The 54740-nt window shown below is 68.6% G+C and carries 55 protein-coding genes (1 of these 55 running past the window's edge); 21 read left to right on the forward strand and 34 right to left on the reverse strand.

The window, feature by feature from the left end; all coding sequences use genetic code 11:
• Positions 1 to 111: 111 nt before the first annotated feature.
• On the reverse strand, positions 112 to 399 hold the full coding sequence (locus tag ACFOM8_RS12855; RefSeq protein ID WP_167622607.1) for a co-chaperone GroES: 288 nt from the start codon (positions 397 to 399) through the stop codon (positions 112 to 114).
• Positions 400 to 594: 195 nt separating this feature from the next.
• Between ACFOM8_RS12855 and ACFOM8_RS12860 the strand changes: the two genes are divergently transcribed.
• Positions 595 to 1602, forward strand: coding sequence for a TraB/GumN family protein (locus tag ACFOM8_RS12860; protein WP_377761932.1), 1008 nt, complete (start codon positions 595 to 597; stop codon positions 1600 to 1602).
• On the opposite strand, the gene ACFOM8_RS12865 is transcribed toward ACFOM8_RS12860, so the two are convergent.
• Complete coding sequence (locus ACFOM8_RS12865; protein ID WP_377761933.1) at positions 1599 to 4565, reverse strand: hypothetical protein; 2967 nt, start codon at positions 4563 to 4565, stop codon at positions 1599 to 1601. The genes ACFOM8_RS12860 and ACFOM8_RS12865 overlap by 4 nt on opposite strands.
• A gap of 188 nt (positions 4566 to 4753) precedes the next feature.
• Here ACFOM8_RS12865 and ACFOM8_RS12870 point away from each other — a divergent pair, with 188 nt between their 5' ends.
• Positions 4754 to 5842, forward strand: coding sequence for an SIMPL domain-containing protein (locus tag ACFOM8_RS12870; RefSeq protein ID WP_377761934.1), 1089 nt, complete (start codon positions 4754 to 4756; stop codon positions 5840 to 5842).
• Positions 5843 to 5872: 30 nt separating this feature from the next.
• On the opposite strand, the gene ACFOM8_RS12875 is transcribed toward ACFOM8_RS12870, so the two are convergent.
• Positions 5873 to 7153, reverse strand: coding sequence for an O-acetylhomoserine aminocarboxypropyltransferase/cysteine synthase family protein (locus tag ACFOM8_RS12875; RefSeq protein WP_377761936.1), 1281 nt, complete (start codon positions 7151 to 7153; stop codon positions 5873 to 5875).
• 122 nt (positions 7154 to 7275) lie between these two features.
• On the opposite strand from ACFOM8_RS12875, the gene ACFOM8_RS12880 reads away from it, so the two are divergent.
• Complete coding sequence (locus tag ACFOM8_RS12880; RefSeq protein WP_377761938.1) at positions 7276 to 7953, forward strand: hypothetical protein; 678 nt, start codon at positions 7276 to 7278, stop codon at positions 7951 to 7953.
• A 10-nt stretch (positions 7954 to 7963) separates the two neighbouring features.
• Here ACFOM8_RS12880 and ACFOM8_RS12885 read toward each other — a convergent pair whose 3' ends face one another.
• Complete coding sequence (locus tag ACFOM8_RS12885) at positions 7964 to 8803, reverse strand: AAA family ATPase (protein WP_377761940.1); 840 nt, start codon at positions 8801 to 8803, stop codon at positions 7964 to 7966.
• A 163-nt stretch (positions 8804 to 8966) separates the two neighbouring features.
• Here ACFOM8_RS12885 and dksA point away from each other — a divergent pair, with 163 nt between their 5' ends.
• Both dksA and ACFOM8_RS12895 read left to right on the forward strand, forming a co-directional pair.
• The gene (gene dksA, locus ACFOM8_RS12890; protein ID WP_126155835.1) at positions 8967 to 9389 is read left to right on the forward strand and encodes an RNA polymerase-binding protein DksA; all 423 of its coding nucleotides are present in this window, start codon (positions 8967 to 8969) and stop codon (positions 9387 to 9389) included.
• 7 nt (positions 9390 to 9396) lie between these two features.
• Positions 9397 to 10524, forward strand: coding sequence for an FAD-dependent oxidoreductase (locus ACFOM8_RS12895; RefSeq protein ID WP_377761941.1), 1128 nt, complete (start codon positions 9397 to 9399; stop codon positions 10522 to 10524).
• Positions 10525 to 10593: 69 nt separating this feature from the next.
• Here ACFOM8_RS12895 and glmM read toward each other — a convergent pair whose 3' ends face one another.
• From glmM to ACFOM8_RS12930, 7 genes are all read right to left on the reverse strand, one after another.
• Entirely contained in the window at positions 10594 to 11940 is a 1347-nt protein-coding gene (glmM, locus tag ACFOM8_RS12900) for a phosphoglucosamine mutase (RefSeq protein WP_377761943.1), read from the reverse strand.
• Entirely contained in the window at positions 11941 to 12918 is a 978-nt protein-coding gene (folP, locus tag ACFOM8_RS12905; protein ID WP_377761944.1) for a dihydropteroate synthase, read from the reverse strand.
• Positions 12915 to 13697, reverse strand: coding sequence for a dihydroneopterin aldolase (locus tag ACFOM8_RS12910; protein WP_377761946.1), 783 nt, complete (start codon positions 13695 to 13697; stop codon positions 12915 to 12917). Before ACFOM8_RS12910 ends, folP begins: the two co-directional genes overlap by 4 nt.
• A gap of 45 nt (positions 13698 to 13742) precedes the next feature.
• The gene (locus ACFOM8_RS12915; protein ID WP_377761948.1) at positions 13743 to 14420 is read right to left on the reverse strand and encodes a cell wall hydrolase; all 678 of its coding nucleotides are present in this window, start codon (positions 14418 to 14420) and stop codon (positions 13743 to 13745) included.
• A 289-nt stretch (positions 14421 to 14709) separates the two neighbouring features.
• Complete coding sequence (locus ACFOM8_RS12920) at positions 14710 to 17256, reverse strand: putative PEP-binding protein (RefSeq protein ID WP_377761950.1); 2547 nt, start codon at positions 17254 to 17256, stop codon at positions 14710 to 14712.
• Between the two features lie 139 nt (positions 17257 to 17395).
• Positions 17396 to 17986, reverse strand: a complete 591-nt coding sequence (locus ACFOM8_RS12925; protein WP_377761952.1) for a peptidylprolyl isomerase — start codon at positions 17984 to 17986, stop codon at positions 17396 to 17398.
• The gene (locus tag ACFOM8_RS12930; protein WP_377761954.1) at positions 17979 to 18485 is read right to left on the reverse strand and encodes a peptidylprolyl isomerase; all 507 of its coding nucleotides are present in this window, start codon (positions 18483 to 18485) and stop codon (positions 17979 to 17981) included. Before ACFOM8_RS12930 ends, ACFOM8_RS12925 begins: the two co-directional genes overlap by 8 nt.
• Before the next feature lie 163 nt (positions 18486 to 18648).
• On the opposite strand from ACFOM8_RS12930, the gene ACFOM8_RS12935 reads away from it, so the two are divergent.
• Positions 18649 to 19854 carry a phosphoglycerate kinase gene (locus ACFOM8_RS12935; RefSeq protein ID WP_377762121.1) on the forward strand — a complete coding sequence of 402 codons (1206 nt, stop codon included), beginning with the start codon at positions 18649 to 18651 and terminating at the stop codon, positions 19852 to 19854.
• An 81-nt stretch (positions 19855 to 19935) separates the two neighbouring features.
• On the opposite strand, the gene ACFOM8_RS12940 is transcribed toward ACFOM8_RS12935, so the two are convergent.
• The 14 genes from ACFOM8_RS12940 to mdh all read right to left on the reverse strand — a co-directional run bounded on the left by ACFOM8_RS12940 (position 19936) and on the right by mdh (position 32806).
• Entirely contained in the window at positions 19936 to 20433 is a 498-nt protein-coding gene (locus ACFOM8_RS12940) for a transglycosylase SLT domain-containing protein (RefSeq protein WP_377761956.1), read from the reverse strand.
• Positions 20426 to 21820: a dihydrolipoyl dehydrogenase gene (gene lpdA, locus ACFOM8_RS12945; RefSeq protein ID WP_377761958.1), complete on the reverse strand. Its 1395-nt coding sequence runs from the start codon at positions 21818 to 21820 to the stop codon at positions 20426 to 20428. Before lpdA ends, ACFOM8_RS12940 begins: the two co-directional genes overlap by 8 nt.
• Positions 21821 to 21853: 33 nt before the next feature.
• Entirely contained in the window at positions 21854 to 22243 is a 390-nt protein-coding gene (locus tag ACFOM8_RS12950) for an MAPEG family protein (protein ID WP_377762123.1), read from the reverse strand.
• 6 nt (positions 22244 to 22249) lie between these two features.
• Positions 22250 to 22504: a hypothetical protein gene (locus ACFOM8_RS12955; RefSeq protein WP_377761960.1), complete on the reverse strand. Its 255-nt coding sequence runs from the start codon at positions 22502 to 22504 to the stop codon at positions 22250 to 22252.
• 54 nt (positions 22505 to 22558) lie between these two features.
• Entirely contained in the window at positions 22559 to 24199 is a 1641-nt protein-coding gene (odhB, locus tag ACFOM8_RS12960) for a 2-oxoglutarate dehydrogenase complex dihydrolipoyllysine-residue succinyltransferase (protein ID WP_377761962.1), read from the reverse strand.
• Positions 24200 to 24203: 4 nt separating this feature from the next.
• The gene (locus ACFOM8_RS12965) at positions 24204 to 27170 is read right to left on the reverse strand and encodes a 2-oxoglutarate dehydrogenase E1 component (RefSeq protein ID WP_377761964.1); all 2967 of its coding nucleotides are present in this window, start codon (positions 27168 to 27170) and stop codon (positions 24204 to 24206) included.
• 45 nt (positions 27171 to 27215) lie between these two features.
• Complete coding sequence (locus tag ACFOM8_RS12970) at positions 27216 to 27647, reverse strand: hypothetical protein (RefSeq protein WP_377761966.1); 432 nt, start codon at positions 27645 to 27647, stop codon at positions 27216 to 27218.
• 37 nt (positions 27648 to 27684) lie between these two features.
• A complete protein-coding gene (locus ACFOM8_RS12975) occupies positions 27685 to 28080 on the reverse strand; it encodes a hypothetical protein (RefSeq protein WP_377761968.1) in 396 nt (131 codons plus the stop codon).
• 63 nt (positions 28081 to 28143) lie between these two features.
• Entirely contained in the window at positions 28144 to 28491 is a 348-nt protein-coding gene (locus ACFOM8_RS12980) for a hypothetical protein (protein ID WP_377761970.1), read from the reverse strand.
• 69 nt (positions 28492 to 28560) lie between these two features.
• Positions 28561 to 29445 carry a succinate--CoA ligase subunit alpha gene (gene sucD, locus ACFOM8_RS12985; protein ID WP_377761972.1) on the reverse strand — a complete coding sequence of 295 codons (885 nt, stop codon included), beginning with the start codon at positions 29443 to 29445 and terminating at the stop codon, positions 28561 to 28563.
• A 33-nt stretch (positions 29446 to 29478) separates the two neighbouring features.
• A complete protein-coding gene (locus ACFOM8_RS12990) occupies positions 29479 to 30027 on the reverse strand; it encodes a hypothetical protein (RefSeq protein WP_377761974.1) in 549 nt (182 codons plus the stop codon).
• Positions 30027 to 31220: an ADP-forming succinate--CoA ligase subunit beta gene (sucC, locus tag ACFOM8_RS12995; RefSeq protein ID WP_377761976.1), complete on the reverse strand. Its 1194-nt coding sequence runs from the start codon at positions 31218 to 31220 to the stop codon at positions 30027 to 30029. The genes ACFOM8_RS12990 and sucC overlap by 1 nt, the downstream gene beginning before the upstream one ends.
• A 173-nt stretch (positions 31221 to 31393) precedes the next feature.
• On the reverse strand, positions 31394 to 31729 hold the full coding sequence (locus ACFOM8_RS13000; protein ID WP_377761978.1) for a hypothetical protein: 336 nt from the start codon (positions 31727 to 31729) through the stop codon (positions 31394 to 31396).
• 114 nt (positions 31730 to 31843) lie between these two features.
• Complete coding sequence (gene mdh, locus ACFOM8_RS13005; RefSeq protein WP_377761980.1) at positions 31844 to 32806, reverse strand: malate dehydrogenase; 963 nt, start codon at positions 32804 to 32806, stop codon at positions 31844 to 31846.
• Positions 32807 to 32963: 157 nt separating this feature from the next.
• Between mdh and ACFOM8_RS13010 the strand changes: the two genes are divergently transcribed.
• The 12 genes from ACFOM8_RS13010 (at position 32964) to ACFOM8_RS13065 (ending at position 41624) form a co-directional block, all read left to right on the forward strand.
• A complete protein-coding gene (locus ACFOM8_RS13010) occupies positions 32964 to 33710 on the forward strand; it encodes a sulfite exporter TauE/SafE family protein (RefSeq protein ID WP_377761982.1) in 747 nt (248 codons plus the stop codon).
• 81 nt (positions 33711 to 33791) lie between these two features.
• The gene (locus ACFOM8_RS13015; RefSeq protein ID WP_377761983.1) at positions 33792 to 34634 is read left to right on the forward strand and encodes an HpcH/HpaI aldolase/citrate lyase family protein; all 843 of its coding nucleotides are present in this window, start codon (positions 33792 to 33794) and stop codon (positions 34632 to 34634) included.
• A gap of 41 nt (positions 34635 to 34675) precedes the next feature.
• On the forward strand, positions 34676 to 35224 hold the full coding sequence (locus ACFOM8_RS13020) for an NnrU family protein (protein ID WP_377761985.1): 549 nt from the start codon (positions 34676 to 34678) through the stop codon (positions 35222 to 35224).
• A gap of 1 nt (position 35225) precedes the next feature.
• Positions 35226 to 35432 (forward strand): DUF1737 domain-containing protein, encoded by a 207-nt coding sequence (locus ACFOM8_RS13025; RefSeq protein ID WP_377761987.1) that lies wholly within the window; start codon positions 35226 to 35228, stop codon positions 35430 to 35432.
• The gene (locus tag ACFOM8_RS13030; RefSeq protein WP_377761989.1) at positions 35429 to 36463 is read left to right on the forward strand and encodes a MaoC family dehydratase; all 1035 of its coding nucleotides are present in this window, start codon (positions 35429 to 35431) and stop codon (positions 36461 to 36463) included. Before ACFOM8_RS13025 ends, ACFOM8_RS13030 begins: the two co-directional genes overlap by 4 nt.
• Positions 36464 to 36681: 218 nt before the next feature.
• Entirely contained in the window at positions 36682 to 37074 is a 393-nt protein-coding gene (sdhC, locus tag ACFOM8_RS13035; RefSeq protein ID WP_377761991.1) for a succinate dehydrogenase, cytochrome b556 subunit, read from the forward strand.
• Positions 37075 to 37087: 13 nt separating this feature from the next.
• Complete coding sequence (locus tag ACFOM8_RS13040) at positions 37088 to 37474, forward strand: succinate dehydrogenase, hydrophobic membrane anchor protein (RefSeq protein WP_377761993.1); 387 nt, start codon at positions 37088 to 37090, stop codon at positions 37472 to 37474.
• 7 nt (positions 37475 to 37481) lie between these two features.
• Entirely contained in the window at positions 37482 to 39284 is a 1803-nt protein-coding gene (gene sdhA / locus ACFOM8_RS13045) for a succinate dehydrogenase flavoprotein subunit (RefSeq protein ID WP_377761995.1), read from the forward strand.
• A complete protein-coding gene (locus ACFOM8_RS13050) occupies positions 39284 to 39649 on the forward strand; it encodes a hypothetical protein (protein WP_377761997.1) in 366 nt (121 codons plus the stop codon). Before sdhA ends, ACFOM8_RS13050 begins: the two co-directional genes overlap by 1 nt.
• Before the next feature lie 4 nt (positions 39650 to 39653).
• Positions 39654 to 39971 (forward strand): hypothetical protein, encoded by a 318-nt coding sequence (locus ACFOM8_RS13055; RefSeq protein WP_377762125.1) that lies wholly within the window; start codon positions 39654 to 39656, stop codon positions 39969 to 39971.
• A gap of 3 nt (positions 39972 to 39974) precedes the next feature.
• On the forward strand, positions 39975 to 40832 hold the full coding sequence (locus ACFOM8_RS13060; RefSeq protein ID WP_377761999.1) for a hypothetical protein: 858 nt from the start codon (positions 39975 to 39977) through the stop codon (positions 40830 to 40832).
• A 12-nt stretch (positions 40833 to 40844) separates the two neighbouring features.
• Positions 40845 to 41624 carry a succinate dehydrogenase iron-sulfur subunit gene (locus ACFOM8_RS13065; protein WP_377762001.1) on the forward strand — a complete coding sequence of 260 codons (780 nt, stop codon included), beginning with the start codon at positions 40845 to 40847 and terminating at the stop codon, positions 41622 to 41624.
• A 119-nt stretch (positions 41625 to 41743) separates the two neighbouring features.
• Here the strand turns inward: ACFOM8_RS13065 and glyS are convergent, their stop codons facing one another.
• The 3 genes from glyS to ACFOM8_RS13080 are packed head-to-tail and all read right to left on the reverse strand — an operon-like array spanning position 41744 to position 45236.
• Positions 41744 to 43858 (reverse strand): glycine--tRNA ligase subunit beta, encoded by a 2115-nt coding sequence (glyS, locus tag ACFOM8_RS13070; protein ID WP_377762002.1) that lies wholly within the window; start codon positions 43856 to 43858, stop codon positions 41744 to 41746.
• Complete coding sequence (locus ACFOM8_RS13075) at positions 43858 to 44322, reverse strand: DUF6446 family protein (protein ID WP_377762004.1); 465 nt, start codon at positions 44320 to 44322, stop codon at positions 43858 to 43860. Before ACFOM8_RS13075 ends, glyS begins: the two co-directional genes overlap by 1 nt.
• Positions 44319 to 45236 (reverse strand): glycine--tRNA ligase subunit alpha, encoded by a 918-nt coding sequence (locus ACFOM8_RS13080; protein WP_377762006.1) that lies wholly within the window; start codon positions 45234 to 45236, stop codon positions 44319 to 44321. Before ACFOM8_RS13080 ends, ACFOM8_RS13075 begins: the two co-directional genes overlap by 4 nt.
• 106 nt (positions 45237 to 45342) lie before the next feature.
• On the opposite strand from ACFOM8_RS13080, the gene ACFOM8_RS13085 reads away from it, so the two are divergent.
• On the forward strand, positions 45343 to 46647 hold the full coding sequence (locus tag ACFOM8_RS13085; protein WP_377762008.1) for a peptidoglycan-binding domain-containing protein: 1305 nt from the start codon (positions 45343 to 45345) through the stop codon (positions 46645 to 46647).
• A gap of 31 nt (positions 46648 to 46678) precedes the next feature.
• Here ACFOM8_RS13085 and ACFOM8_RS13090 read toward each other — a convergent pair whose 3' ends face one another.
• On the reverse strand, positions 46679 to 47176 hold the full coding sequence (locus ACFOM8_RS13090) for a hypothetical protein (protein WP_377762010.1): 498 nt from the start codon (positions 47174 to 47176) through the stop codon (positions 46679 to 46681).
• A 162-nt stretch (positions 47177 to 47338) separates the two neighbouring features.
• Here ACFOM8_RS13090 and ACFOM8_RS13095 point away from each other — a divergent pair, with 162 nt between their 5' ends.
• Positions 47339 to 48445, forward strand: a complete 1107-nt coding sequence (locus ACFOM8_RS13095; RefSeq protein WP_377762012.1) for a helix-turn-helix transcriptional regulator — start codon at positions 47339 to 47341, stop codon at positions 48443 to 48445.
• Here ACFOM8_RS13095 and ACFOM8_RS13100 read toward each other — a convergent pair.
• Both ACFOM8_RS13100 and ACFOM8_RS13105 read right to left on the reverse strand, forming a co-directional pair.
• Complete coding sequence (locus tag ACFOM8_RS13100) at positions 48442 to 49893, reverse strand: TrkH family potassium uptake protein (RefSeq protein ID WP_377762014.1); 1452 nt, start codon at positions 49891 to 49893, stop codon at positions 48442 to 48444. The genes ACFOM8_RS13095 and ACFOM8_RS13100 overlap by 4 nt on opposite strands.
• Before the next feature lie 31 nt (positions 49894 to 49924).
• Positions 49925 to 51409, reverse strand: coding sequence for an MFS transporter (locus tag ACFOM8_RS13105; RefSeq protein ID WP_377762016.1), 1485 nt, complete (start codon positions 51407 to 51409; stop codon positions 49925 to 49927).
• A gap of 82 nt (positions 51410 to 51491) precedes the next feature.
• Between ACFOM8_RS13105 and ACFOM8_RS13110 the strand changes: the two genes are divergently transcribed.
• The gene (locus ACFOM8_RS13110) at positions 51492 to 52040 is read left to right on the forward strand and encodes a TetR/AcrR family transcriptional regulator (RefSeq protein ID WP_377762018.1); all 549 of its coding nucleotides are present in this window, start codon (positions 51492 to 51494) and stop codon (positions 52038 to 52040) included.
• 68 nt (positions 52041 to 52108) lie between these two features.
• On the opposite strand, the gene ccmE is transcribed toward ACFOM8_RS13110, so the two are convergent.
• The 3 genes from ccmE to ACFOM8_RS13125 form a co-directional block, all read right to left on the reverse strand.
• Positions 52109 to 52558, reverse strand: a complete 450-nt coding sequence (gene ccmE / locus ACFOM8_RS13115; RefSeq protein ID WP_377762127.1) for a cytochrome c maturation protein CcmE — start codon at positions 52556 to 52558, stop codon at positions 52109 to 52111.
• A gap of 19 nt (positions 52559 to 52577) precedes the next feature.
• Positions 52578 to 53390 (reverse strand): glutamate racemase, encoded by an 813-nt coding sequence (locus ACFOM8_RS13120; protein WP_377762020.1) that lies wholly within the window; start codon positions 53388 to 53390, stop codon positions 52578 to 52580.
• An 87-nt stretch (positions 53391 to 53477) separates the two neighbouring features.
• A protein-coding gene (locus ACFOM8_RS13125) for an indolepyruvate ferredoxin oxidoreductase family protein (RefSeq protein WP_377762022.1) crosses the window boundary here: on the reverse strand, positions 53478 to 54740 show its end. It continues 2127 nt past the right edge of the window; the window shows 1263 of its 3390 coding nt (coding positions 2128–3390); the start codon falls outside the window, past its right edge; it ends in the stop codon at positions 53478 to 53480.

Genomic DNA, 54740 nt, shown 5'->3' on the forward strand with positions numbered 1-54740 from the left:
CATCGGCCAGAATGTTGACACCCCGAAGCATCCGGTCGCGGGCATCCGTGTTGAACTTGACTTCTTTCGCAGCCATTTGATTCTCCTGAATTTATCGGTGAAGGACGCGGATCAGGCGATGACGCCCAGGATGTCGCTTTCCTTCATGATCAGCAGCTCTTCGCCGTCGATCGTGACTTCGGTGCCGGACCATTTGCCGAACAGCACGCGGTCGCCCGCCTTGACCGACGGCGCGATCAGTTCGCCCGAATCCTTGCGCGCGCCTTCGCCGGTCGAGATGACCTCGCCCTCGGCGGGCTTTTCCTTGGCGCTGTCGGGAATGATCAGCCCGCCCTTGGTCTTTTCGTCCGACTGGACGCGGCGGACCAGAACGCGGTCATGCAGCGGTTTGAATGCCATAAGGGAACACTCCGGGTTTCAGGTTGCAGTGTTGCGTTGTTGGCACTCATCGGCATTGAGTGCCAATGGCGCTGATCTATGGCAAGGCGCCGGTCCTGTCAACGCCGGGTTGTCGCTAAAATGTGTCCCGGCCCGGCTGGTCACGACGACGGGCGTGTGCCAGCCTTGCCGCGGGCAAGAACGGGGAAAGATCGGATGCGCATGGTTCTGGCGGCAATCCTGGCGCTGTGGGCGGGGGCGGCCCCCGCATCCGAATGCGCGGGCACGAACCTGCTCGAGACCATGCCACCCGACCGGCGGGCCCTGATCGACGCGGCGGTGGCGGACGTTCCCTTTCACCAGGGACTTTTGTGGCGGGCCAGCAAGGGCGGCCAGTCGATGACGCTGGTGGGCACCTATCATTTCGGCGACCCGCGTCATGATCCGATGCTGGCCCGGCTGGAGCCGCTTATCGCCGAAGCCGCCGCCGTCCTGGTCGAGGCGGGTCCGGCCGAGGAGCGCAAGCTGACCGAGGCGCTGTCATCGGACCCCACGCTGATGGTCGATCCGACGGGACCAACCCTGCCCGAACGGTTGAGCGACAAGGACTGGCGGCTGCTGTCGATGGCGATGGCGGAACGCGGCACGCCCGCCGTCGTCACCTCGAAGCTGCGGCCCTGGTACGTGGCGATGATGCTGGGGATCAGCCCCTGCATGATGGAGCAGGTGGCGAAAACCGGCGCGCAGGGCCTGGATCACCGCCTGGTCGAACGGGCCGAGGCGCTGGACGTTCCCGTCCGCGCGCTGGAGCCATGGGACACGGTGTTCACCCTGTTCCGCGACCTGACGCCCCAGCAGGAGATCGAGATGATCCGCACCGCCTTGCCCGCCGCCGCCTATGCCGACGATTACGCCGTGACGCTGACGGACGCCTATTTCGCGGGCGACATCTGGGCGATCTGGGAATTCGGGCGCTTCGACGCTTATCGCACGTCCGGGCTGACGCGCGCGCAGGTCGACGCGCAGATGCGGCTTGCGCAGGAGCAGCTGATGGACAAGCGCAACCGGGCCTGGATCGGTCCGCTGACCCAGGCCGCCCGGGACGCGGCCCGACAGGGCAAGGGCATCGTCGCGGGTTTCGGCGCGCTGCACCTGCCGGGCGAGGAGGGCGTGCTGCGCCTGCTGGAACGCGACGGCTGGGCGATCGAGCGGCTGGACGGCTAGCGCCCGCCCAGGACCGACAGCGCCTGCGCCTGCCCGCCCTTGACAAAGGTGATGCGGCTGTCGCCGATGTCGGTGATGGTGCCGCCGTTGATCTTGTCGCCAAGCCGCAGGGTCAGGACGCGGCCGTTCGACAGGCGCACAAGGGCGCGGCTGGCCTTGCCCGCGCCGATGGTGCCGATGATCTGGGTGCGGTTGATCTGGATGCCGTCCTTGACGGTGGCGGCGACGCCCGCCGTTGTCGGCGTGCGGCCGTCGGGAACGGCGGCGGCGACCTCGGGTTCGTCCTCGGCCTCGGGCGGGGCATAGCGTTGCTGGCGGGCGGCGGCGGCGCGCGCCTCGGCCTCGGCCAGGGCGCGGGCGCGGGCTTCGGCGGCGGCGCGGGCCTGCGCCTCGGCTGCGGCGTCCCAGTCGGCGCGGGCGCGGGCGCGGGCCTGGGCCTGGGCCTGCAACTCGGCATCCTGGCGGCGCTGTTCGGCAAGGGCCGCGTCCTCGGACTGGGCCTGGGCTGCGGCGCGAAGGTCGTCGGGCGTGGGGGCCAGGGGGGCGGCCGCGACAGCGGCGGCCACGGCGGCGGCGCCCGCCCCGGCCGCGCGGCGGGGCGGAAGGGCGGATGAACGAAGCGCCGTCAAAGCGACGGCGCCTGGCAGGGACGAGCTTTCGGATACGGCCGCGGCGACCGCCTGGTTGATGGCGCCGCTGGACAGGCTGGCATTGCCGGGGCCGGGATCGCCGCGCGCCGCCCTGCGCGATTCCCCAGGGCGTGCGGCAGGGCGCGCCGAGCGGCCCAGTCCCGCCGCGAACGCCGCGGGGCGATCCGCGTCCGCGACCGCGGCGGCCACGGCATCCTGGACCGCGCGCTTGGAAGGCGCGTTGACCGACACCGGCTTGCGGGTCGGGCGGGCATCGGCCAGGCGGACAACCGCCCCGCGTTCGGCCTGCGACAGCCCCGATGCCCCCGCCTGGGCCGTGCGCAGGTCGCGCAGCAGATCCGTCAGGGCCTGTTCCTCGGCACGGGTCAGGCGGGTGCGCTGGCCTTCCTCGGACCGGCTGCCTTCCTCCAGGCTGCCCTGGGGTTCGGGGCGCGCGGGCGGACGGGCCGACCCGGCTGCGGGCTGCGAGGCGCGCGCGGGCGCGGCCTTGGGCGCGGCAGCGGGGGCGCGGGGGGCGGCGGCCACGGCGGGACGTTCGGGCGGGCGGGCCGTTTTCAGCCGCGCGGGTTCTTGGCGCGCGCGTTCCGCGTAGGGCCGCGGGTTCGCGGGCACCGCAGGGCGGGCATCGGTCCGCGCCGGGGCCGAGGCGCGCACGGGCGCGACGCGCGGCGGCCGGGACGAGCTTGCCAGCTGCTGACGCGCCGGAACAACCGCGGGCGGCGTGGCAGCGGGTGCAGCCGGAACCTCGGCCGCAGGGGCGGGCTGCGCCGGACCGGCGGGGGTTGCCGCCCTTGGGCGCGGCGCCTCGGCCAGGTCGCGGGCCAGGGTCGCGGCGCTGATCGGGGTTTGCGGAGCCGCCGGTTCCGGGCGGTTCATCGCCTCGGCCAGGGCCCGGCTCAGCGCGTCGCCGCCCTGCGCGGCGGGCGTCGGCTGCTGCGGCTGCGCGGGCGCGGGAAGGGGCCGTGACGCCGTGGCCGTGCCTGCCGTCGCGGCCTCCTGCTGCCCGGGCGCAGGAGAGGCAAGGGCCGGTGGGGGTGCCGTCGGCTGCTGCGTGGCGGCGGACGGCGTTGCCCCAGCCTCCGACGCGCGCGCCGGAGGCGCTTCGGCGGTTTCGCCGGGCGCGGCGGGCAGCGGCGCGACGGGTTCGGGCGCGGCAGGTTCGGGCGCGGCAGGTTCGGGCGCGGCGGGTTCGGGCGCGGCGGGCTCGGGCGCGGCGGGTTCGGGCGCCGCGACGGCCACGTCGGCCGGCGCGGAAGCCGGCGCGGTGTCCGCCGGCTGCGGGGCGGGGGCGGGCGCGGCGATCTCGGCCGGGGGCACGGCCTCGCCCGAGGGTTTGGCGCCGAAGAAGGCCAGCACCGCCACAAGGCCCAGAACCAGCAGGCCCATCATCACCGGCAGGCGGCCGGGATCCAGTCGCCGCAGGCGGGCCAGCGCGGACAAGGCGGGCGGCCCGGTTTCCTCGGGCGCGGCGGCGCGGACCGCGCGGGCCTGGCGGGCGCAGTCATGCACGGCCTGCGCGCGCGGCGGCAGGACGCGCGGCGCGGCGGGCGTCTTGGGGTCGCCGTGCCGGATCACCTCGGCCACGGCCGCGGAGCTTGGCGCCGCCGGGGCAGCGGCCCGGGCGGAGGCGGCGTCCCCGACGGGTTGCGCGGAAACGGGCCGCGCATCGGCCCGGGGCAGCGCCAGATGGGGCACGATGCGGGTGATCACCGGGGCGGCGGCGGGCGCGGGCGCCGGATCGGCCACGACCGGATCCGTCACGCGCGCGCCCAGCAGGTCGGGTTCGCTGAAGGGCATGCGGACAAAGCGGTCGTCGGCCAGCCGGCTGGGCCCGAAATCGGGCTGGCCGTCGAAGCGCGCGTCATCGGGCCGCGCCACGAAGCCCGAAGGGCGGAAGCCCTGGGCGCGGGCGAAATCCTCGGCCTCCTCCAGGGTGCGGCGGGCCACGGCGGCGATGCGCAGCGTCTCGATGTCGCCGTTGTCCGAGGGACACCAGTCGAAGGCCAGTTCGTCCGCCCGATAGGGCGTCATCGCCTCGAGTGCGCGGGCGACGGCCTTGGGCGTGTCCGAACCCACCGGAACCGTCAGCGTGGTATACAGGATCTGGTCGTCGGGAATGACCACCACCGTGTCCAGATCCCCCGGCGCCACCCCCGCCTGGTCGCGCAGCGCCGCCAGCCGGGCCGTCATTTCCCGCCCGGCAAAGGGGGCCTGTCCCAGGGGCCGCCAGCCGAAGCCGTCGCGATGTTCAAGCAGAACCGCCTCGGGCGTGAAGCTCATGGCGAATTCGGGCGGCGCGATATGTCTGTTCATGGTGGATCACTGCTCGGATACGATCGCGTGTTGCGGGTCCGCGATTTGATGGGATTGCGCCAGATCTACCGGAAATTGCGCGGTGGGGAAAGCGAATCTGGCGCGGCCGTGAACAGAATTGCCTTGAACCGCCCGGCCCGCCCCGGTGTTAGCTGGGCAACGGGATTTTCCGCAGAAAGGACAAAACCATGACAAAGGTTCCGCGCAAGCTGGTCCGGGCCGCCTTGGCCGCATCGACGGCCTTCGCGCTTGCCGCGCCCGCCCAGGCGGCCCCCGCAAAGGGCGGCCATCACATGTGCCATCCCGGCCTGTCGCGCCTGACCGTCACGGGCGAGGGCGAGGCCCGCGTGGCCCCCGACCTCGCGACGATCCAGCTTGGCGTGACCACGCAGGCCGCCAGCGCGGCCGAGGCGATGCGCCAGAACTCGACGCAGCAGACAGCCGTGATCGAGGCCCTGGCCGGAGCGGGGATCGAGGGGGCCGATGTCCAGACCTCGGGGCTGAACCTCAATCCGGTCATGGACTATGCCGAAGGGCGCGCGCCGACCGTCACGGGCTATCAGGCCACAAACATGGTCGCGGTGCGCGTCCGCGACGTGGCCCGCCTGGGCGAGGTTCTGGACGCCATCGTCGCCGCCGGCGCGAACGAGATCAACGGCATCGGCTTCACCCGCGACGACAGCAGCGGCTCGGAAGACGAGGCCCGCCGCGCCGCGGTCCGGGACGCCCGCCACAAGGCCGAGATCCTGGCCGAGGCCGCGGGCCTGACGCTGGGCCCCGTGCTGGTGCTGCGCGACACGCCCGCGCCGCAAGGCCCCCGCCCCATGATGATGGAGGCCCGCGGCGCGGCTGACGCCGCCAAGGTGCCGATCGCCGCCGGAGAGGTCGCCATGACCGCCACCGTCGAGATGCAGTTCGCCTTGTCGGGCCAGGATTGCGGACCGATGAGCGGCGAGGGCGGCCGGGATCGCGGTCGCGGCGAGGGCCGCGGGCATGACAAAGGCGCCGGTCCCGAAGGCGCCGGTCCCGAGAGCGCCCCCGGCCGGGATGACGCCTCCGGCCAGGCCGTCCTGCCCCCCGACCATCCGCCCGTGCCGGGCATGGAAACCCCGGCCCCCGAGGGCGGTCCCGCCGCCCCCGTTCCCGGCAGCGACCCCGCCGCCCCGCCGCCGGGCGACCTGCCGCCGCCCCTGGGCACCGATACCGGCGCGCCCGAACCGGGCGAGCCTGTCGTGCCGGGGGCCGATGCGCCCACGGCCCCGCCGCCCGCCAACTGACCGGAAAGGGGGCTTCGGGCCCCCTTTTTCTCACGCGACCGCGGCCGCCAGCGCCTGGTCCAGGTCGGCGATCAGGTCGGCCGGATCCTCGATCCCGATGGACAGGCGCAGCAGGTCTGGCGCGGCGCCCGCGGCGCGCTGCTGGTCCTCGGTCAGCTGCCGGTGGGTGGTGGAGGCCGAATGGATCACCAGCGACCGCGCGTCGCCCAGGTTGGCCACATGGCTGAACAGCTTCAGCGCGCCCACCACCCTGACCGCCGCGTCATAGCCGCCCTTGACCGCAACGGTGAACAGCGCCCCCGCGCCCTTCGGGTAAAGCCGCCGCGCCGTTTCGTTCCAGGGCGACGAGGCGAGTCCCGCATAGGTGACGGCGGTCACGCGGGGGTCGCTTTCCAGCCATTCCGCAACCTTCCGGGCGTTGTCCACGTGGCGCGCCATGCGCAGGCCCAGGGTCTCGATCCCCATCAGCGTGTAATGCGCGCCCTGCGGGTTCATGGTCATGCCGAGGTCGCGCAGGCCGATGGCGATGGAATGAAAGGTGAAGGCCGCCGGGCCGAAGGTTTCGTGGAACCGCAGCCCGTGATAAGCGGGCTCGGGGTCCGACAGGCTGGGAAACTTGCCGGATGCCGACCAGTCGAACGCGCCGCTGTCCACGACCGCGCCACCCGTGACGGTGCCGTTGCCGGTCATGTACTTGGTCAGGCTGTGGACAACCAGGGTCGCGCCCATCTCGATGGGGCGGCACAGGTAGGGCGTGGCCAGCGTGTTGTCCACGATCAGCGGGATGCCTGCGGCCTTCGCGATCTCGGCCACCGCCGGGATGTCGGTGACATAGCCGCCCGGATTGCTGATCGATTCGCAGAACACCGCGCGGGTGTCGTCGTCGATGGCTCCGCGCAGGGCGTCCAGGTCGTCGAAATCGACGAACTTCGCCGACCAGCCGAACCGCCTGATGGTGTGGCTGAACTGCGTCACCGTGCCGCCGTAAAGCCGGGTCGAGGCAACGATGTTGCGCCCCGGCGCCATCAAGGGAAACAGCGCCATGATCTGCGCCGCATGGCCCGACGAACAGCAGACCGCGCCCGCGCCGCCTTCCAGCGCGGCAATCCGGTTCTGCAACGCGCCCACGGTCGGGTTTGTCAGGCGGGAATAGATGTAGCCCACCTCTTGCAGCCCGAACAGGCGCGCGGCGTGGTCGGCGTTCTTGAAGACATAGGATGTCGTTTGATAGATCGGCACCTGCCGCGCGCCGGTCGCGGGATCGGGCGCGGTGCCCGCGTGAACGGCTGTCGTGTCAAAGCCCTGGGTCATGTCGTTCTCCTCTGATGCTGCGCAGAAGGTCACGACCGGCCCCCCTTTTCAATTCCGAAATCGGGCTTGTCCCCGCCGTTGCCTGCGCCATCATGCGGGCCATTCCGCAAAAGGACCGGACCATGCGCATGATCGACCTCGGCAGTTGGAACAGCATCCTGTCGACGGTGATCGGGATCGCGCTGTTCGCGCTGATCGGCATCGGCATCCGCGTGCTGGTGATGTTCACCGTCCAGCAGCGGCGCGAGAGGATGAACCGCCAGATCAACGAACGGCTGCGCGTGCTGATCGCCGCCTACAAGGTGCTGGGCGGATCCTTCACCGGCGATCTGGCGGTGGACCCCGCCCACCTGCGCGACCTGCGCCGGCGCGCGGCCGAAGGCGCGGACCTTCCCGAAGGGTCCGAGCGCAACCGCCGCATCCGCGACGCGGTGGAAGGCGCGCTGTCCGACATCCTGCTCTTGGGAACCGAGACCCATGTCCGCCTGGCCGAACGCGCCGCCCGCGACCTGGTGGAGGGCCGGCCCGTCCATACCGGCGAACTGGTCCGGTCCCTGCGCGACTTCATCCGCCAGGCCCTAAACCTGGACCCCGTGCCCGCGAACCTTGCCATTCCGCCCCAAGGTCCGACCCGACCCGCCCCCGGCGGCGGCAAGACGCGCGAAGAGGGCCGGTCCCGCAGCGGCGGCGGCGGAGGCGGGGGCGGCGGCGGAGGCGGGGGCGGCGCGGGAATGGGCATCGGCCTGGGCGCGGGCCGCGCCGCCGACGATCCGGCCAGCGGACCCGGCTCCGCGTCCTAGGAAGGGCCGCCTATCGCTGCCGCCGCGCCATGAAGGCCAGCTTTTCGAACAGCGCCACGTCCCCTTCGTTCTTCAGCAGCGCGCCATGCAGGCGGGGCAGCATCGTGTGGGGATCGCGGCGCAGATCCTCGGGCGCCAGATCCTCGGCCAGGATCAGCTTCAGCCAGTCCAGAAGCTCGCTGGTCGAGGGCTTCTTCTTCAGGCCCGGCGTTTCGCGCAGTTCGAAGAACCGCGTCAGCGCCTGATCCAGCAAGCCGCGCTTCAGGCCGGGGTAATGCACGTCCACGATGGCGCGCAGCGTGTCGGCGTCGGGAAAGCGGATGTAATGGAAAAAGCACCGCCGCAAAAACGCGTCCGGCAACTCCTTTTCGTTGTTCGAGGTGATGATGACCACCGGCCTGTGCGCGGCCCGGATCGTTTCGCCCGTCTCGTAAACGTGAAACTCCATCCGGTCGAGCTCTTGCAGCAGATCGTTCGGAAACTCGATGTCGGCCTTGTCGATCTCGTCGATCAGCAGAACGGTCTTTCCTGGCGCCGCGAAGGCCTGCCACAGCTTGCCCCGGCGGATGTAATTGCCGACGTCATGGACCCGCGCGTCGCCCAGCTGGCTGTCGCGCAACCGGGACACGGCGTCGTATTCATACAATCCCTGCTGGGCTTTGGTGGTTGATTTCACATGCCATTCGATGATCGGCAGGTTCAGGCTGCCGGCCACCTGCCGGGCCAGTTCGGTTTTGCCGGTTCCCGGTTCGCCCTTGACCAGCAGGGGACGCTCCAGCGTCACGGCGGCATTGACCGCGATCGCCAGGTCGGGCGGGGCGACGTATCGGTCGGTGCCGGTGAACTGCATGAAACTCTCCTTTCAGGTGAACCGGTTGTGACGGAACAACGCATGGTGTCGCTTGTCATTCAACCTTGATCGTTTCGCCTTTTGACAAGAAGCACGTCATACTTTAAGGGGGCGCGCAAGGGTGCCGGTACGCGTTCCAGCCCGGCTCCGCCGGAGAGGATTTATGAAAGCCCAGACCTTCCTGCCCCAGGACTATCGTCCCGCCGAGGATGAGCCCTTCATGAACGACCGGCAGCTTGAATATTTCCGACGCAAGCTGGAAGCCTGGAAGCAGGAGCTGCTGGACCAGTCCGCCGAAACGCTGGAAGGATTGCAGGACAGCGCCCGCTCTGTCCCCGACCTGGCCGACCGCGCGTCCGAGGAAACCGACCGCGCGCTCGAGTTGCGCACCCGCGACCGCCAGCGCAAGCTGGTCAGCAAGATCGACGCGGCCCTGCGCCGGATCGAGACGGGCGAATACGGCTATTGCGAGATGACGGGCGAGCCGATCAGCCTCAAGCGTCTGGACGCGCGACCCATCGCCACCATGACGCTGGAAGCGCAGGAACGCCACGAACGGCGCGAACGGGTCCACCGCGACGATTGATCTTGCGATGCCCGGGGCATTGCAGTCGCGGCCCGTCATTGTCGTCGGCGGCGGTGTCGCGGGACTGACCGCGGCCATTGCCCTGCGCCGGCGCGGCGCCGATGTCGCCGTCCTGGAACGCGCGCCCGCGCTTGCCGAGGTGGGGGCGGGCTTGCAGCTTTCGCCCAACGCCATGCGGGTTCTGGATGCCCTTGGCCTTGGCACGGCCCTTGACGCGGTGTCGCTGCCAAGCCGCGCCGTGCGGCTGCGCGACGCCTCGGGGGCCGAGGTGGCACGGCTGGATCTGGCCCGCCACCGCCCCGGCGCGCGGTTCCGCCTGATCCACCGCGCCCGCCTGATCGAGGTGCTGGAACAGGCCGCGCGCGGCGCGGGCATCCCTGTCCGCCTGGGCCATGCCGTCGAAACGCCGCCCGAGGCTCTCCTGCTGATCGGCGCTGACGGGCTGCACAGCCGCATCCGCACGGCGCTGAACGGGCGCGAGGTGCCCTTCTTCACCGGCCAGACCGCCTGGCGTGCCGTTATCCCCGATCGCGATGCGACGCCCGAGGCGCAGGTCTTCATGGGCGCGGGCCGCCATCTGGTCAGCTATCCGCTGGCAGGGGGCCTGCGCAACATCGTGGCCGTTCTGGAAACCCGCGACTGGCAGGACGAGGGCTGGTCGCGCCCCGACGACCCCGCCAACCTGCGCGCGGCCTTTGCAGGCTTCGGCGGCCCGGTGCCGGACTGGTTGGCCGTCGTGGACCAGGTTCATGTCTGGGGCCTGTTCCGGCACGAGGTCGCCGGCCGCTGGCAGGACGGCCGCAGCGCGATCCTGGGTGACGCGGCCCATCCGACGCTGCCCTTCATGGCGCAGGGCGCCTGCATGGCGATCGAGGACGCCTGGACCCTGGCCGCCTGCCTGGACGCGACCCCCGACCAGGAAGCCGCGCTGTCCCGCTATCAGAACCTGCGCAAGCCGCGCACGGCGCGCATTGTCGCCGCCGCAAACCAAAACGCGCGCAATTATCACCTGACGGGCCCCAGGCGCCTTGCGGCCCATACCGCGCTGCGCCTCGGCGGCCGCATCGCGCCAGGCGCGATCCTGTCACGCTTCGACTGGATCTATGACTTCGATCCGGTCGCGGAAACGCCCTGACACTTTCACCTTTGCGGAAATATCCCACAGGGGGTCCGGGGGACGTGAAGTCCCCCGGCGCGCGCCGCCTCAGGCCGCCTTTTCCACCGCCGCGACGATCCCGTCCACGACCTCGCGCAGCACCGCCTCGTTCTCGGCCTCGGCCATGACGCGGATCAGGGGCTCGGTTCCCGACTTGCGGATCAGCACGCGGCCGGTTCCGGCCAGGCGCGCCTCGGCATCGGCGATGACGGCGCGGACTGCGGCGGCCGACAGGGGATCGGCGCCCGCGGCGTAACGCACGTTTTTCAGCATCTGCGGCACGGGGTCGAACTGGGCGGCCAGGGTGCTGGCCGTCTGGCCGGTATCCGCCATGGCCGCCAGAACCTGCATGGCGGCGATCAGCCCGTCGCCGGTGGTGGCATAGTCGGTCATCACGATGTGGCCCGACTGCTCGCCCCCCAGGTTGAAGCCGCCTTCCCGCATCCGTTCGACCACATAGCGGTCGCCCACCCGGGTGCGCTCCAGCCGCAGTCCGCGGCCAGACAGGAAATGCTCCAGCCCCAGGTTCGACATCACGGTCGCCACCAGGGCGTTGCCCCGCAGCCGCCCCTGCTCGGCCCAGCGGGCGGCCATCAGCGCCATGATCTGGTCGCCGTCGGCCACGCGGCCCTTTTCGTCGATAATGATGACCCGGTCCGCGTCGCCGTCCAGGCTGATGCCCAGATGCGCGCCATGGGCCAGGACCGCTTGCGCGCAGGCCTCGGGATGGGTCGAGCCGACGCCCGCGTTGATGTTGCGCCCGTCGGGATCGACGCCGATGGAGATCACCTCGGCGCCCAGTTCCCACAGCACGTCGGGCGCGGCGCGATAGGCCGCGCCGTTGGCGCAGTCGATCACCACGCGCAAGCCGTCCAGACGCTGGCCCGCCGGAAAGGTCGTCTTGGCATATTCGACATATCGGCCGCGCCCGTCGTCGATCCGCCTGGCGCGGCCAATATTGGCGGGTTGGGCGGGAACGATCTCTCCGGCGACGATGCTCTCGATGGCGGCCTCGGCCTCGTCTGACAGCTTGAAGCCGTCGGGGCCGAAGAACTTGATGCCGTTGTCCTCGGCCGGGTTGTGGCTGGCCGAGATCATGATGCCGACATCCGCCCGCATCGACCGGGTCAGAAAGCCCACGGCGGGCGTCGGCACCGGGCCCAGCAGCAGCACGTTCATGCCGGTGCTGGTCAGCCCCGCCGTCAGCGCGTTTTCCAGCATGTAGCCCGACAGGCGGGTGTCCTTGCCGATCACCACGCGATGCACGCTGTCATGCCTGTCGCGCCGGAAATACCGGCCGGCGGCGGCGCCAAGGCGCAGCGCCATCTCGGCCGTCATGGGGTATGTGTTGGCGCGGCCGCGAACGCCGTCGGTGCCGAACAAGCCTTTGCTCATCTATTCTGCCTTTTCGTTGTCGTTGACGGCCTGCCACAGCCGCAGCCCTTGAACCAGACCGCGCACATCGTGGACGCGGTGAACCTGCACCCCCTGCGCCACCGCCCCAAGCGTCAGCGCAAGCGTCCCGGGGGCGCGGTCGGCGGGGTTGTCCGCGCCGCCGATCGTTCCGATGAACCGCTTGCGCGAGACGCCCAGAAGGATCGCGCAGCCAAGCCCATGATACAGCGAAATCCGCCGCAGGATGGCAAGATTATGCGCCTGCGTCTTGCCGAAGCCGATGCCCGGATCGACAAGGATGCGCGCGCGCGGAATGCCTGCGGCCTCGGCCCGGCGGACGCGGGCGTCGAGCGCGTCGTAAACATCCAGCAGCACGTCCTCATAGCGCGGATCGTTCTGCATCGTCGCGGGCAGGCCCCGGGCGTGCATCAGGCAGACCGGCACCCGCGCGTCCGCGACCAGGGGGGCCAGGGCCGGGTCGAAATCGAAGCCTGACACATCGTTGACCATCGCCGCCCCGGCCTCCAGCGCGGCCTGCGCCACGGAAGCCTTGCGCGTATCGACGGAAACCGGCGCCTTGCCGGACAGCGCGCGGATCGCGGGGATGATGCGGGCGATCTCGTCGGCGGCAGGCACTTCGGCCGCGCCCGGCCGGGTCGATTCGCCGCCGATGTCCAGAATGTCGGCGCCTTCGCGGATCAGTTGCCGGCTATGGGCGGCGGGATCATAAAGTCCGCCGTCCGAAAAGCTGTCGGGCGTGGCGTTCACGATGCCCATGACGCGGGGGCGGTCCAGCGACAGGCCGGCCAAGCGGGGCCGGGGGGCGGTCAGGCGGCGCAGAACATCCGCCGGGATGTCGTCGCAGATCCGGGGCGGGCGGCCGCGCTCCAGGATCTCGGCCTGGGAAAAGCGCGTCCAGCCGCCCGCCAGGGCGTGGCGGCCATGGGGAACGGGAACGGGGCGGAAATAAAGCGTCATTGCGCGATTCCCGCGATCCGACCGACGGCAAGCCCGCCGGGCGGGGCGGGCGGGGGTGCGGATGCCGCGAAATCCACGCGATCCGCCGACAGGCGCGCGGCCAGCCAGAAGGCCAGGGCGGGGGCCTCGGCGGCGGTCGCGGGGGTCTCGACGGCCAGCCGCGCGGGCGCCCAGACCACCGGGCGTTCATGCCTGATGGCGGCGTCGAGCTCGGTCCGCGTCTCGGCGACCTCGACCCCCAGGCTCGATGCCAGGATCCAGGCGGCCTGGTCGAACCCCAGCAGGGCGATGCGCCGGGCGTCGCCGCCTTGCGGCAAGGGTCGGACCGGGGCGGCAGGCAGCAGGATCACCGCGCCGGGCGGCAGCGCGGCGGGCTGGCCCACGACGATCCGAACCGGCAGGTGCCGGCGGGCCACCGTCACCCGGCCCGCATCGCGGCTGATCGTGATGCCCAGGGCGCCGGGCACCCGGTCCAGCTTTTCCACGCGGACCTCGATCCGGGCGGCGCGGGGATCGGCCAGCACCTCGGCGGCGATGCGTTCGGCCAGCGTCTCGACCAGGTTGTAGCGTCCCTCGGCCAAGGCGGCATCGACCGCTTGGACCAGCACGTCATAGGACAGGATCCGGTCCACATGGTCGTCGCCCGCGTCCACGGGATCGCGCAGATCGACCGTCAGGTTGAAGCGCAGGCGCTGCACGTGGCCGCGTTCGGACTGGAATGCGCCGATCTCGGTCTGGATCACGTGGTCGCGCAGGTGGATGCGGTCGGGCTGGCTCATGCCCGGTTATTCACAGCAAATCCCACCCGCAGGCAAGCCCGGCCTTCAGTTCGAGGCGACGCGCTGTCCGCCTGGGCGATAAAAGATGTGCTGCCCGATCTGCACGGTGCGCTGGAAGCGGCGCGACCAGGACGGGCTGACGGCGGGGGTGTGGAAATAGGTGGCCCCGCCGGTCAGGACGCGGGGGGCGCCCGCCAGGGCATTGCGCGCGATGTCGCGGGCGCGCAGATAGGCGGCCTTGTTGCCGATCGCCTTGCGCCCGCCGATGGTATAGCTGAATTGGCTGGGCTGGTTCACCACCCCGCAGACCGAGGACGCGAACTTGTCGCTGTCCACGCGGTTCAGGATCACCTCGGCCACGGCGGCCTGGCCGCGCCGGCTTTCGCCGCGCGCCTCGTGATAGATCGCCTCGGCCAGGCAGTTCAGGTCGCGTTCGTCAAAGCGGCCCCGCGCGGCCTTTGCGGTGCTGGCCAGGAACAGTTCGGCGTCGGGATTTTCTTCGGCGACGGGATTTTCGACCTTCACAGGCTCCGCGCCCGTATATAGAAGCGGCGTCGGGCGGCGGGTGTCGCCGCTGCGGGAGGCAACCAGGGTCGGGGCGTCGAAAAGCCCGGAATCGGTCGAGAACAGCGAGCCGTTGCCCGCAAATGCGCTTGTCGCAGTCAGGGTCAGGGCGGCGGCGCACAGGCAAGACGGCGCCAACCGCTGAAGCAGCGTTTTCATAAGCATTCCTATAGCCGTGCCAGATGGACGAGGCGTTAACAGCACCGCGGCGTCCGCCAGGGAACATGCCGCGGGATCAGCGGAATGATTACGGTTTTAACAACCGGCCAGGCGACACCGCTTTTCCGCAAGGCCCGCGAAAGCCGCCAAAAACCCGATTTTCGGCAGCATCCTGCCGGCTCCGAAAACCCCAACCGGCAAATTTCGGCAAGATCGCCGTCAACAAGGGCCGGTTCGGACCTAATTTCAACGGCTTGAAAGCGGAAAAACTGATTCGTTCAAAGGCGAATCACCGCCCGTTCCGCTGGCCCAGCCGTTGGCGCAATGCCGATTGCGCCGCCGCGAGGCGCGCCACCGGCACCCGAAAGGGCGAGCACGAAACATAGTCGAAACCCGCGTCATGGCAGAAGCCGATCGACTCGGGATTGCCGCCATGCTCGCCGCAAACGGAAATGGTGATCTGCGGGCGCTGCTGGCGCGCGCGCTGCGCGCCCATCAGAAGCAGCTCGCCCACTCCGTCCTGGTCCAGGCAGTGGAAGGGATCTTCGTCGTAGACGTGCTGGCCGACATAGGTGCCCATGAAGCGTCCGGCATCGTCGCGCGACAGCCCATAGGTCATCTGCGTCAGGTCGTTCGTGCCAAAGGACAGAAAGGCCGAATGGGCGGCGATGTCGCCCGCGCGCAAACAGGCACGGGGCGTTTCAACCATCACCCCCAGGCGATAGGTGAAATCGGCGCGGCGGTCGTTCTTCACGGCGGCCGCCACGGCGTCGATGCGGTTCTTGACCAGCTCGACCTCCCGCATGGCGCTGACCAGGGGGATCATGATCTCGGGGACGACGGGATCGCCCTTGCGGCTGGCCTCGACGGTGGCCTCGAAGATCGCGCGGGCCTGCATGTCGTAGATCTCGGGAACGGTGATGCCCAGGCGGACCCCGCGCATTCCCAGCATCGGGTTGAATTCCGACAGCGCCTCGACCCGGCGGGTCACGTCGGACAAGGGCAGGTCCATGGAATCGGCCAGTTCCCGCAGCCCCTCGCGGTCATGGGGCAGGAATTCGTGCAGGGGCGGGTCGAACAGGCGGATGGTGACGGGCAGGCCCGCCATGATCTCGAACAGGGCGGTGAAATCCTGGCGCTGCATGGGCAGGATGCGGTCCAAGGCCAAGCGGCGATCCTCGGGCTTGTCGGCAAAGATCATCTCGCGCATGGCGGGCAGGCGCTCGGCGTCGAAGAACATGTGCTCGGTCCGGCAGAGGCCGATCCCTTGCGCGTTGAACCGCAGGGCGGTCAAGGCGTCCTCGGGCGTCTCGGCATTGGCGCGCACGGCGATCCCGCCCTCGGCATCGGCCCAGTCCAGAAGCTGCGTGAAGTTGTCGTCCAGCGCCGGTTCCAGCAGGGGAACGCGGCCCGCCAGCACCTCGCCGCTCGATCCGTCGATGGTGATCTCGTCGCCTTCAAGCAGCGTAAGCGCGCCCGCGCGCAGCACCCGCTGGCGCGCGTCGATGCTGATGCCGGTGGCGCCGACGATGCAGGGCAAGCCCATGCCGCGCGCGATCACCGCCGCGTGGCTGGTGGTGCCGCCCCGTTCGGTCAGCACGCCGACGGATGCGTGCATCCCGCGCACGTCCTCGGGCGCGGTTTCGCGGCGCACCAGGATGCAGGCCTCGTCGCGCGCCGCCGCGGCCTGGGCGGCGGCCGAGGTGAAGACGATGCGGCCGGTGGCGGCGCCCGGGCTGGCGTTGATGCCCCGCGCGATCACCTCGCGCGGGGCGCGCGGATCGACCTGCTGGTGCAGAAGGTCTGCAAGCGCGCGGGGTTCGACGCGCATCACCGCCTCGGATTCCGGGATGATGCCGTCGCGGGCAAGCGCCACGGCGATGCGGACGCCCGCGCGCGACGTGCGCTGGACCCGCACGGCGTCGATGATCGAGATGCGGCCGGCCGCCACCACGAACTCGATCTGCATTTCTTCGCGCAGACGCTCGCGCGCGGCGACGCCGAAGCGAATCAGGTCGGCAAAGACTTCCGGCGCGGTGTCCTCCAGCGAAGGACCGCGCTCGTCCCGGGTCAGGAACTGCGTTTGCGCGCCCGCCCCCTCGGCGCCGCCGTGATGCTGGCGCTTGAAGCGGCCGGTGACGCGAGGGGCGCCGGTGACGGAATCGACGAACTGGATGCTGCCCGACCCGCAAAGCCCCGGACCCAGGCCAAGCGCCATCTGCTGGACCACCAGACCAAGCGGCGCGTCCGGGGGCGCGCCCTTGGCCTGGCGCAGCAGCCGGGCGGTCGGCCCGTCCCAGGCACGCGCCATGGACCGCAGCACCTCGGCCAGCTGGTCGGCGGGATTCTGGGGGAAATCCTCGTCCGTCTCGTCGCGGTAACAGCGCAACGCCTCGGCCAGGGCATCCTCGCCCTCTTGGGCGAACATGTCGGGATCGAGGCGCGCGATGTGGATCGCGTATCCCTGGACGAAGCGGCGATACAGGGTGTCGGCGTTGGCGCGGCCGATGCGGCGGGCCAGCCTGCCATGGGTCTGGTCGTTGATGCCGACGTTCAGGATCGTGCCCGGCCCGCCCCATTCCGGCATCATGGCCGAGGGGCGGACGCTGACCAGCCCGTCCCCTTCGCTGAACAGGCCGGACAGGGCGCCCAGATCGACGCGCTTGCCGGTGGCGATGGACTGCACGGTTTCCGCCGGAATGGCAAAGCTGCGCGGCACGGGCAGGCGCATCCTGACCAGACGTTGCAGGCATTTCGCCCGCCAGCCGTGGCAGGCGCGTTCGACCCCGGCCGAGGGCGTGATCTCTGTCACATCGGGAAGGCTGCGCGGTTCCATGTCGCGCAGAAGATAGGCGCGCGGCAGCCGATGCCGCAAGCGCGAAAAAGGGGGCCGAAGCCCCCTTTGCCGGTCTTGATCGACGCCAGACCTGTTCGAGGCCAGTTCTATTCGACGCCAGTTCTATTCGACGCCAGTTCTATTCGACGATCGTGACCTTGGCCATGTAGTCGGGGGCCTCGACCGCGCCGTTGGCGTTCGCATCGCCCTTCTTGATCTGGTTCAGCACGTCCCAGCCATCGACCAGCTGGCCCACGACTGTGTACTGCCCGTCAAGAAAGGTCGCGGGCGCCAGGTCGATGAAGAACTGGCTGTTGGCGCTGTTGGGATCCTGGGCGCGGGCCATGCCCACGGTGCCCGCCCCGAACGAGACATCGTTGAACTCGGCTTCCAGGTCCGGCAGGTCCGACCCGCCGGTGCCCGCCATGGCGACGCTGGCGCCGCCCTGCTTGCCGTGTTCCACGTCGCCCGTCTGGGCCATGAAGCCGTCGATCACGCGGTGAAACACCACGCCGTCATAAGCGCCCGCTTTGGCCAGCTCCACCAGCCGCGCGACATGGTTCGGCGCCTTGTCGGCCAGCAGGTCCAGCGTGATGGTGCCCTTGGACGTGCCGTCGGCGCCCGCCACCTCGATCACCATGTTCGGGCCGGGGCCGTCCTGGTGCGCGGGGGCCTGGGCATGGGCGGCGGTTGCCGCCAGCACAAAGGCGGGGATCAGAGCCTTACGCATCGGCGGCCACCTTGACGCTGATCATGCGGTCCGGGTTCGCGGGCGGCTCGCCGCGTGCGATCTTGTCCACATGCTCCATCCCCGAAATCACGCGGCCGTAAACGGTGTACTGGCCGTTCAGGAAATGGTTGTCCTTGAAGTTGATGAAGAACTGGCTGTTGGCGCTGTTGGGGTTCTGCGACCGCGCCGCGCCCAGGGTGCCCCGGTCATGCGGAAGCTTGGAGAATTCCGCCGGAAGGTCGGGCAGATCCGACCCGCCGGTGCCCGCGCGGCCAGGGTTGTAGGCGTTTTCCATGTTGGCGTGCTGCACATCGCCGGTCTGGGCCATGAAGCCGTCGATCACGCGGTGAAAGGCCACGTTGTCGTACTTGCCGGCGCGGGCCAGTTCCTTCATGCGCGCGGCATGCTGGGGGGCGACATCGGTCAGCAGTTCGACAACGACGGGGCCGTCCTTCAGCTCGATGATGATGGTGTTTTCGGGATCGGTGATCTCGGCCATGCGGCCCTCCTTTGCCAGGTTCGGTTCTCGGTCTAGGGCTTTGCCGCCCCGGTGGCAACGCGCAAACCCCCTCACGGCGGCATCACCCTTACGCGAGAGTTGACGCCGCCGCCCCCATGCGGGACAAGCCTTCGACGCCCCAAATGCCCGAAAGGACGACATGATGGCCGATTTCAAGACGATTGACGATCTGGACATGGACGGCAAGGTCGTCCTGACCCGCGTGGACGTGAACGTGCCGGTGGAAGACGGTCGCGTCACCGACGCGACGCGGATCGAGAAGATCGTGCCCACCGTCAAGGACATCCAGGCTCGGGGCGGCATCCCGGTCCTGCTGGCGCATTTCGACCGCCCCAAGGGCAAGCGCGTGGACGCCATGAGCCTGAAGCAGATCGTGCCCGCTTTGGAAGCCGCCCTTGGACAGCCGGTGGTCTTCGCCGACGACTGCATCGGCGGCCCGGCCAAGCGCGTCGTGGCCGGGCTGAAGCCGGGCGACGTGGCGCTGCTGGAAAACACGCGGTTCCATGAAGGCGAGGAAAAGAACGACCCGACCTTTGCGGCCTCTTTGGCGGCCCTGGGGGCGGTATACGTGAACGACGCCTTTTCCGCCGCGCACCGGGCGCATGGATCGACCGAAGGGCTGGCGCGGCTGCTGCCGTCGGGGGCGGGCAGGCTGATGGAGGCGGAACTGAAGGCGCTTGACGCGGCGCTCGGCACGCCGCAGCGGCCGGTGATGGCGGTGGTGGGCGGGGCCAAGGTCTCGACCAAGCTGGATCTGCTGATGAACCTGGTGGACAAGGTCGATCACCTGGTGATCGGCGGCGGCATGGCCAACACCTTCCTGGTGGCGAAGGGCGTCGAGGTGGGCAAGTCCCTGGCGGAACGCGACATGGCCAGCACCGCGAGCCAGATCCTTGAAAAGGCCGACCAGGGCGGCTGCGTGATCCACCTGCCGCTGGACATCGTGGTGGCGCGCGAGTTCAAGGCGGGCGCCGATGCCCAGGTTCTGCCCGCCGATCAGTGCCCGGCGGACGCGATGATCCTGGACGCGGGCCCGGCCACCGTCGAGGCACTGCGCGAGGCGATGGCCCGTTGCAAGACGTTGATTTGGAACGGCCCCCTTGGCGCCTTCGAGATCGAGCCTTTCGACCGCGCGACCAATGCCGCGGCGCAGGCGGCGGCGGAGCTGACGCGCGACGGCAGGCTGATCTCGGTCGCGGGAGGCGGGGATACGGTGGCGGCGCTGAACAAGGCGGGCGTGGCGGACGATTTCACCTTCATCTCGACCGCCGGCGGGGCCTTCCTGGAGTGGATGGAAGGCAAGGAGCTGCCCGGCGTGGCGGCGTTGAAGGCGGCGCGGCACGGCTGACGGAGAAAGGGGGCGCTCGCGCCCCCTCTTGCGGTCTGGCGACCGCAATTCACCCCCGAGGGTATTTGGGCAAAGAAGAAGTCAGCCGCGCAGGCCGGTCTTCTTCAGCAGGCCCTTTCGCTTGGCCTCGTAGTAATAGCCGCGCGAATACCACATGACCGTCCGGTCCGGGTCGCCGTCGGCCACCATCCAGGCGCCGCGCAGGTATTTCACGCCATAGCGCAGGTTCGTGTCGGCATCGAGCAGGCTGGCGGCGGAGCCGCGATGGCCCATGGTGCGCGCGGTCTGGGGATTCAGCTGCATCAGCCCGTAATAAGGACCGTTCCGCAGGCCGGGATTGTGCCGCGATTCGCGAAGGATGATCCGCTGCACGATGGCGGGCGGCACGTCGTAATGGTCGGCCCAGAAGTTGATGCGCGCGCGCAGCTGCGGCGTCTCGTTCGGATAAAGCCCGTTGCGGCCGAGACCCGCCGGCATGTTCCGCCCGCCCCCGCCCGCACCTCTGCCCGCACCCCCGCCGCCACAGGCGGCAAGGGCAAGGGTCGCGAGGATCAGGCCGCGGCGGCCGAGATCAGGCATGGATCGCGCCGTCGCCGCAGGCCAGCGCCGCCTCTCGCACTGCTTCCGAGGTCGTGGGATGCGCGTGGCAGGTCAGCGCCAGGTCCTGCGCGGCGGCGCCGAATTCCATGGCCACGCAGACCTCGTGGATCATCTCGCCCGCGTTGGGGCCGATGATGTGGCAGCCGAGGATCCGGTCGGTGTCCGCATCGGCGATCAGCTTCACGAACCCCTCGGCCTGCATCGCCGCCTTGGCGCGCGCGTTGCCCATGAAGGGGAACTTGCCCATCTTGATCTTGCGGCCGGTGGCCTTGGCGGCTTCCTCGGTCAGGCCGACGGCGGCGACCTCGGGCATGGTATAGATCACGCCGGGGATCACGTCGTAGTTCACATGCCCGTGCTTTCCCGCGATCGTTTCGGCCACGGCCATGCCCTCGTCCTCGGCCTTGTGGGCCAGCATCGGGCCGGGAACGGCGTCGCCGATGGCGTAGATGCCGGGGACCGAGGTCTGCCAGTGGCCGTCCACCTGGACATAGCCGCGGTCGGTCGTCTGCACGCCCAGCTTGTCAAGGCCCAGGCCTTCGACATAGGGACGGCGCCCCGTGGCGACCAGGACCACCTCCGCCTCCAGCGCCTGTTCGCTGTTGTCCTTGCGCAGCGCATAGGTGACCTTGGCGCCGCCTTCGACGGTTTCCACGCCCGACACCGCCGCGCCCAGGACGAATTTCAACCCCTGCTTGGCCAAGATCTTCTGGAACTGCTTCTGCACCTCGCCGTCCATGCCGGGGGTGATGGCGTCCAGGTATTCGACCACCGTGACCTGCGCCCCGAGGCGGGCATAAACCGAGCCCAGCTCAAGCCCGATCACGCCCGCGCCGATCACGACCATGGACGCGGGGATTTTCGGCAGCGCGAGGGCGCCGGTCGAGTCGACCACGATGCCCGCATCGTTGTCCACGGTCACGCCCTTCAGGGCCGAGGGGACCGAGCCCGTGGCGATCACGATGTTCTTCGCGTCGTAGGTCGTGTCGCCGACCTTGACCTTGCCGGCGGCCTCGATGACCGCCCAGCCTTTCAGCCAGTCGATCTTGTTCTTCTTGAACAGGAACTCGATGCCCTTGGTGTTGCCGCCGACGGTTTCGGACTTGTAGCCCAGCATCTTGGGCCAATCGACCTCGACATGACCGGCGTTCAGGCCCATCTTCGCGAAATTCTCGTGCGTCTCGTGCAGCATGTGGCTGGCATGCAGAAGGGCCTTGGAGGGAATGCAGCCCACGTTCAGACAGGTGCCGCCCAGCGTCTCGCGTCCCTCGACGCAGGCGACCTTGAGGCCCAGCTGGGCTGCCCGGATCGCGCAAACATAGCCGCCCGGCCCGGCGCCGATCACGATCAGATCATAGGTGGACATCCATCTCTCCTTCTGTCCCTCGGAGGCCGCGGCCTAGACCAGCGCGGCCAGTATCATTGTCATTGTCGCCCCGAACCCGACGGCCCAGATGGCCGAGCGCCAGGGCACCCAGCCAAGAACATAGGCCGGGACATAGAGGATCCGGGCGGCAAGATAAATCCAGGCGCAGGCACCCGTCACGGCGCTGGCCTGTCCGCCCAGCGTGACGGCGACCACGGCCAGCGTGAACAGGATCAGCCCTTCGAAATGGTTGCCGAAAGCCCGTTGCAGCCTGCCCGCCGTTCCCTTGAGTTGCGGGGCGTCGTCCCGCGGCCCCATGGCGACGCGCGGCCCGACCTGCATGTTCGCCGCGACCGAGAAGGCCGCGAACTGGATGCCTTGCAGCAGGCCCGCCAGGGCCAGAACGGTCAGTTCGGCGGTCATCATCGCTCAGGCGGTTTCCACGAAGTGATAGCTGGAGGCGCTGACGCCCGCCTGGCTGTTGAAGACCGCGGCCGCCCCCTCCAGATAGGCCCGCGCCGCCTTGGCGTCGCTGACGCTGAACAGCGCCCAGGCCGAGCCGTTGTTCTCTCGCCACAGTTGCAGCAGGGACAGGCCATTGGCGCCGCGATCCTCGGCATCGGCGTCGAAAGAAGCCTTGAAGGCGGGATAATCGTTCACGCTGTAATGGGCGATCAGTTGCATGTCCTGGCTCCTGGCGGGAAAGGCCCCGCCGCCGGTGCGGCGGGGGCGGTTGGCTTACAGATCCATCAGCAGGCGGCGCGGATCCTCCAGCGCCTCTTTGACGCGCACGAGGAAGGTCACGGCGCCCTTGCCGTCCACGATCCGGTGGTCATAGGACAGCGCCAGATACATCATCGGACGGATGACGATCTGCCCGCCGACCACCACGGGGCGTTCCTGGATCTTGTGCATCCCCAGGATCCCCGACTGCGGCGGGTTCAGGATCGGCGAGGACATCAGCGAACCGTAAACGCCGCCGTTCGAGATGGTGAAGGTGCCGCCCTGCATTTCCTGCATGGTCAGCTTGCCGTCGCGGCCCTTGGCGCCCAGTTCGGCGATTTCCTTCTCGATCTGCGCAAAGCCCTTCTGGTCGGCGTCGCGGACGACCGGAACCACCAGGCCGGACGGGGTGCCCACCGCCACGCCCATGTTGACGTAGTTCTTGTAGACCACGTCGGTGCCGTCGATCTCGGCGTTGACCTCGGGGACTTCCTTCAGGGCGTGACAGCAGGCCTTCACGAAAAAGGACATGAAGCCCAGCTTGACCTTGTGCTTCTTCTCGAAGGCGTCCTTGTATTCGTTGCGCAGACCCATGACGCCGGACATGTCGGCCTCGTTGTAGGTCGTCAGCATCGCCGCCGTGTTCTGCGCGTCCTTGAGGCGCCGGGCGATGGTCTGGCGCAGGCGGGTCATCTTGACGCGTTCCTCGCGCGCGGCGTCCTCGGCCGGGCGGGGGGCCGCAGGGGCGGAGGCGGAGGCGGAGGCGGAGGCGGGGGCAGAGGCTGCGCCCCCGGCAGGCTTCGGCGCGGGTTGCGCGCGGGCCACGTCTTCCTTCATCACGCGGCCGTCGCGGCCCGAACCCGTGACCTGGTCGCGGCTGACGCCCTTTTCGGCCATGGCCTTGCGGGCCGCGGGCGCATCCTCGATGTCGGAGCGCGGCTTCGTTTCCTCGGGGCCCGCGCCGGGCGATCCGACGTCGCCCGCCGTGGTCCCGTCCTCGCCGCCCGAGGCCGGGCCGACCGGAGCCGCGGCGTTGCCGTAGGCGCCCTTGGTGTCGGACGATCCGCTGGCCGGTTTCGCCGCGCCCGCCGTGCCCGCCGCGCCTTCGGTGATGATCGCAAGCCGCGCCTTGGCGTCCACGGTCGCGCCTTCCTCGGCCAGGATCTCGGCCAGGACGCCCGCGGCGGGACTGGGCACCTCGACCGAAACCTTGTCGGTTTCCAGCTCGCACAGCATCTCGTCGACAGCCACGCTGTCGCCCGGCTTCTTGAACCAGGTGGCGACCGTCGCCTCGGTCACGCTTTCGCCAAGGGCGGGCACCATCACGTCCACGGTCTTGCCGCTCATCTTCTGTCCTTCCGGGGTCTTCTGGGCCGTCTGCGGTGCGGCCTGCGGTTGTTCTTGGGTCTTTTCGCTGCCGGCCTCGGTGATCTGGGCCAGCAGGGCGTCGGGACCGACGGTCTCGCCCTCCAGCGCGACGATCTGGGCCAGGGTGCCCGCCGCGGGGCTTGGCACCTCGACCGTCACCTTGTCGGTTTCCAGCTCGCACAGCATCTCGTCCACCGCAACCGCGTCGCCCGGCTTCTTGAACCAGGTGGCGACGGTTGCCTCGGTGACGGATTCGCCCAGGGCGGGCACGCGGACTTCGGTTGGCATCGGCTTATCCTTCAAGCGACAGCGCCTCGTTCACCAGCGCCTCCTGTTCGGCCTTGTGGCGAGAGCCGAGGCCCGTGGCGACCGATGCGGCGGCGTTGCGGCCGACATAGCGGGCGCGGCTGTGGCGCGCGCCCAGGCGGTCCAGCGACCATTCCAGATAGGGCTCGACAAAGCTCCACCCGCCCTGGTTCTTGGGTTCCTCCTGGCACCAGATGACCTCGGCATCCTTGAAGCGGGCCAGTTCCTTGACCATCGACTGCGCCGGGAAGGGATAGAACTGTTCCAGCCGCAGCAGGTAGATGTCGTCGATCCCGGCCTCGTCGCGCGCCTTGAGCAGATCGTAATACACCTTGCCCGAACAGATCACGACGCGGCGGATGCGGTGATCGGGCGCCAGCGTCACGTCGGACGCGCCGCGCTGCGCGTCGTCCCACAAGACGCGGTGGAAGGTCGAACCCGACTGGAAATCCTCGGCCCGGCTGACGGCCTTGGGATGGCGCAGCAGCGATTTCGGCGTCATCAGCACCAGCGGCTTGCGGAAGCGGCGGTGCATCTGGCGGCGCAGGATGTGGAAATAGTTGGCCGGCGTCGTGCAGTTGGCGACGATCCAGTTGTCCTCGGCGCACATTTGCAGAAAGCGTTCCAGGCGGGCCGAGCTATGTTCGGGTCCCTGGCCCTCGAAGCCGTGGGGCAGCAGCATCACCAGCCCCGACATGCGCAGCCACTTCTTCTCGCCCGAGGAAATGAACTGGTCGAACATGATCTGCGCGCCGTTGGCGAAGTCGCCGAACTGCGCTTCCCACGTCACCAGGGCGTTCGGTTCGGCCAGCGAATAGCCGTATTCGAAGCCCAGCACCGCGTATTCCGACAGCATCGAGTCGATGACCTCGTAGCGGGCCTGGCCTTCCGCGATGTGGTTCAGCGGGTAATAGCGGTCCTCGGTCTTCTGGTCGATGAAGGCCGAGTGACGCTGGCTGAAGGTGCCGCGCGTGCTGTCCTGGCCGGCCAGGCGCACCGGCTTGCCTTCCAGCAGCAGCGACCCGAAGGCCAGCGCCTCGCCCGTGGCCCAGTCGAAGCCCTCGCCGGTTTCGAACATCTGGCGCTTGGCGTCCAGCAGGCGGCCCACGGTCTTGTGCAGGCTGTGGCCTTCGGGAACCGTGGTCAGCGCCCGGCCGATCTGGGCCATCACGGAAGGCTCGATCCCGGTTTCGCCCGAAACGTATTCGGCCCCCTCGCGGTCAAGGCCCGACCACTTGCCGTCCAGCCAGTCGGCCTTGTTCGGCTTGAAGGCCTTGCCCACCTCGAACTCCTCGTTGAGGTGGTTCTGGAAGGCGGCCTTCATGTCCTCGATCTCGCCCTCGGGGATCAGGCCGTCGGCGACCAGGCGTTCGGTGTAGAGTTGCAGCGTGGTCTTGTGGCCCTTGATGCGGTTGTACATCGCCGGGTTGGTGAACATCGGCTCGTCGCCTTCGTTGTGACCGAAGCGGCGATAGCAGAAGATGTCCAGCACCACGTCCTTGTGGAACTTCTGGCGGAACTCGGTCGCGACCTTGGCTGCGTGAACCACGGCCTCGGGGTCGTCGCCGTTCACGTGGAAGATCGGCGCCTCGACCATCAGGGCGATGTCGGTCGGATAGGGCGAGGTGCGGCTGAAATGCGGCGCGGTGGTGAAGCCGATCTGGTTGTTCACCACGATGTGGATGGTGCCGCCCGTTTTGTGGCCGCGGATGCCCGACAGTTGCAGGCATTCCGCCACGACCCCCTGGCCCGCGAAGGCCGCGTCGCCATGCAGCAGGATCGGCAGCACCGCCGTGCGGTCGTGGGTGTCGCCCAACTGGTCGCCCTTGGCCCGCGCCTTGCCCAGCACGACCGGGTTCACCGCCTCCAGGTGCGAAGGGTTGGCGGTCAGCGACAGGTGGACGGTGTTGCCGTCGAATTCGCGGTCCGAGGAGGCGCCCAGGTGATATTTCACGTCGCCCGAGCCGTCCACGTCCTCGGGCTTGAAGGAGCCGCCCTGGAATTCGTGGAAGATCGCCCGGTAGGGTTTCGACAGCACATTGGCCAGCACCGACAAGCGGCCCCGGTGGGGCATGCCGATGACGATTTCCTTCACGCCAAGCGCGCCGCCGCGCTTGATGATCTGCTCCATCGCCGGGATCAGCGCCTCGCCCCCGTCAAGGCCGAACCGCTTGGTGCCCATGTACTTGACATGGAGGAACTTCTCGAAGCCCTCGGCCTCGACCAGCTTGTTCAGGATGGCGCGGCGGCCTTCGCGGGTGAACTGGATCTCCTTGCCGTAGCCCTCGATCCGCTCCTTCAGCCAGGCGGCTTCCTCGGGGTTCGAGATGTGCATGAACTGGATCGCGAAGGTGCCGCAGTAGGTCCGCTTCATCAAATCGGTGATCTGGCGGATCGACGCGATCTCCAGCCCCAGCACGTTGTCGATGAAGATCGGCCGGTCCATGTCGCCGGGGCCGAAGCCATAGGTTTCGGGGTTCAGCTCGCCATGGTCCGGCACGTCGCGCAGACCCAGGGGATCGAGGTTCGCGTGCAGGTGCCCCCGGATGCGATACGCGCGGATCAGCATCAGCGCGCGGATCGAATCCAGCACGGCCTGGCGCATCTTGTCCTCGGTCAGGCTGACGCCCTTTTCCTCGGCCTTGGCGGCGATCTTCTTCATCGCGGCGGTGGCCTCGGTCTTGGACGCCATCGGCCATTCGCCGGTCAGGGCGGCGGTGTTCTCGTCGGTGGGAACCGGCGGCCAGTCGGCGCGCTTCCAACTGGCGCCGCTGGCCTCGCGCGCGGCGTCTTCCCCGCTGTCGCCCAGGCTGCGGAAGAAGGCGTCCCATCCGGCGTCGAAGGCCTGCGGGTTCTGCGCCCACTGGCCGTAAAGCTGTTCGATATAGGCCGCGTTATGCCCTTGCAAAAAGGACGAGTCGTGGAAGTCGGCGTTGTTGGGTTGGTCGGTCATCGTGTCTCGCGTCCTTGACGCAATGGGGGAACGGGTGGGGCCGCGTCAGGCGGCGGCGCAGGTGACGATCATCATCTGGACGCCGGGCATGGCGCTGCCCGCGCCCGGCTTGTTGGTCCGGCTGCTGTCCAGTTCGCGCCCGGCCTGGCGGCACAGCTGCGCCGGGGCCGCGTCGATCTTGGCCGCATCGGTCTGGGCGGGACGGAACAGCACCGTGAAGCGGCTGTCCGCATCCCCGGTGACCGCGATCAGCGAGGCCTGGTGCAACCCGGTGCGGCCGTCGACCGGCCCGCTGGGGGCGGCGGGGGCGGGGGGCGCGGCAACGGGCGGCGTGGCGGGCACCGGGGGCGTGACCGCGCGCGGCGCGGCAGGGGCCGCCGGAACGGCGGGGGCCTGCGGCGCGGGGGCCGTGGCGGGCGCCATGCATCCGGCCAAGGCGCAGACGGCAAGGATGGCCGACAGGCGCGGCATGTTCATGATGGGGGCTGCTGGAGTTCTGGATGTCATGACCGCCTCAGGCACAAATGATGTCGATGATGGCCGCGCCGGGATCGGCCCTGGGATCGAGGCGCGGCAGCCGTTCGATCCGCGCCACGCGCCGCCGCTCCAGCCCGCAGAGCGCATGGGCCGCGCGCCGGTCCGCGCCCGCGGGCGCGCGGGCGGGGTGATAGATCAGCCGCCAGCCGAAATCACGCCGCGCCACGGTGCGCACGGAATCGGGGGGCAGGGTGCTGGCCTGGTGCAGGTCCGTCATCGCCGGGATGCCGCCGCGCAGAATGTCGTCGGTGGGCGCCCGGCCGCAGGCGGCCAGCGCCATCAGGGACACCAGCGACAAGGGCGCGATGCAGCGGCGGGCGCGGGCGGAAACCCGGTCCGTCGGAAAGGCTGCGGCGCGTTGCGGCTGGTTCACGTCATTCCCCTGGTCTGGCCGGTGCCCCCATAGGTAGGCCGGGGGCACGGCATTTCAAATGCGTCACGAACAGGTGACGGTCATGCGCTGGACGCCGGTGCCGAACTGCGGCGCGCTTGTGTCGATCGGATCGGCGGTGAACACGGTCGAGGCCGTGTTGGCGCAGATCCTGCGCGGCGCGTCGGCCAGCTGTTCGGCGGTGACCCCTTCCTCGCGGTAGAAGACCACGTACTGGTTTCCGGTCCGCGTCACGCCCAGCACGGAGTCTGCGGGCAGGCCGGTCGCCGCCCCCAGGGCCTCGGTGTCGACCGGGCTGGTCGTGACCGTGGTTTCGACGCGGGTGATCGGCTCGGGCGCGCAGGCCCCCAGAACGACAGTCGAGGCGATGATGGCAGCGGAAAGCATCTTCATCTTGATTCTCCTGTGGTTACAGAGCGGTTGCTCAGCCGGGGGAACGCGCGCGCCGCGCAGGGGGTTGCGTCAGCCCTTGATGGCCTTCAGCACGGCCTCGCCCAGGCCCGCCGGGCTGTCGGCCACGACGATGCCCGCGCGCTTCATCGCCTCGATCTTCGATTCCGCGTCGCCCTTGCCGCCCGAAACGATGGCGCCCGCATGGCCCATGCGCCGGCCCGGAGGCGCGGTGCGGCCCGCGATGAAGCCGGCGGTGGGCTTCCACTTGCCCTTGGCCTTCTGATGGGCCAGGAACTCGGCGGCTTCCTCCTCGGCCGAGCCGCCGATCTCGCCGATCATGATGATGGACTCGGTTTCCGGGTCGTCCAGGAACATTTGCAGCACGTCGATATGCTCCATCCCCTTGATGGGGTCGCCGCCGATGCCCACCGCCGAGGACTGGCCCAGGCCCACGTCCGAGGTCTGCTTCACGGCCTCATAGGTCAGGGTGCCGGACCGGCTGACCACGCCGACGCTGCCGCGTCGGAAGATGGAACCCGGCATGATGCCGATCTTGCATTCGTCCGGCGTCATGATGCCGGGGCAGTTCGGCCCGATCAGGCGCGACTGCGACCCTTGCAGGGCCCGCTTGACCTTCATCATGTCCAGCACCGGAATGCCTTCGGTGATGCAGACGATCAGCGGGATCTGCGCGTCGATGGCCTCAAGGATCGAATCCGCCGCGAAGGGAGGGGGCACATAGATCGCAGTCGCGTTGGCGCCGGTTTTCGCAACAGCCTCGTGGACCGAGTTGAAGACCGGCAGGCCCAGGTGCTCGCTGCCGCCTTTGCCGGGCGTCACGCCGCCGACCATCTGCGTGCCGTATGCGATCGCCTGTTCGGTGTGAAAGGTGCCTTGGGATCCGGTGATCCCCTGGCAGATGACTTTGGTATTCTTGTCAACGAGAACGGCCATTTCAGTGTCCTTGTCCGTCTGAACGGGAAGTGTCTATTGCCGTGTCAAAGCGATTGTGAATTCGTTCTGACCGGCGCTGTGGGGATGGCGCAGCAAGGCGATCATCTCGTCAGGCGAGATTAGCCAGGCTGCGTCGTAGCTGGCTGATGGGGGCATGGGGCGGGCGTCGGGATAGGCTTCCGCGATTTCCCGCAGGATGGCATTGCTCTGCCCGGGGCGCGCCCGCGCCCGCACGGCGCAAAGCCGTCCGGTATCGGACAGCGACACCATGGGGCGCCGGTCGGTGCCGGACACGAAATGGCGAATGCCGTTGTTCCAGCCGCCCGTCGGGATGTAGTCCGCCGCCCGCAGGACTGCGGTGCGCCGGGCCGGGTCGTTGGGCGTTTCGATGCAGAAGTGGCGAAAGCTTTTCACCAGCGTGGCGGGTTTCGTGGCCGGAACCCATGCCCAGAGTGGCAGATTGGCCAGTTCCTGTCTCTCAGCCGCGGTCGAGTCGTCGTTGACCGATGCGCAGCCCGCTAGGGCAGCCAGCGCAAGAACCAGGCCAAGACGCCAAGGACCGAGGAGGACAGGACGGCTCATCACCCCTTTACCGCCTTCACGATCTTCTCGGCCGCGTCCGACAGGTCGTCCGCCGGGATCACGTTCAGCCCCGAGTCGCGGATGATCTGCTTGCCCAGGTCCACGTTCGTGCCTTCAAGGCGCACGACCAGCGGAACCTGCAAGCCGACTTCCTTCACGGCGGCGATGATGCCTTCCGCGATGATGTCGCAGCGCATGATGCCGCCGAAGATGTTGACCAGGATGCCTTTGACGTTCGGGTCCGAGGTGATGATCTTGAAGGCTTCCGTGACCTTTTCCTTGGTCGCGCCGCCGCCCACGTCCAGGAAGTTGGCGGGCTCCGCGCCGTAAAGCTTGATGATGTCCATCGTGGCCATCGCCAGGCCCGCGCCGTTCACCATGCAGCCGATCTCGCCGTCAAGCGCGATGTAGTTCAGGTCGAACTTCGACGCGGCCAGTTCCTTGGGGTCTTCCTCGGTTTCGTCGCGCAGCGCCAGGATGTCGGGCTGGCGGTAAAGGGCGTTGTTGTCGAAGCCCATCTTCGCGTCCAGGCACTTGATGTTGCCTTCGGGGGTGACGATCAGCGGGTTGATCTCCAGCATCTCCATGTCCTTTTCGATGAACATGCGATACAGGTTCCTGACAAGGGCCACGCACTGCTTGACCTGGTTGCCGGTCAGGCCCAGGGCGAAGGCCACGCGGCGGCCGTGGAAATCGGACAGGCCCGAGGCCGGATCGACGCTGAAGCTGACGATCTTTTCCGGCGTATGGGCGGCCACTTCCTCGATGTCCATGCCGCCTTCGGTGGACGCCACGAAGCTGACGCGCGAGGTGCCGCGATCCACCAGCAGCGCCAGGTACAGCTCGCGCGCGATGTCGCTGCCGTCTTCGATGTAGATGCGGTTGACCTGCTTGCCCGAGGGACCGGTCTGGTGGGTGACAAGGGTGCGGCCCAGCATCTGGCGGGTCAGTTCCTCGGCCTCCTCGACCGACTTGGCCAGGCGCACGCCGCCCTTTTCACCGGCCTCGGCTTCCTTGAAGCTGCCCTTGCCGCGGCCGCCCGCGTGGATCTGGGCCTTGACCACCCACAGGGGGCCGTCCATCTCGCTTGCGGCGGTCTTGGCCTCGTCCGCCTTCATCACGATCCGGCCGTCGCTGACCGGCGCGCCGTACTGACGCAGCAGCGCCTTGGCCTGGTATTCGTGGATGTTCATCCTGACCCCCTTTTTCGGTTCGACAGATTTGCCGGGGGTCTTGCCACAACGGCAAGCAGCCGGGAAACGATTTCGCGGCAAAGGCGCAGAAAGCGGCACGAACCCGCGAATTGTGATCACGGCTGGAAATGCCGTGATCACAACGGCCGGGATGTCAGGATTCGCTTAAGGATTCAACCCGCGACGCGCGAACAGTCGAAGCTGTCGCCGGTGCTTTGCGACAGCCAGGTGATCTGGTTGTCGTTGCGCCACTGCACCTGGATCACCGCCCCGTCCTCCAGCGTCATGGTTGTGACGCGGTTCTGGGTCGAGAAGCTGCGGATCGTGATCGGCGCCGCGTCGTTCGACGGCAGATAGGATGTCGGCGTGAAGGTCATGGTGGTGGCGCCGCAATCCCACGTGCCCATGAAGGGCAACTGGTCGGTCGGGCGCGGGCTGGTGGGCGGCGCCTGGCAGGCGGTCAGCAGCAGCAAGGGCAGAAGGGCGGCAGGCAGGACGGTCCGGTTCATGATCGCCTCCGGTTACTGGACAGGACGATAGTAGAACGGAAAAACGAAAAACGCATACCGTCAAATGCGAAGGCGCGCCCCGGGGGAGCGCGCCTTGCGGAATGCCGGGCCGGATCAGGCCAGCGAGCCGTCGATGCCCTTGCAGGCCGCGACCAGGCCGTTCACCGCGTCCACCGACTTGGTGAACATCGCCTGTTCGTCGCCGTCCAGCGCGATGTCGATGACCTTTTCCACGCCGCCCGCGCCGATCACGGTGGGCACGCCCACATACATGCCGTTCAGGCCGTAGGCGCCGTCAACATAAGCCGCGCAGGGCAGCACGCGCTTCTGGTCCTTGAGATAGGCTTCCGCCATCTCGATCGCGCTGGTCGCGGGGGCATAGAAGGCGCTGCCGGTCTTCAGCAGGCCGACGATCTCGGCGCCGCCGTCGCGGGTGCGCTGCACGATGGAATCCAGCTTTTCCTGCGTGGTCCAGCCCATCTTCACCAGATCGGGCAGCGGGATCCCCGCCACGGTGGAATAGCGGGTCAGCGGCACCATGGTGTCGCCATGGCCGCCCAGCACGAAAGCGGTCACGTCCTTCATGGACACGCCGAATTCCAGCGACAGGAAGTGGCGGAAGCGCGCGGAATCCAGAACGCCCGCCATGCCGCAGACCTTTTCGCGCGGCAGGCCGGAAAATTCGCGCAGCGCCCAGACCATCGCGTCCAGCGGGTTGGTGATGCAGATGACAAAGGCGTCGGGCGCGTGGGCGGCGATGCCTTCGCCGACCGACTTCATGACCTTGAGGTTGATGCCCAGAAGGTCGTCGCGGCTCATCCCGGGCTTGCGCGGAACGCCCGCGGTGACGATGCAGACATCGGCGCCCGCGATGTCGGCATAATCGTTGGTCCCATTCAGGACCGCGTCGAAGCCCTCGGACGGGCCGGATTCCGCGATGTCCAGTGCCTTGCCCTGGGGCGTGCCCTCGGCGATGTCGAACAGGACGACATCGCCCAGTTCCTTCATCGCGGCCAGATGCGCCAGCGTGCCGCCGATCTGCCCCGCACCGATCAGTGCGATTTTGGGTCGGGCCATGGATAACCTCCGGGTGTCATGGATGATTGTTGCGCGGTGGTTAAGGGGTCGTGCAACGAATCGCAAGCCTTCGCCGCCGCGGCGCGGCGGTGTTGGCGCTGACACTTGCCATTTGCCGTGCCCGGACGCATGGCTGCGGCAGCGGATGGGGGTGGCGATGCTGGATTTGACGATCGGCGGCTGGGTGCTGGCGGTGATCGCCGCGGCGGCGGTGGGCCTGGCCAAGGGCGGGCTGGCGATGGTGGGACTGATCTCGGTTCCGGTGCTGTCGCTGGTCATGTCGCCGGTGCAGGCGGCGGGGCTGATGCTGCCGGTCTATGTGGTATCGGACATCGGCGGGCTGCTGGCCTTCCGGCATCATTTCGACGTGCGCGTGCTGGCGACCGCGCTGCCCGGCGCCCTGGCCGGGATCGGCATCGGCTGGGCCGGGGCGCATGTGGTGCCGGTCTGGGGCGTCACCTTTATCGTCGGCGCGGTCGGGCTGGTCTTCGCGCTGAACGCGCTGATCCGGCCCCATCTGGCCGCGCAAAGGCGTCCGCCGTCCTATGCGCGCGGCACGCTGTGGGGGGTGCTGTCGGGCTATACCAGCTTTGTCAGCCATGCCGGCGCGCCGCCCTGGCAGGTCTATGTCCAGCCTTTGCGGCTGCCCCCGCTGATCTATGCCGGAACGACGACATGGTTCTTCGCCATCTGCAACTGGGTCAAGCTGATCCCCTATGCCGCGCTTGGGCAGTTGAACGCCTCGGTTCTGTCGGCGGCGGCGCTGCTGACCCCCGTCGCGCTGATCGCCGTCTGGGCGGGCCTGCGGCTGGTCAGGATCATCCCCGAGGCGCTGTTCTACAAGCTGATCACCTGGGGGCTTCTGGCCGTGTCGCTGCGGCTGATCTGGCAGGCGCTGGCGTGACGCCGCAGCGCAGCGAATTTGCTCTTGCCAAATCTGACGCCAGCGGGCAGCGTCGCGCAAGATTGTTGCGAGGAGCATCCGATGGCGCGTCCCTACCGTTCGGTTCTGTATATTCCCGCCGCCAATGCGCGGGCGATGGAAAAGGCGCAAACCCTGCCCGCCGACGCGATCATCTTCGATCTGGAGGACGCGGTGGCGCCGGCCGAGAAGGCCGCCGCGCGAAACGCCTTGGCGGCGGCCTTGGCCAATGACTATGGCCCCCGTGCGCGGATCGTGCGGATCAACGGGCTGGCGACGGAATGGGGGCCAGACGACGCCCGCTTCTGCGCCAGCCTTCGGGCGGATGCGGTGCTGATCCCCAAGGTGGACAGCGCCGCCGATCTGGACCGCGTGGCTGCGCTTATCCCCGACACGCCCTTGTGGGCCATGATGGAAACGCCGCTTGGGATGCTGAACGCGGCGCAGATCGCCGCCCATCCCCGGCTGGAGGGGATGGTGATGGGCACCAACGACCTGGCCAAGGAACTGAACAGCCGTTTCCGCCCCGACCGCCTGCCGATGCTGGCGGGACTGGGCCTGTGCCTGCTGGCCGCCAAGGCCCATGGCAAGGTGATCGTGGACGGGGTGTTCAACGCCTTCAAGGACGACGAGGGCCTGCGCGCCGAATGCGCGCAGGGCCGCGACATGGGTTTCGACGGCAAGACGCTGATCCACCCCGCCCAGCTTGCCATCGCCAACGAGGCCTTTGCGCCCACGGATGCGGAAATCGACCTCGCCCGCCGCCAGATCGACGCCTTCCGGGCCGCGGAGGCCGAGGGCAAGGGCGTCGCCGTCGTGGACGGCAGGATCGTGGAAAACCTGCATGTCGAGACCGCCCGCAAGACCCTGGACCGGGCCAAGGCGATTGCGGCCATGGCCGGATAAGGGCAGGGTGGCGGCGAAACATCCAGCAAAGGGAAAGCCAGATGGTTCTGCTGATTTCGGGCGTGGCCCTGTGGTGGGCGGCGCACCTGTTCAAGCGCGTGGCCCCCGACCGCCGCGCCGCCCTGGGCGCCAAGGGCAAGGGTCTGGTCGCGGTCCTGCTGGTGCTGTCTGTCTTCCTGATGGCCAGGGGCTATGGCCAGGCCGACGGGCCGGTCTGGTGGGGCCGCTCGCCCGCCACGACCGGCATCAACAACCTGCTGGTGCTGCTGGGGTTCTACCTCTACGCCGCCGACGGCATGGGCACGCGCGTCACCGCCTGGATCCGCCACCCGCAACTGACCGGGTTTTCCTTGTGGGCCGTCGCGCATCTGCTGGTGAACGGCGACCTGGCGTCGCTGATCCTGTTCGGCGGGCTGCTGGCCTGGGCCCTGGTCGAGATCGTCCTGCTGAACCGCGCGGGCGCCTGGAAGCGGCGGACCGGACCCTTTCCGGCGCGCAAGGAAATCATGGCCGCCGTGGGCGCGGTCGTCGTCATGCTGGTCGTGGGCCTGGTCCACGGCTGGATCGGACCCTGGCCGTTCGGAGGCTGATATGACCACCCTTTACCGCTGCATCACCGAGGACGACACCTCGCGCTTCTGCCACCGCGTCAGCGAGGCGCTGTCAAAGGGCTGGTCGCTGCACGGCGGCCCCTCGATGGCCTTCGATCCCGTCAAGGGGGCGATGCGCATGGCCCAGGCCGTCACAAAGCAGGTCGAGGCCGAGTATCACCCCGACATGAAGCTGGGGCAGCAATGACCAAGACCGATCCGGGCCGCTTCTTCGAGGATTACCGCCTGGGGCAGGTGATCCGCCACGCCGTTCCCCGCACCGTGGCCGAGGGGGAACGGGCGCTGTATCACGCGCTCTATCCCGCCCGCCACGCGCTTTATTCCAGCGACGAATTTGCGTCGCATTGCGGGCTGGAAGGCAGCCCCCTGGACGACCTGCTGGCCTTTCACATCGTGTTCGGCAAGACGGTCCCGGACATCAGCCTGAACGCGGTGGCGAACCTGGGCTATGCCCAGGGCCGCTGGCTGGCGCCGGTCTGGCCCGGCGACACGCTGCGGTCGGAATCGCAGGTGATCGGGTTGAAGCAGAACTCGAACGGCAAGTCGGGCGTGGTCTGGGTCCGCACGCAAGGGCTGAACCAGATGGGCGAACCCGTGCTGGACTATGTCCGCTGGGTCATGGTGCGCAAGCGCGACGCCGGCGCGCCCGCGCCCGAAGCCGTGGTCCCGGACCTGCCGCCGGTGGTGGACGCGGGCGATCTGGCGATCCCCGAGGGGTTGGATTTCTCGGACTACGATTTCGGTCTGGCGGGCGAGCCGCATCGTTGGGGCGATTACGCGGTGGGCGAGAAGATCGACCACGTGGACGGCGTGACCATCGAGGAAGCCGAGCACATGCTGGCCACGCGCCTGTGGCAGAACACCGCCAAGGTCCATTTCGACGCCACCCACCGCGAGGACGGCAGGCGGCTGATCTATGGCGGGCACGTCATCAGCATGGCCCGCGCCTTGTCCTTTAACGGGCTGGCCAACGCGCAGATGATCGTCGCGCTGAACGCGGGCGCCCATGCCAATCCGTGCTTCGCAGGCGACACGGTGCGCGCCTGGTCCGAGGTTCTGGACAAGGCGGACACCGGCGCGCCGGGCGTGGGCGCGATCCGGCTGCGGCTGGTCGCAACCAAGGGCGACAGCGCGGCATGCGCGCTGAAGGACAGCGAAGGGCGCTATCACCCCGATGTGCTTCTGGATCTGGATTACTGGGCGCTGATGCCGGTCTGAAGGGCGACTCGGGCTTCTCGCATCCGCAGTATGAGTTGTGATCACGGCCCCGCAGGCCGTGATCACAAAATCCGTCCGCCGCCGGAAATCCGCCGAAATTCTGTCATCTGCCGGTGACACAGGAAACAAATGCCGACAGATACGCGTCAATCGCCAGCCCGCGAGGCCAGCCACGCCTGCGACGGGTCACGCCAAACCGTTCAAAGGAGCGCCGCATCATGGCCGATGTGAACCGGGGCAACCGTCCGCTTTCCCCCCATCTCCAGGTTTATCGCCTGCCCATGGCGGCCGTGACCTCGATCATGACGCGGATCACGGGGCACGCGCTTGTCGCGGGCATCCTGCTGCTGGTCTGGTGGCTGGTCGCCGCCGTCAGCGGGCCGCGCGCCTTTGCCGCCGCCGACTGGGTGGTGCGGTCCTGGATCGGCTTCATCGTGCTGACCGGATCGGCCTGGGCCTTGTGGTTCCACACGCTGGCCGGGATCCGGCATCTGTTCTACGACGCGGGCCAGCTTCTGCGGATCGAGGAGGCCGAGCGCGCGAGCTGGGCCATCATCATCGGCTCGGTGGTGCTCACGCTGCTGTCCCTGATCCTGTTCTTCTTCGCATAAGGACAAGGCAACCATGCGCTACATCACCCCCCGCAAGGCAGCCCAAGGCCTGGGTTCCGCCCACAGCGGCACCGCCGATCACTGGTTCCTGACGGTCAGTTCCTGCGCGTTGGTGCTGCTGGTCCCGGCCTTTCTGCTGGTCATCGGCAACGCCATCGGGCTGAGCCATCCCGAACTGGTGGCCTATTTCGGCCGTCCCTATCCGGCGCTGATCACGGCGCTGTTCATCGTCGTGGGCATGGCGCACTTCATCAAGGGCACCCGGATCATGATCGACGATTACTTCCAACACACGGCGCGCAAGGTGGCGATCATCGTCTCGGTGGTCTTTTCCTGGACGGTCATCGCGGCGGCGGTTTTCGCCCTGGCCAAGATGACGCTGGTCACCATCGCGATCTGAGGGCACCATGGCTGCATACGACATTCATACGCATGACTACGACGTGGTGGTGGTGGGCGCGGGCGGGGCGGGCCTGCGCGCGACTCTGGGCATGGCCGAACAGGGCCTGCGCACGGCCTGCGTGACCAAGGTGTTCCCCACCCGGTCCCACACCGTCGCCGCCCAGGGCGGGATCGCCGCGTCCTTGTCGAACATGGGGCCGGACAACTGGCAGTGGCACATGTACGACACCGTGAAGGGGTCGGACTGGCTGGGCGACACCGACGCCATGGAATACCTCGCGCGCGAGGCGCCAAAGGCCGTCTACGAGCTGGAACACTACGGCGTGCCGTTTTCCCGGACCGAGGAAGGCAAGATCTACCAGCGCCCCTTCGGCGGCCACACCACCGAATTCGGCGAAGGCCCCCCGGTGCAGCGCACCTGCGCCGCGGCCGACCGCACCGGCCACGCGATCCTGCACACGCTGTATGGCCAGTCGCTGAAGAACAACGCGGAATTCTTCATCGAATATTTCGCCATCGACCTGATCGTCACCGACGGCGCCTGCACGGGCGTGGTCTGCTGGAAGCTGGACGACGGCACGATCCACGTCTTCAACGCCAAGATGGTGGTGCTGGCGACCGGCGGATACGGCCGCGCCTATTTCAGCGCCACGTCCGCCCATACCTGCACCGGCGACGGCGGCGGCATGGTGGCGCGCGCGGGCCTGCCCTTGCAGGACATGGAGTTCGTGCAGTTCCACCCGACCGGCATCTATGGCTCGGGCTGCCTGATCACCGAAGGCGCGCGGGGCGAGGGCGGCTACCTGACCAACAGCGAGGGCGAGCGGTTCATGGAACGCTATGCCCCGACCTACAAGGATCTGGCCTCGCGCGACGTGGTGTCGCGCTGCATCACCATCGAGATCCGCGAAGGCCGCGGCGTCGGTCCCGACAAGGACCACATGCACCTGAACCTGATGCACCTGCCGCCCGAGGCCTTGGCCGAACGGCTGCCCGGCATCAGCGAATCCGCCAAGATCTTCGCGGGCGTGGACGTGACCAAGGAGCCGATCCCGATCCTGCCCACGGTCCATTACAACATGGGCGGCATCCCCACGAACTACTGGGGCGAAGTGCTTGCGCCCACGGCGGAAAACCCCGACGCGATCTTCCCCGGCCTGATGGCCGTGGGCGAGGCGGGCTGCGCGTCCGTGCATGGCGCGAACCGGCTGGGTTCGAACAGCCTGATCGACCTGGTGGTCTTTGGCCGCGCCGCCGCGATCCGCGCGGGGCAGGTGATCGACCGCGAAGGGCGCATTCCCGAAACCAACCAGGTCCAGGTGGACAAGGCGCTGGCCCGTTTCGACGGTCTGCGCCATGCCAACGGCGGCACCCCCACGGCCGAACTGCGGTTGGAGATGCAGCGCACCATGCAGGCGGACGCCGCCGTGTTCCGCACCGACAAGACCCTGGCCGAGGGGGCCGAGAAGATGACGGCGATCGCGGCCAAGATGGACGACATCCGCGTGACCGACCGGGGCCTGATCTGGAACACGGATCTTATGGAAACGCTGGAACTGACCAACCTGATGCCGAACGCCTTGGCGACCATTGTCGCGGCCGAGGCGCGCAAGGAAAGCCGGGGCGCCCATGCGCACGAGGACTGGCCCGAGCGGGACGACGCCAACTGGCGCAAGCACTCGCTTGCATGGGTGGACGGAAACGCGGTTAAACTGGACTACCGCCCCGTTCATCTGGACCCTCTGACCAAGGAAGAGGATGGCGGGATCGACCTGAAGAAGATTGCTCCCAAGAAAAGGGTTTACTGATGCGTTTCCAGACTTTCGCCGTTCTGGGTCTTGCCGCCGCCGCGCTGGCGGGTTGCGTGGCTCCGGTTCCGCCCGCGACAACCGTGACCGCCCCGCCCGCCGTGATCACCACGCCCACGGCGCTTGACGCGGCTTCGCGCCAGGTGGCCCGGACGGTGATCAATTCCGAGATGGAAAAGCGCCTGCCCGGCGCCAATGTCGCGCCTTACACCGATTGCGTCGTCAACAACGCCACCACGGCGGAACTGATCGACATCGCCCAGGCGTCGCGCGCGGGCGCGACGGGGACGGCGGACAGCGTGGCGGCGATCGTTTCGCGCCCGGCGACCACGCAGTGCATCGCCGCGGCGGCAGGCACCGCCTGACGTGATGCGCGCGCGGGCGGGATTGCTGGTTCTCTCGCCGCTGCTGGCGGTCCTGGCCGCCTGCGGCCCGGTTCCGGTCGGCCAAGCGGAACTGACCTGCCTGCGCGACGCCGAACTGGCCGTCCGTCCCCGGACCAACGTCGCCGTCGGCATCGGCGCGGGATCGGGCGGCACGCGCGGCTTTGGCAGCGTGTCGGTGGAAATGTCGGGCGATTACCTGAGGGGCCGCGACCCCGCGCAGGTTTATGACCGCTGCGTGCGGAGCCGGTCGGGCCAGCCGCCGCGCCGGCCCCTGGCCGAACAGCCGGGCTGGACGGGCTGAACAATGGCGGGCAGGGCACGCGAAGGGCAGGGGGCGCGGCGGCTGATCGTTCATCTGGGCGTTCAAAAGACCGGCAGCACCTCGATCCAGCGGCATCTGCGCCGCAATGCCGATGCCTTGGCGGATCATCTGGTCGTCCGCACCCCCGAGGAGGGATCGCCCATGCGCCCCCTGGGCCGGGCGGCCATCGCCTTCAGCCTGCAACCCTCCGAGGAGCGCGCGGCGGCGCTGAAGCTGGCCTTCCGCGCGGTGCTGGACGCCTTGCCGCCCGGCGACGTGCCGGTGCTGATCAGTCACGAGAACCTTGCGGGCGCCATGCCCGGCAATGGCGGCGAAACGCGGCTTTACCCGGCATTGCCGCAGATCGCCGCGCTTTTGCTGGCCGAGGCGCGGGGTTTCGCGGCCGATTTCGTGATCTATACGCGCCATCGGAAAAGCTGGCGCCCCTCGGTCTGGGCGCAGGCGGTTCGGACCGACGGCTACGAACGCAGCCTGGCGGAATTCGAGACCGAGACCGCCGATCTGCCCGGCTGGGGCGACCTGATCCGCCGCATGACGGCCGAGCCCGGAATCCGCCTGGCCCGCTTCAGGCTGGAGGACGAGGCGGATCCGTCGCGTCCGGGCCGCCAGCTTTTGCGCCATGCCGGCCTGGACGACGCCCGGATCGACGCGCTGGAGCCGCTGGACGGGCCGACCAACAGCCGCCTGAGCGACGGCGCCATCGAATTCCTGCGCAAGCTGAACGGGCTGGCGCTGAACCCTCATGCGCATGTCCGGGTCGCCGACCTTGTGGCGCGCAACGAACATCTATTCACGGCGCAGCGTTCCGCGATCCCGGCGCCGTCCGAAGGCACTTCCTGATAGGAGCACCCAATGGTTCAGTTCACCCTGCCCAAGAACAGCCAGATCCGGGTCGGCAAGACCTGGCCCGCCCCCGCGGGCGCAACCAACGTCCGCAAGTTCAAGATCTACCGCTGGGATCCCGATACCGGGGAAAACCCGCGGCTGGACACCTATTTCGTGGATCTGGACAAATGCGGGCCGATGGTCTTGGACGCGCTGATCAAGATCAAGAACGAGATCGACCCGACGCTGTCCTTCCGCCGGTCCTGCCGCGAGGGGATCTGCGGGTCCTGCGCCATGAACATCGACGGCGGCAACCACCTGGCCTGCATCTATGGCATCGACGAGGTGAAGGGCGACATTTCCATCTATCCGCTGCCGCACATGCCGGTGGTCAAGGATCTGGTGCCGGATCTGACGCATTTCTATGCCCAGCACGCTTCGGTGAACCCCTACCTGATCACCAAGTCGCCCACCCCCGGCAAGGAATGGAAGCAGTCGATCGAGGACCGCAAGAAGCTGGACGGCCTTTACGAGTGCATCCTGTGCGCGTCCTGTTCGACCGCCTGCCCGTCCTATTGGTGGAACGGCGACCGCTATCTTGGCCCGGCGGCGTTGCTGCACGCCTATCGCTGGATCATCGATTCCCGCGACGAGGCCACGGGCGAGCGGCTGGACGAGCTGGAGGATCCCTTCAAGCTGTACCGCTGCCACACGATCATGAACTGCACCAACACCTGCCCCAAGGGGCTGAACCCGGCCAAGGCGATCGCGTCGATCAAGCACATGATGGTTGACCGGATGGTGTGATTTGCGTCCCGCGGTGGCCGGGGGCGCTTCGCCCCCCGGACCCCCCGAGGGTATTTGGGCAAAGAAGAAGGGCCGGAGCAGCGATGCTTCGGCCCTTTTGCTTTGGCGGGCGAGGTCCGTCAGCCTTCGACCTTGGTGAAGTCGGCGATCTGCTGGCCCGCGGCGCGGATGCGGTGCAGCAGGTTCAGGCGGTTGCGGCGAATGATGGGGTTGTCGGTGTTGACCTGCACGGTGTCGAAGAAGGCGTCGATGGGCGCGCGCAGGCGCGCGATGGCCGTCATGGCGGCGGGGAAGTCTTCCGCGGCGATGGCGGCCTTGATCGCGGGCTCGGCGGTGTCGAGGGCGGCGAACAGGGCGCGTTCCTCGTCGGTTTCGGCGAACTTCGGGTCGGCGCCGAAGCTGTATTCGACGCCGTCCTTGTCCTCGGCCTGCGCCAGGATGTTCCCGGCGCGCTTGAGGCCCTGGATGAGGTTTTTCCCATCCTCGGTTTGCAGCATGGCGTTCAGGGCGGTGGCGCGGCGCGCGACCAGCACGAGGTCGTCGTTGCCGGGCTGCGCCAGCACGGCGTCGATGATGTCGTGGCGGATGCCCTGATCGCGGAGATGGACCTTGAGGCGGTCGTGGAGGAACGCTTCTAAATTGAGATAAGCTACCCAGTCCGTTGAATATTCATCGTCAGAGCCACCTGCCAAATCCATTTCGACGCCATGGCCTAGAAATCCAACCCTGTTCAAGGCCATCAAGCGGAGTCTAAGTCCGTTATCAAGAACGAGACGAATAACTCCCAATGCCGCGCGCCGCAGCGCATAGGGATCCTTTGACCCGGTAGGCTTCTCATCTATGGCCCAGAACCCCGTCAGCGTGTCGATCTTGTCTGCCAAGGCCACCGCCACCGATACCGGCGCGGCCGGCACGGCGTCCGACGGCCCCAGCGGCGAGTAATGGTCGCGGGCGGCGTCGGCTACGGCGGCATCCTCACCCGCAGCCAAGGCATAATACCGGCCCATGGTGCCTTGCAACTCGGGGAATTCGCCGACCATGGCGCTGCGCAGGTCCAGTTTCGCCAGCTTTGCGGCCCGTTCGGCCTGGTCCGGGTCGGCGCCGACCAGGGGGGCGATCTCGCGCGACAGGGCGGCGATGCGCTCCACACGATCCGCCTGCGAGCCCAGCTTGTTGTGGAAGGTGACGGATTTCAGGCCCTCGGCCCAAGCCCTCATTCCGGCCTTCGCCTCGCGCAGGTCGTTTTCCCAGAAAAAGGCGGCGTCGGACAGTCGGGCAGCCAGGACGCGCTGGTTGCCGGCCAGGATCGTCGCGCCGTCGTCGGGGGTGTCGATGTTGGCGACGGTGACGAAGCCCTCGATGCGGCCGGTCCTGGGGTTGCGGGCCGAGAAGAACTTTTGGTGTTCCTTCATCGAGGTTTGCAGCACCTCGGGGGGCAGGTCCAGAAAGCGGTCCTCGATCACGCCCATCAGGGGGACGGGCCATTCGACCAGGCCCGCGACCTCGGCCAGCAGGGCGTCGTCGGGGACGATCTGCCAGCCCCGCGCGAAGGCGAGGTTTTCGGCGCCCTGGCGGATCGCCCCTTCGCGTTCGGCGTGGTCCAGGATCACATGGGCGCGGCGCAGCTTGGCGGCGTAGTCGTCGAAGACCGTGACGGTGACGGCGTCGGGGGACAGGAAGCGGTGGCCGCGCGTGGCGTTGCCCGCGGCGATTCCCTCGACCGTCAGGGGGACAACGGTGGCGCCCGCCTCGTCCGACAGCAGGCAGAGAATGGAATGCAGCGGGCGCACCCAACGCAGCGAACCCGCGCCCCATCGCATCGACCTGGGCCAGGGGAAGTTGCGGATGGTGGCGTCCAGCACCTCGGCCACGATCTCGGTCGCCGGGCGGCCGGGGCGGGTCATCACGGCGAACCAGACCTGGCCCTTCTTGTCGTCGCGCGCTTCCAACTGGTCGCGCGTCAGGCCGGTCGAGCGCAGGAAGCCCTGGAGCGCCGCTTCGGGGGCATCCAGGCGGGGGCCCTTGCGTTCCTCGCGGGTGGCGGGGCTGTCGGCGGTCAGCCCCTCGACGGCGAGGGCCAGGCGGCGGGGGGTGGAAAAGGCGCCGGCGGACGCATAGGTCAGGCCCGCCTGAACCAGCCCGTCCGTGACCAGCTTCTTCAGATCCTCGCGGGCGCGGGCCTGCATCCGGGCGGGGATTTCCTCGGAAAACAGTTCGATCAGCAGGTCGGGCATCAGTCCATCACTCCGCGTTCCGGGGTCTTGTCGTTGTATTGGTGCCAGCCGTAAACGCGGCCGTCGGGATAGATCGCCAGTACGCGGTCCACGTCGGGACGGATCTCGGCCTGGCCCAGCACGGCGCGGGCCGCGCCCGAGGCGAGGTCGGCGGTCAACTGGCCGTAGTCGAAGCAGTCGAACCAGCGGGGTGCGCCGGTGGGTGTCGCGCCGTCAAAGGGCAGGGGGTCGGCGGGCGGTTCGGAAAGCACCGCGCAGGCGCGCCATTTCAAGGGCGAACTGGTGCCGTCGATGCCCTGGAAATCCGTCACGGGCAGCGGGACGGGGCCGCTGGCGGTCTGCACGGTGATCGCGTCGGCGGCGGGGATCCGGTAGTAGAAGTGATATTCTTGCAGATACCACATGCCGGTGCCGGCAACCGCGCCGACGGCCAGCAGGCCGATGCCGACGATCTTGCCGTTCATGCCCGGGCCGCTTCGGTCGTCACGAACAGGTCGGCGCAGGCTTTCGCCAGGGTCCGCACCCGGCCGATATAGGCCTGGCGTTCGGTCACGGAAATCACTCCCCGCGCGTCCAGCAGGTTGAAGATGTGGCTGGCCTTGATCGCCTGGTCATAGGCCGGGTGCGCCATGGGAATGGTGCGGCCCGCGCCGTCCACCGGATCGGCGGCGAGGATGCGGGCGCATTCGGCCTCGGCGTCCTTGAAGTGCTGGAACAGGGTATCGGTGTCGGCCACATCGAAGTTCCAGCGGGAGTATTCGCGTTCCGTTTGGCGGAAGATGTCGCCATAGGTCAGCGGGTGGGCCGCGTCGGGGTCGTTGAAGGGCATGTCCATCACATGTTCCACGCCCAGGACGTACATGGCCAGTCGTTCCAGGCCATAGGTCAGCTCGCCCGACACGGGGCGGCAGTCGTGGCCGCCGACCTGCTGGAAATAAGTGAACTGGCTCACCTCCATGCCGTCGCACCAGACCTCCCACCCCAGGCCCCATGCGCCCAGCGTGGGGGATTCCCAGTCGTCCTCCACGAAGCGGACATCGTGAACCATGGGATCCAGGCCGATGGCGCGCAGGCTGCCCAGATACAGGTCTTGCAGGTTCGCGGGCGACGGCTTGATGATCACCTGGTACTGGTAATAATGCTGCAAGCGGTTGGGGTTTTCGCCATAACGCCCGTCGGTGGGGCGGCGCGAAGGCTGGACATAGGCCGCGGCCCAGGACCGCCCGCCCAGGGCGCGCAACGTGGTCGCCGGGTGGAAGGTGCCTGCGCCGACCTCCATGTCATAGGGTTGCAGAACGGCGCAGCCCTGGGCGGCCCAGTAATTCTGCAACCGCAGGATGATGTCCTGGAAGCTGCGGGGTCGGTTGGGGCTGGTCATCGGGGCCGTCCTTTGCATAGATCAGCACATGCTTGCGCGCCTTCTAGGCGGGGCGGGGAACAGGGTCAATAAAGGCCGCAAGAACGGCCAGCGAAGGGGGATGGGAATGCGGCGCTTGGCTTTGGTGGTGATGGCGGCAGGGTTGCCGCTGGCGGGCTTTGCGCAGGATGCTGTGATCCGCATCGAATCCAAGCGCGACGCCGAGGCCGCCGCCGCCGCCGCGCGCTGGGCCAGCCAGTTCGACGACGTGGTGACGTTTCCCCTGCCGCGCGGCTGGACGGCCATCGCCATCGGCCCCTTGTCGCCCGAAGAGGCGGGCAAGCGGATCGGCGCCTTGAAGGAGGCGCGGCAGATCCCCCTGGACAGCTTCGTCACCGTGCCGGAGCAAGGCGTGGTCCTGACCCCTGCCGGCGAAGCTGCGCCCGTGGCCCAGGCCCCCGCCGCGCCGCAGCCGGACCGGCCCGCGCCGGGCGCCTATCTGCGCCTGCAATCGGTGCAGACGCGGGCGGACGCCGATGCCGCGCTGGCCGAATGGCGCAAGACCTTCCCCGAGGCCGGGCTGGCCGAACTGCCGAACGGCTGGTTCGGGGTGACGCTGGGGCCGGTGGACCGGGCCGCTGCCGATGCCTGGATCAAGGTCTTCAAGGACGGGGATCTGGTGCCGGACGATGCCTTCGTGTCGGATGCCGCCGAGCTTGGATCGGCGATCCAGGCGGGCGCGGCGCCCGACCTGCCCGCGCCTCCGCCTGTCCCGGCCGAGATGCCGCCGCTGGACCAGGTGCAGCGCGCGCTGCGCTGGGCGGGCGTTTATGACGGAGAGATCGACGGCAAGGCCGGCCCCCGCACCCGCGACGCCATCCAGGCCGAGATCCTGGCCGAGCGCCTGTCCACCGATCCCGGCACGGCGATGCGGGAACTGATCGCCCGCCGCGACGCCTGGCGCACCCAGGTCGGGCTGGCGACGCTGGACGATCCCGCCACGGGTTTGTCGGTCCTGGCGCCGATGGACCGGCTGGCCTTCGACCGGACGGAACGCGCGCTGTCGATCTATGGCCCCAAAAACGGGTCGGGCGCGGCGCTGATCCTGTTCAGCCAGCCCGGCGGCCAGCAGGAACTGCTGGATTTGTCGGGGCTGGTGACGGCGCTTGGCTGGGTGCCGCAGCCCGTCCGCAGCATCAAGCCCGGCCATGTCCTGCTGGAGGGCGCCAACGACACCCATATCGGCCGCGCCGAAGGCTGGGTCCGCGACGGCCGGGCGGAAGGTTTCGTGCTGATCTGGCCCGCGTCGGATGCCCAGGGCCAGGCGCGGATCGCGGCCGAGATGGCGGACAGCTTCGCAAGGAAGGGGCCTGCGGCGAACGATGCGCCCGCGCCAGGGTCTGAGCCCGGCGCGGGCACGGCGCGGCCTTGACGATCAGGCGCGGCGTTTCATCTGCAACGGATCACCTTGGTTTTCCGCAGATGTTGGCGTGGACGTTGCAGCTGACATGGCCCGCCATGTCCGCCAAGCCGCTGCCGGTGTGGCAATACAGACCGATCCTGAGTCCGCGTTGAACGATCTGATCGTCATCTTCTTGCAGAACGATCAGTTCCGGCTTCCCGATCGACCAGCCCTTTGCTCCGCCTTGGGTGCCTCCTGCCAGGATCAGCAGGCCTCTGGGCACATCGCCATCCGACATGACCGCATCTGCGGATCCGCCAGCCCACTTGCCGCCGTGCTGGACGACATCCCGGTCAAGGCTGAAATGGGGCGGAAAATTCACGATCACCGGGGGATGAGCCGTGACCTTTGCCTCTCTGTTGACCGCGTTGGCTTCCTTGTACGCCTGCCCCAGGAACGTGAAGCCGGCGGGGCACTCTTGCGCGTGCGCCAGGGCGGGGGCTGCAACGGCAGTCAACAGAAAAGCTGCCGCGGAATGTAGAAACGACCGGCTGCGCATGACCTTCCCCTTTTCGTGTCTAAGCTGCTATGTCCGATACGGTGAATCCTCCTCCTGTTGCCTTGGTCGTGCATGACGCATTTGCGCCATGGTTGCGGATTTATTCTTGGCGACCGTCCGCCCTGGTATATGATCGTGGCGCTTGCCCGTGCCCGGTTCCCCATGCCCAGTCCCGCGCCGCCGGAAGACCCGCTGATCGCCTGCCTGCACCGGGCCGCGCTCGACCCTGCGGGATGGCAGGATTTCGTGCTTGCCCTGGAACAAGGGTTGGGGTGCGCCAAGGCCTCGATCCATGGCGTCGCGGAGCGGTCGGGGGCGCCGTTCCTGTCGGTCGCGGGCAGCTTCGATGCGGCCTTCGCGCGGTCCTATCTGGCGCATTTCCACCGCATCAATCCCTTTGTGCCGCTGTCGGCGGCGATGTCTCCCGGGCGGGCCAGGATGTCGCCCATGGACTTGCCCGACGATGCGCTGCGCCGGACGGAATTCTACAACGACTGGCTGCGGCCGCAGGAGGATCTGGCGATCGCCGTGGCGGTCAGATCGCGGCCCCATGCCGACCGCTCGCTGGTGCTGTCGCTGAACCTCCGCCGGCGCGACGGCGAACGGGCGGCCTCGCGCGCGCAGCGGCTGCTGGACCGGCTGGAGCCGCATCTGTCCCACGCCTTCCAGGTGGCCGAGATCATCTCGGCCTTGTCCCTGGGCGGCGGGCGGGCAGAGGCGGGCGGCGGCGGCGGGCTGATGATGGTTGACGACGGCCTGTCGCTGATCTGGGCGGATGACGGCGCCGCCGCGCAGGACGGCAGGGTCTTTCGCCTGGATCCGTTCCGCAAGGTGATCTTCCAGAACGGCGCCATGCAGGATTGGGCCAGGGCCGCTTGCCGGAGCCCCGGCGGCGCAGGACGCCCGCCGCCCGTCTTCAGGGCCGCGGACGGCTGGCAGATCAGGCTGGCGCAGCCCGGCGACGGCATTTGCCTGCCCTCGCCCTTTTTCGGGGGCCACAGTTTCTCCCGGCCCCGGATGCTGTTCCTGCTGTCCAGAGCGGCGGGCGAGCCGTCGCGGATCCCGGGGCTGCGATCGCGGTTCGGGCTGACCCCGGCCGAGGCCGAGATCGCCCGGGCCATCGCGCAAGGCCTGACCACCGCCGAAATCGCCATGGCGCGGCAGACCAGCCTGCATACCGTGCGCAACCAGATCCGGTCGGTCCTGGGCAAGATGGAGGCGCGCCACCGGATCGACGTGGCGCGGATCCTTGCGCAGGACCGTTCCTAGCCCCGCCAGAACCGCGGCAGCAGCAGAACCAGCACGGACACCAACTCCAGCCGGCCCAGATACATGCCCAGGATCATCAGCCACTTGGCGGCCTCGGGGAAGCGGACAACGGAACCGTTGGCGGTGATCTCGGGGCCCCAGACGGGACCGATGTTGGCGATGGCGGTCCAGGCGGCGGTCAGGGCGGTGCGGGGATGCAGGCCGGTCAGGGACAGGCCCACGATCAGCAGCCCGAAGGTCAGGGTGAACAGCGTGAAGAAGGCCATGACCGAATCGATCACGTCCTGGTCCAGCGGCCGGCCTTCGTAGCGCAGGGCATAAACGCGGTGCGGCGAATGCATCCGGCGCAGCTGCGCCCGGACCGCCTGGAACAGCACCAGATAGCGGAACACCTTGACCGAGCAGGCGGTCGATCCGGTGCAGCCGCCGATCAGGCCGCAGATGATCAGAACGGCCAGCGGCAGGTGGCCCCAGGTCATCACGTCCGTCGAAAAGAACCCCGTGCCCGAAAAGGTCGACACGGTGTTGAAGACCGTTTCCCGCGTGATGTCCAGGATGTTGCCCTGCTGGTCCAGGAAGATCACCCGATAGGCCACGATGATCGCGCAGGCATACAGGATCCAGCGCAGATAGGCGCGGATCTGCATATCCTGCCAGATCGGCGCGAACTGCCCCCGCATGCCCTGCACCAGCCGGATGAAGGGCAGCGAGGCCAGCACCATGAAGACCGACGCCGCCCATTCCAGCGGCCCCAGGAAGGCCCCGAAGCTGGCGTCGTAGTTGGAAAATCCCCCGGTCGAGACGGTGCCGAAGGCCTGCACAACGGCGTCCAGCCCGTTCATGCCCAACAGCAGATAGGTCATGGTGCAGAAACCCGTCAGCATGACGTAGACGCGCGTCATCTCGGCCGCGATCTCTCCGGCGCGGGGCATGATCTTGCCCAGGGTGTCGAAGCCCTCGGACCGGAAGAACTGCATCCCGCCCACCTTCATGATCGGCAGAAAGACCATCGCCACGACGACGATCCCCAGGCCGCCGATCCAGTGCAGGATGGCCCGCCACAGATGCGTGCCGCGCGGCAGGCCGTCCAGGTCCGGGAATGCCGTGGTGCCGGTGGTGGTGACGCCCGACATCGCCTCGAAATAGGCGTCGGTGAAACCGGCGTGGGGCTGGCCCAGCATAAAGGGCAGGGCGCCGAAGACCGGCAGGACCGCCCAAAGGCCGGAGGTCAGCAGAAAGGCCTGGTGGATCGACAGGCTGCGGTAATCCCCCCAGGTCGCGACCGAGACCAGCGCGCCCGCGACAACCGTCAGCGCCGCGCATTGCAGAAACACCGCCCAATGCGGGTCGCCGTGCCACCAGTCCACCGCCATGGGCGCCAGCATCGAAACCCCCAGGGTCACGATGATCTTGCCGATCGGATGGGCCACGGGGCGAATGTCGATCATGGCGATTGCTTGCCCCGCCCCCGGGCAGGCGTCAAGCGCCCTGCTGGACCGCCTTGCCCCCGCGGTCGATCCGGCCGACCCAGAAGGCTGCCGCCAGCAGGATCAGCCCCGCCGCCAGCGCGACCGCGCCCGTGGCCCGGTCGAAGGCCCCATGGGCCAGGGCCAGCAGGCTGTCGGCCTGGGGCGCGGGCAGGGTCGCGGCCAGGGCCAGCGCGCCGTCCAGCGAATCCGCCGCCTCTCCGCCGAAGCCCCGGGCGGCGAAGCTTGCGCTGTATACGCCCGCCATCAGGCTGCCCAGGATGGCGATGCCAAGCGCGCCGCCCAGTTCATAGGACACCTCCTCGACCGAGGCCGCCATGCCCGCCCGGTCGGCAGGCGCGTTCAGCATGATGGCCGAGGATGCCGCCGTCATCGCGGCGCCAATGCCCGCGCCGGTGACGGCAAAGCTGGCAAGTTCCGCCCCCGGCTGGCCGAAGCCCGCCCAATAGGCCAGGATGCCGGCCCCGCTGATCCCCAGGCTTGCCGACAGCAGGCGGCCCGCGCCCATGCGGCCCAGCATCATGCCCGCCACGGGTCCGGCCACAAAGGCGGCAAGCGGGATCGGCAGAACGAACAGCCCGGCCTCGAGAGGCGACATCCCCTCGGCCAGTTGCAGGCGCTGCGTGATCACGAGCTGCACCCCCAGCAGGGCCGCGGCCGACACCACCGCGCCGATCACCCCGCCGGAAAAGCGCGGGTCGCGGAACAGCGCCAGGTCGATCATCGGGCTGGCGCTGCGGCGCAGGCGGCGGACGAACAGCGCCAGGGCGGCAAGGCCCCCCAGGGCGGACAGGACCAGCACCGCCGCCGAAGGGTCGGGCTTGGCGATCTCCTTGATGGCCAGGGTCATGCCGACCAGACCGACAAGGGCCTGCACCGATCCCACGGGGTCGAAGGGATGGTGGCCGTGCCCCTGGCCCCTGGGCACGAAGGCAAGGGTCAGAACCAGCGCCACCGCCACCACCGGCAGGTTGACCAGGAACACCGCGCCCCAGTGGAAATGTTGCAGCAGCGCCCCGCCGATCACCGGCCCAAGCGCCGCCCCGCCCGACGCGACGGCCGCCCAGATGCCGATGGCAAGAGAGCGGTCGTCGGGATCCTCGAAGCTTTGGCGGATGATCGACAGCGTGGCGGGCATCATCGCCGCGGCCCCCACCGCCAGCAGAACGCGCGCCGCGATCAGCGCCGTGGTCGAGGGCGCGAACCCCGCCAGCAGCGAGGCCAGCCCGAAGACCGCCAGCCCGACAATGAACATCCGCCGGTGCCCGTAACGGTCGCCAAGCGCCCCCGCGCCCGGCAGCAGCCCCGCCACGACCAGCGAATAGGCGTTCACGATCCACAGCTTGTCCGTGGCCGAGGCGTCCAGGTCGCGTGTCAGCGTGGGCAGGGCGGTGTACAGCACCGTCATGTCGATCACGATCAGGAACAAGGCGCTGGAAACGATGGCGAGAACAAGCCAGGGCGAACGGGCGGTCATCTTTCACCTGAAAACAAGGCAAGGCCCGGTGGCGAATCGCGGCGAGCCTGTTTAAATACGATCGTATGGAAATGGAGGCTTCATGGCAAGACCGCGCAGCATCGACCGCGAAAAGCTGCTGGACGCGGCCGAGGGCATCATGCACCGGCAGGGCGCCGCGGCGCTGACCATCGACGCCTTGGCGCGGGCCTGCGGGATCACCAAGGGCGGGGTGCAATACACGCTCGGCACCAAGGACGACATCATCGACGCGCTGTTCGCGCGGTGGAACCGGGATTACGAGGCGAAGTTCGCGGCCATCGCCGGTGCCGATGCCGACCCGTTGCAGCGGCTGCGCGCCCATGTCGCCGCCACGCGCCAGGCGGACGATCTGTCGATGACCAAGGCCGCCAGCCTGATGGCGGGGCTGATGCAGACGCCCGAGCATCTCGGCTCGACCCAGGGCTGGTATCGGGACCGGCTGGCGGGACTGGACGCCGGGACGCCCGAAGGCCGCCGCGCGAGGCTGGCCTTTCTGGCCTGCGAGGGGGCGTTCCTGCTGCATTTCCTGCGCTTCATGCCGCTGGAGGATGCGGAATGGGACGCGGTGTTCCGGGACATCGGTGGGTTGCTGGAAGACGGCGGGGCGTAGCCCCGGCGGAAACCGGCTGCGTTTGCCCGCCCGCGTGCGGCGAAGGCGGTGGCCTTTGCCGGGCCGAGCTAGCTGTTCGGATCCTGGTACACGCCGCTTTCCTTCAGCGTGTCCACCACCTCTCTCGGCATGTATGTCTCGTCATGCTTGGCCAGCAGGTCATGCGCCTCGAACCGGGCATTGCGGTAATAGCCCTTGGCGATGGTGCCTTGGCCTTCGGTGAACATGTCCGGGCGCGGATCGCGGCCGACATAGCTGACGGGGATTTCCGCCGCGCCGTCGGTGATGACGAAATCGAAGGCCACCCCGTCGCGGTTCACGACCGAGCCTTCCTTCACCAGCCCGCCCAACTGGAAATATTCGTCGGGTTCCGGCGCCGCCTCGGCCACCTGCGCGGGCGAGCGATACAGGTTGATGCCGTCGCGGAAGCCATAGCCGATCAGGCCGACCGCGATCAGCAGCGCCAGGGCGGCCGCGACGATCACCTGGATGCGGCGGCGTTTCTTCAGGGATTTCATGCCAGCCATGGCGCGGACCTCATGCTGCCTCGAACCGGATCGGGCGGCGCAGGAACTGCGTGGCCTTGCCGGACACCCGCACCGGATCGCCGGTGGTCAGGTTCTTCGACTCCGTGCCCGATCCCAGGAATTCGGGCCTGCGCCGCAAATAGTCGGCCAGGCTTTCCGCGACCAGACCCGCCTGGCTGAAAACCTTGACATTCGGCCCAAGAGCCTTCTGGAAGGCGGCCTCGACCAGCGGGTAATGGGTGCAGCCCAGCACCGCGGCCTCGGGGTGGGGCATCCGGCGCAGCAGCGCCTCGACATGGGATGCCACAAGCGCCTCGGCCAGGATTTCGTCGCCCTGCTCGATGGCATCGACCACGCCGCCGCAGGGTTGCGCCTCGACATCGACGCCCACCGCGCGGAACGCCAGTTCGCGCTGAAAGGCGCGGCTGGCGACGGTGGCGGGGGTGGCGAACAGGGCCACGTGCTTGACCGCGACCTCGCGCGGGGGCGAGTTGTCGCCCCAGCGGCGTTCGGTCAGGGCCTCGATCATGGGCACGAAGACGCCCAGGACGCGCTTGTCGGGGGGCAGCCAGGTTTCCTGCATCCGCTTCAGCGCGGCGGCGCTGGCAGTGTTGCAGGCCAGGATCACCAGGTCGCAGCCTTCGGCCCACAGACGTTCCACGCCCGCGCAGGTCAGGTTGAAGATGTCCTCGGCGGTGCGGGTGCCGTAGGGGGTGTGGGCGTTGTCGCCCAGATAAACCAGCGGCAGGTCGGGCAGGCGCGCGGCGATGGCTCCATGGACCGTCAGCCCGCCAAGACCCGAATCGAAAACGCCTACTGCCATGATGCCACCCTTGCCCGTCGCGAGGCGCCTTTTTACGGCGCATCGCGCATCTTGGAAATGACCTAGATCAGGTCGCCCACCAAAGTGTCATTCGGCGGCTTGCTGCAAGGGTGCCTGGCCGCTGCGGAACTGCGCCAGCAGTTCCGTCCGCCGGACGGCCGCCGCCGCCTCGGCCTGGGCCTTGACCGGGCCATAGCCGCGCACCGTCAACGGCAGTTCGGCCAGTTCGACGGCGACGGGCATGGTGGCGTCGGTGACATTCGCCAGAACCTCGCGCATGTCCTCCTCGTATTCGCGGATCGCGGCGCGTTCGCGGCGGCGCTCGGCGGCATAGCCGAAGGGGTCGAAGGGCGTGCCGCGCAGAACCTTCATCCGGGCCAGAACCTTGAAGGCGCCCAGCATCCATGCGCCGAACTCGCGCTTCTTCGGACGGCCCTCGGCGGTCTTGCCGGACAGGATCGGCGGCGCGAGGTGCAGGGTCAGCCTGGTGTCGCCGTCCCATTGCCGGGCGATCTGCTCGGCGGTGGTCAGGTGCAGCCGCGCGACCTCGTATTCGTCCTTGTAGGCCAGCAGCTTGTAATAGCCGCGCGCGACGCTTTCCCGCAGCGGGGCAGGGGCCGCGTCCACCAGCTTGCGGAACCGCCGGGCCAGGCGCTTGTTCTGATAGCCGACCAGCCGCGCCTCGCGATAGGCCACGGGGTCGGGGGGAAGCTCCGTCACCGGGGCGGGCTTGCGGGTCTGGTCGGGAAAGGCCATGGCCCAGCGGCCGATCAGGAACGCGCGCTGGTTTTCCGCGACCTTGGCGCCGTTCATCTCGATCGCCTGCATGATGGCCTCCAGCGACAGCGGCAGCAGGCCCTGCTGCCAGGCCGCGCCCAGCACCAGCATGTTGGAGTAGATCGAGTCCCCCAGCATCCGCAGCGCCAGGTCGTTAGCGTCGAAAAAGGCCACGCGGTCGCGCAGCCGCGCTTCCAGCGACAGCTTCAACTGGTCCGCCGGCACGCGGAAATCCCGCAGCCGGGTGAAGTCGCCGGTGATGATCTCGTGGTCGTTGACCACCGCGCCGGTGCGGCCGGTGGTCATCAGGCCGATGGTCTTGGCGCCCGCCGTCACCACCAGGTCGCCGCCGATGATGCAATCGGCCTCGCCCACGGCGACGCGGATGGCGCTGATGTCCTCGGGGCGGTCGGCCAGGCGCAGGTGGATATGGACCGCGCCGCCCTTCTGGGCCAGGCCCGCCATTTCCATCATGCCCGCGCCCTTGCCGTCGATATGGGCGGCCTGGGCCAGCACCGCGCCGATGGTCACCACCCCGGTGCCGCCGACGCCGGTGATGACGACGTTGTGGGT

It is taken from the genome of Paracoccus angustae, assembly GCF_042648745.1.
In the GTDB taxonomy this organism is placed as follows: Bacteria; Pseudomonadota; Alphaproteobacteria; order Rhodobacterales; family Rhodobacteraceae; genus Paracoccus; species Paracoccus angustae.

Excerpts from the sequence above, each read along its gene's own strand:
- ACFOM8_RS12855 (WP_167622607.1), bottom strand. The coding sequence starts at position 399 with ATGGCATTCAAACCGCTGCATGACCGCGTTCTGGTCCGCCGCGTCCAG.
- ACFOM8_RS12860 (WP_377761932.1), top strand. The coding sequence starts at position 595 with ATGCGCATGGTTCTGGCGGCAATCCTGGCGCTGTGGGCGGGGGCGGCC.
- ACFOM8_RS12865 (WP_377761933.1), bottom strand. The coding sequence starts at position 4,565 with ATGAACAGACATATCGCGCCGCCCGAATTCGCCATGAGCTTCACGCCC.
- ACFOM8_RS12870 (WP_377761934.1), top strand. The coding sequence starts at position 4,754 with ATGACAAAGGTTCCGCGCAAGCTGGTCCGGGCCGCCTTGGCCGCATCG.
- ACFOM8_RS12875 (WP_377761936.1), bottom strand. The coding sequence starts at position 7,153 with ATGACCCAGGGCTTTGACACGACAGCCGTTCACGCGGGCACCGCGCCC.
- ACFOM8_RS12880 (WP_377761938.1), top strand. The coding sequence starts at position 7,276 with ATGCGCATGATCGACCTCGGCAGTTGGAACAGCATCCTGTCGACGGTG.
- ACFOM8_RS12885 (WP_377761940.1), bottom strand. The coding sequence starts at position 8,803 with ATGCAGTTCACCGGCACCGACCGATACGTCGCCCCGCCCGACCTGGCG.
- dksA (WP_126155835.1), top strand. The coding sequence starts at position 8,967 with ATGAAAGCCCAGACCTTCCTGCCCCAGGACTATCGTCCCGCCGAGGAT.
- ACFOM8_RS12895 (WP_377761941.1), top strand. The coding sequence starts at position 9,397 with ATGCCCGGGGCATTGCAGTCGCGGCCCGTCATTGTCGTCGGCGGCGGT.
- glmM (WP_377761943.1), bottom strand. The coding sequence starts at position 11,940 with ATGAGCAAAGGCTTGTTCGGCACCGACGGCGTTCGCGGCCGCGCCAAC.
- folP (WP_377761944.1), bottom strand. The coding sequence starts at position 12,918 with ATGACGCTTTATTTCCGCCCCGTTCCCGTTCCCCATGGCCGCCACGCC.
- ACFOM8_RS12910 (WP_377761946.1), bottom strand. The coding sequence starts at position 13,697 with ATGAGCCAGCCCGACCGCATCCACCTGCGCGACCACGTGATCCAGACC.
- ACFOM8_RS12915 (WP_377761948.1), bottom strand. The coding sequence starts at position 14,420 with ATGAAAACGCTGCTTCAGCGGTTGGCGCCGTCTTGCCTGTGCGCCGCC.
- ACFOM8_RS12920 (WP_377761950.1), bottom strand. The coding sequence starts at position 17,256 with ATGGAACCGCGCAGCCTTCCCGATGTGACAGAGATCACGCCCTCGGCC.
- ACFOM8_RS12925 (WP_377761952.1), bottom strand. The coding sequence starts at position 17,986 with ATGCGTAAGGCTCTGATCCCCGCCTTTGTGCTGGCGGCAACCGCCGCC.
- ACFOM8_RS12930 (WP_377761954.1), bottom strand. The coding sequence starts at position 18,485 with ATGGCCGAGATCACCGATCCCGAAAACACCATCATCATCGAGCTGAAG.
- ACFOM8_RS12935 (WP_377762121.1), top strand. The coding sequence starts at position 18,649 with ATGGCCGATTTCAAGACGATTGACGATCTGGACATGGACGGCAAGGTC.
- ACFOM8_RS12940 (WP_377761956.1), bottom strand. The coding sequence starts at position 20,433 with ATGCCTGATCTCGGCCGCCGCGGCCTGATCCTCGCGACCCTTGCCCTT.
- lpdA (WP_377761958.1), bottom strand. The coding sequence starts at position 21,820 with ATGTCCACCTATGATCTGATCGTGATCGGCGCCGGGCCGGGCGGCTAT.
- ACFOM8_RS12950 (WP_377762123.1), bottom strand. The coding sequence starts at position 22,243 with ATGACCGCCGAACTGACCGTTCTGGCCCTGGCGGGCCTGCTGCAAGGC.
- ACFOM8_RS12955 (WP_377761960.1), bottom strand. The coding sequence starts at position 22,504 with ATGCAACTGATCGCCCATTACAGCGTGAACGATTATCCCGCCTTCAAG.
- odhB (WP_377761962.1), bottom strand. The coding sequence starts at position 24,199 with ATGCCAACCGAAGTCCGCGTGCCCGCCCTGGGCGAATCCGTCACCGAG.
- ACFOM8_RS12965 (WP_377761964.1), bottom strand. The coding sequence starts at position 27,170 with ATGACCGACCAACCCAACAACGCCGACTTCCACGACTCGTCCTTTTTG.
- ACFOM8_RS12970 (WP_377761966.1), bottom strand. The coding sequence starts at position 27,647 with ATGAACATGCCGCGCCTGTCGGCCATCCTTGCCGTCTGCGCCTTGGCC.
- ACFOM8_RS12980 (WP_377761970.1), bottom strand. The coding sequence starts at position 28,491 with ATGAAGATGCTTTCCGCTGCCATCATCGCCTCGACTGTCGTTCTGGGG.
- sucD (WP_377761972.1), bottom strand. The coding sequence starts at position 29,445 with ATGGCCGTTCTCGTTGACAAGAATACCAAAGTCATCTGCCAGGGGATC.
- ACFOM8_RS12990 (WP_377761974.1), bottom strand. The coding sequence starts at position 30,027 with ATGAGCCGTCCTGTCCTCCTCGGTCCTTGGCGTCTTGGCCTGGTTCTT.
- sucC (WP_377761976.1), bottom strand. The coding sequence starts at position 31,220 with ATGAACATCCACGAATACCAGGCCAAGGCGCTGCTGCGTCAGTACGGC.
- ACFOM8_RS13000 (WP_377761978.1), bottom strand. The coding sequence starts at position 31,729 with ATGAACCGGACCGTCCTGCCTGCCGCCCTTCTGCCCTTGCTGCTGCTG.
- mdh (WP_377761980.1), bottom strand. The coding sequence starts at position 32,806 with ATGGCCCGACCCAAAATCGCACTGATCGGTGCGGGGCAGATCGGCGGC.
- ACFOM8_RS13010 (WP_377761982.1), top strand. The coding sequence starts at position 32,964 with ATGCTGGATTTGACGATCGGCGGCTGGGTGCTGGCGGTGATCGCCGCG.
- ACFOM8_RS13015 (WP_377761983.1), top strand. The coding sequence starts at position 33,792 with ATGGCGCGTCCCTACCGTTCGGTTCTGTATATTCCCGCCGCCAATGCG.
- ACFOM8_RS13020 (WP_377761985.1), top strand. The coding sequence starts at position 34,676 with ATGGTTCTGCTGATTTCGGGCGTGGCCCTGTGGTGGGCGGCGCACCTG.
- ACFOM8_RS13025 (WP_377761987.1), top strand. The coding sequence starts at position 35,226 with ATGACCACCCTTTACCGCTGCATCACCGAGGACGACACCTCGCGCTTC.
- ACFOM8_RS13030 (WP_377761989.1), top strand. The coding sequence starts at position 35,429 with ATGACCAAGACCGATCCGGGCCGCTTCTTCGAGGATTACCGCCTGGGG.
- sdhC (WP_377761991.1), top strand. The coding sequence starts at position 36,682 with ATGGCCGATGTGAACCGGGGCAACCGTCCGCTTTCCCCCCATCTCCAG.
- ACFOM8_RS13040 (WP_377761993.1), top strand. The coding sequence starts at position 37,088 with ATGCGCTACATCACCCCCCGCAAGGCAGCCCAAGGCCTGGGTTCCGCC.
- sdhA (WP_377761995.1), top strand. The coding sequence starts at position 37,482 with ATGGCTGCATACGACATTCATACGCATGACTACGACGTGGTGGTGGTG.
- ACFOM8_RS13050 (WP_377761997.1), top strand. The coding sequence starts at position 39,284 with ATGCGTTTCCAGACTTTCGCCGTTCTGGGTCTTGCCGCCGCCGCGCTG.
- ACFOM8_RS13055 (WP_377762125.1), top strand. The coding sequence starts at position 39,654 with ATGCGCGCGCGGGCGGGATTGCTGGTTCTCTCGCCGCTGCTGGCGGTC.
- ACFOM8_RS13060 (WP_377761999.1), top strand. The coding sequence starts at position 39,975 with ATGGCGGGCAGGGCACGCGAAGGGCAGGGGGCGCGGCGGCTGATCGTT.
- ACFOM8_RS13065 (WP_377762001.1), top strand. The coding sequence starts at position 40,845 with ATGGTTCAGTTCACCCTGCCCAAGAACAGCCAGATCCGGGTCGGCAAG.
- glyS (WP_377762002.1), bottom strand. The coding sequence starts at position 43,858 with ATGCCCGACCTGCTGATCGAACTGTTTTCCGAGGAAATCCCCGCCCGG.
- ACFOM8_RS13075 (WP_377762004.1), bottom strand. The coding sequence starts at position 44,322 with ATGAACGGCAAGATCGTCGGCATCGGCCTGCTGGCCGTCGGCGCGGTT.
- ACFOM8_RS13080 (WP_377762006.1), bottom strand. The coding sequence starts at position 45,236 with ATGACCAGCCCCAACCGACCCCGCAGCTTCCAGGACATCATCCTGCGG.
- ACFOM8_RS13085 (WP_377762008.1), top strand. The coding sequence starts at position 45,343 with ATGCGGCGCTTGGCTTTGGTGGTGATGGCGGCAGGGTTGCCGCTGGCG.
- ACFOM8_RS13090 (WP_377762010.1), bottom strand. The coding sequence starts at position 47,176 with ATGCGCAGCCGGTCGTTTCTACATTCCGCGGCAGCTTTTCTGTTGACT.
- ACFOM8_RS13095 (WP_377762012.1), top strand. The coding sequence starts at position 47,339 with ATGCCCAGTCCCGCGCCGCCGGAAGACCCGCTGATCGCCTGCCTGCAC.
- ACFOM8_RS13100 (WP_377762014.1), bottom strand. The coding sequence starts at position 49,893 with ATGATCGACATTCGCCCCGTGGCCCATCCGATCGGCAAGATCATCGTG.
- ACFOM8_RS13105 (WP_377762016.1), bottom strand. The coding sequence starts at position 51,409 with ATGACCGCCCGTTCGCCCTGGCTTGTTCTCGCCATCGTTTCCAGCGCC.
- ACFOM8_RS13110 (WP_377762018.1), top strand. The coding sequence starts at position 51,492 with ATGGCAAGACCGCGCAGCATCGACCGCGAAAAGCTGCTGGACGCGGCC.
- ccmE (WP_377762127.1), bottom strand. The coding sequence starts at position 52,558 with ATGAAATCCCTGAAGAAACGCCGCCGCATCCAGGTGATCGTCGCGGCC.
- ACFOM8_RS13120 (WP_377762020.1), bottom strand. The coding sequence starts at position 53,390 with ATGGCAGTAGGCGTTTTCGATTCGGGTCTTGGCGGGCTGACGGTCCAT.